At 62.0% G+C, this 46,371-nt stretch carries 36 protein-coding genes and 1 tRNA gene; 11 read left to right on the plus strand and 26 right to left on the minus strand.

Annotated features, from left to right (window positions below):
• The first annotated feature begins 281 nt into the window (after nucleotides 1-281).
• A complete protein-coding gene (locus ACFP9U_RS06885; protein WP_378620047.1) occupies nucleotides 282-1,397 on the plus strand; it encodes an acyltransferase family protein in 1,116 nt (371 codons plus the stop codon).
• Between the two features lie 280 nt (nucleotides 1,398-1,677).
• Here ACFP9U_RS06885 and ACFP9U_RS06890 read toward each other — a convergent pair whose 3' ends face one another.
• The 5 genes from ACFP9U_RS06890 to ACFP9U_RS06910 all read right to left on the minus strand — a co-directional run bounded on the left by ACFP9U_RS06890 (nucleotide 1,678) and on the right by ACFP9U_RS06910 (nucleotide 6,033).
• A complete protein-coding gene (locus ACFP9U_RS06890) occupies nucleotides 1,678-2,295 on the minus strand; it encodes a ribonuclease D (RefSeq protein ID WP_378620049.1) in 618 nt (205 codons plus the stop codon).
• A gap of 5 nt (nucleotides 2,296-2,300) precedes the next feature.
• Nucleotides 2,301-3,683 (minus strand): dipeptidase, encoded by a 1,383-nt coding sequence (locus tag ACFP9U_RS06895; RefSeq protein ID WP_378620050.1) that lies wholly within the window; start codon nucleotides 3,681-3,683, stop codon nucleotides 2,301-2,303.
• Nucleotides 3,684-3,790: 107 nt separating this feature from the next.
• A complete protein-coding gene (locus ACFP9U_RS06900; protein WP_378620052.1) occupies nucleotides 3,791-4,789 on the minus strand; it encodes a BMP family lipoprotein in 999 nt (332 codons plus the stop codon).
• 182 nt (nucleotides 4,790-4,971) lie between these two features.
• The gene (gene msrA, locus ACFP9U_RS06905; protein ID WP_378620055.1) at nucleotides 4,972-5,631 is read right to left on the minus strand and encodes a peptide-methionine (S)-S-oxide reductase MsrA; all 660 of its coding nucleotides are present in this window, start codon (nucleotides 5,629-5,631) and stop codon (nucleotides 4,972-4,974) included.
• A gap of 81 nt (nucleotides 5,632-5,712) precedes the next feature.
• Nucleotides 5,713-6,033, minus strand: coding sequence for a hypothetical protein (locus tag ACFP9U_RS06910; protein WP_378620056.1), 321 nt, complete (start codon nucleotides 6,031-6,033; stop codon nucleotides 5,713-5,715).
• 184 nt (nucleotides 6,034-6,217) lie between these two features.
• Between ACFP9U_RS06910 and ACFP9U_RS06915 the strand changes: the two genes are divergently transcribed.
• Nucleotides 6,218-6,307, plus strand: a tRNA-Ser gene (locus ACFP9U_RS06915).
• 250 nt (nucleotides 6,308-6,557) lie between these two features.
• On the opposite strand, the gene ACFP9U_RS06920 is transcribed toward ACFP9U_RS06915, so the two are convergent.
• The 5 genes from ACFP9U_RS06920 to ACFP9U_RS06940 all read right to left on the minus strand — a co-directional run bounded on the left by ACFP9U_RS06920 (nucleotide 6,558) and on the right by ACFP9U_RS06940 (nucleotide 12,845).
• Nucleotides 6,558-8,249, minus strand: coding sequence for a recombinase family protein (locus ACFP9U_RS06920; protein ID WP_378620058.1), 1,692 nt, complete (start codon nucleotides 8,247-8,249; stop codon nucleotides 6,558-6,560).
• Nucleotides 8,246-8,674: a DUF2924 domain-containing protein gene (locus tag ACFP9U_RS06925; protein WP_378620060.1), complete on the minus strand. Its 429-nt coding sequence runs from the start codon at nucleotides 8,672-8,674 to the stop codon at nucleotides 8,246-8,248. Before ACFP9U_RS06925 ends, ACFP9U_RS06920 begins: the two co-directional genes overlap by 4 nt.
• Nucleotides 8,671-9,159: a DUF3489 domain-containing protein gene (locus tag ACFP9U_RS06930; protein WP_378620061.1), complete on the minus strand. Its 489-nt coding sequence runs from the start codon at nucleotides 9,157-9,159 to the stop codon at nucleotides 8,671-8,673. The genes ACFP9U_RS06925 and ACFP9U_RS06930 overlap by 4 nt, the downstream gene beginning before the upstream one ends.
• A 570-nt stretch (nucleotides 9,160-9,729) precedes the next feature.
• A complete protein-coding gene (locus ACFP9U_RS06935) occupies nucleotides 9,730-11,031 on the minus strand; it encodes an ATP-dependent helicase (RefSeq protein ID WP_378620063.1) in 1,302 nt (433 codons plus the stop codon).
• Nucleotides 11,028-12,845 (minus strand): ATP-dependent nuclease, encoded by a 1,818-nt coding sequence (locus ACFP9U_RS06940; RefSeq protein WP_378620104.1) that lies wholly within the window; start codon nucleotides 12,843-12,845, stop codon nucleotides 11,028-11,030. The genes ACFP9U_RS06935 and ACFP9U_RS06940 overlap by 4 nt, the downstream gene beginning before the upstream one ends.
• Nucleotides 12,846-13,199: 354 nt before the next feature.
• Here ACFP9U_RS06940 and ACFP9U_RS06945 point away from each other — a divergent pair, with 354 nt between their 5' ends.
• Together ACFP9U_RS06945 and ACFP9U_RS06950 are read left to right on the plus strand one after the other, a co-directional pair.
• On the plus strand, nucleotides 13,200-13,610 hold the full coding sequence (locus tag ACFP9U_RS06945; protein ID WP_378620065.1) for a hypothetical protein: 411 nt from the start codon (nucleotides 13,200-13,202) through the stop codon (nucleotides 13,608-13,610).
• Nucleotides 13,594-15,138, plus strand: coding sequence for a hypothetical protein (locus ACFP9U_RS06950; RefSeq protein WP_378620066.1), 1,545 nt, complete (start codon nucleotides 13,594-13,596; stop codon nucleotides 15,136-15,138). Before ACFP9U_RS06945 ends, ACFP9U_RS06950 begins: the two co-directional genes overlap by 17 nt.
• Nucleotides 15,139-15,147: 9 nt before the next feature.
• Here the strand turns inward: ACFP9U_RS06950 and ACFP9U_RS06955 are convergent, their stop codons facing one another.
• The gene (locus ACFP9U_RS06955) at nucleotides 15,148-16,239 is read right to left on the minus strand and encodes a restriction endonuclease (RefSeq protein ID WP_378620068.1); all 1,092 of its coding nucleotides are present in this window, start codon (nucleotides 16,237-16,239) and stop codon (nucleotides 15,148-15,150) included.
• Between the two features lie 481 nt (nucleotides 16,240-16,720).
• Nucleotides 16,721-16,924 carry a helix-turn-helix domain-containing protein gene (locus tag ACFP9U_RS06960; protein WP_378620070.1) on the minus strand — a complete coding sequence of 68 codons (204 nt, stop codon included), beginning with the start codon at nucleotides 16,922-16,924 and terminating at the stop codon, nucleotides 16,721-16,723.
• Nucleotides 16,925-17,047: 123 nt separating this feature from the next.
• Between ACFP9U_RS06960 and ACFP9U_RS06965 the strand changes: the two genes are divergently transcribed.
• Nucleotides 17,048-17,983: a restriction endonuclease gene (locus ACFP9U_RS06965; RefSeq protein WP_378620071.1), complete on the plus strand. Its 936-nt coding sequence runs from the start codon at nucleotides 17,048-17,050 to the stop codon at nucleotides 17,981-17,983.
• 116 nt (nucleotides 17,984-18,099) lie between these two features.
• Nucleotides 18,100-18,480 carry a hypothetical protein gene (locus tag ACFP9U_RS06970; protein WP_378620073.1) on the plus strand — a complete coding sequence of 127 codons (381 nt, stop codon included), beginning with the start codon at nucleotides 18,100-18,102 and terminating at the stop codon, nucleotides 18,478-18,480.
• Between the two features lie 159 nt (nucleotides 18,481-18,639).
• Here the strand turns inward: ACFP9U_RS06970 and ACFP9U_RS06975 are convergent, their stop codons facing one another.
• From ACFP9U_RS06975 to ACFP9U_RS07025, 11 genes are all read right to left on the minus strand, one after another.
• The gene (locus ACFP9U_RS06975) at nucleotides 18,640-19,035 is read right to left on the minus strand and encodes a DUF5681 domain-containing protein (protein ID WP_378620074.1); all 396 of its coding nucleotides are present in this window, start codon (nucleotides 19,033-19,035) and stop codon (nucleotides 18,640-18,642) included.
• Complete coding sequence (locus tag ACFP9U_RS06980) at nucleotides 19,032-19,502, minus strand: DUF5681 domain-containing protein (RefSeq protein WP_378620076.1); 471 nt, start codon at nucleotides 19,500-19,502, stop codon at nucleotides 19,032-19,034. Before ACFP9U_RS06980 ends, ACFP9U_RS06975 begins: the two co-directional genes overlap by 4 nt.
• Complete coding sequence (locus ACFP9U_RS06985; protein ID WP_378620077.1) at nucleotides 19,499-20,833, minus strand: site-specific DNA-methyltransferase; 1,335 nt, start codon at nucleotides 20,831-20,833, stop codon at nucleotides 19,499-19,501. The genes ACFP9U_RS06980 and ACFP9U_RS06985 overlap by 4 nt, the downstream gene beginning before the upstream one ends.
• 1,821 nt (nucleotides 20,834-22,654) lie before the next feature.
• Nucleotides 22,655-24,703 (minus strand): protease Lon-related BREX system protein BrxL, encoded by a 2,049-nt coding sequence (gene brxL, locus ACFP9U_RS06990; protein WP_378620080.1) that lies wholly within the window; start codon nucleotides 24,701-24,703, stop codon nucleotides 22,655-22,657.
• A 1-nt stretch (nucleotide 24,704) separates the two neighbouring features.
• The gene (pglZ, locus tag ACFP9U_RS06995; protein ID WP_378620082.1) at nucleotides 24,705-26,978 is read right to left on the minus strand and encodes a BREX-1 system phosphatase PglZ type B; all 2,274 of its coding nucleotides are present in this window, start codon (nucleotides 26,976-26,978) and stop codon (nucleotides 24,705-24,707) included.
• A complete protein-coding gene (locus tag ACFP9U_RS07000; protein ID WP_378620083.1) occupies nucleotides 26,975-30,328 on the minus strand; it encodes an Eco57I restriction-modification methylase domain-containing protein in 3,354 nt (1,117 codons plus the stop codon). The genes pglZ and ACFP9U_RS07000 overlap by 4 nt, the downstream gene beginning before the upstream one ends.
• A gap of 3 nt (nucleotides 30,329-30,331) precedes the next feature.
• Nucleotides 30,332-33,754 (minus strand): BREX system P-loop protein BrxC, encoded by a 3,423-nt coding sequence (gene brxC, locus ACFP9U_RS07005; RefSeq protein WP_378620085.1) that lies wholly within the window; start codon nucleotides 33,752-33,754, stop codon nucleotides 30,332-30,334.
• 11 nt (nucleotides 33,755-33,765) lie between these two features.
• Nucleotides 33,766-34,311 carry a hypothetical protein gene (locus ACFP9U_RS07010; RefSeq protein WP_378620086.1) on the minus strand — a complete coding sequence of 182 codons (546 nt, stop codon included), beginning with the start codon at nucleotides 34,309-34,311 and terminating at the stop codon, nucleotides 33,766-33,768.
• Nucleotides 34,298-35,167 (minus strand): hypothetical protein, encoded by an 870-nt coding sequence (locus ACFP9U_RS07015; protein WP_378620088.1) that lies wholly within the window; start codon nucleotides 35,165-35,167, stop codon nucleotides 34,298-34,300. The genes ACFP9U_RS07010 and ACFP9U_RS07015 overlap by 14 nt, the downstream gene beginning before the upstream one ends.
• Nucleotides 35,142-35,348 carry a ribbon-helix-helix domain-containing protein gene (locus ACFP9U_RS07020; RefSeq protein ID WP_378620089.1) on the minus strand — a complete coding sequence of 69 codons (207 nt, stop codon included), beginning with the start codon at nucleotides 35,346-35,348 and terminating at the stop codon, nucleotides 35,142-35,144. Before ACFP9U_RS07020 ends, ACFP9U_RS07015 begins: the two co-directional genes overlap by 26 nt.
• Nucleotides 35,349-35,573: 225 nt before the next feature.
• Nucleotides 35,574-37,262, minus strand: a complete 1,689-nt coding sequence (locus ACFP9U_RS07025) for a hypothetical protein (RefSeq protein ID WP_378620092.1) — start codon at nucleotides 37,260-37,262, stop codon at nucleotides 35,574-35,576.
• A gap of 376 nt (nucleotides 37,263-37,638) precedes the next feature.
• Between ACFP9U_RS07025 and ACFP9U_RS07030 the strand changes: the two genes are divergently transcribed.
• Together ACFP9U_RS07030 and ACFP9U_RS07035 are read left to right on the plus strand one after the other, a co-directional pair.
• A complete protein-coding gene (locus ACFP9U_RS07030; protein ID WP_378620093.1) occupies nucleotides 37,639-39,009 on the plus strand; it encodes a phosphomethylpyrimidine synthase ThiC in 1,371 nt (456 codons plus the stop codon).
• 117 nt (nucleotides 39,010-39,126) lie between these two features.
• Nucleotides 39,127-40,050 (plus strand): hypothetical protein, encoded by a 924-nt coding sequence (locus ACFP9U_RS07035; protein WP_378620095.1) that lies wholly within the window; start codon nucleotides 39,127-39,129, stop codon nucleotides 40,048-40,050.
• A 1,186-nt stretch (nucleotides 40,051-41,236) separates the two neighbouring features.
• Here ACFP9U_RS07035 and ACFP9U_RS07040 read toward each other — a convergent pair.
• On the minus strand, nucleotides 41,237-42,463 hold the full coding sequence (locus ACFP9U_RS07040; RefSeq protein WP_378620096.1) for a hypothetical protein: 1,227 nt from the start codon (nucleotides 42,461-42,463) through the stop codon (nucleotides 41,237-41,239).
• A gap of 67 nt (nucleotides 42,464-42,530) precedes the next feature.
• Here ACFP9U_RS07040 and ACFP9U_RS07045 point away from each other — a divergent pair, with 67 nt between their 5' ends.
• Together ACFP9U_RS07045 and ACFP9U_RS07050 are read left to right on the plus strand one after the other, a co-directional pair.
• Complete coding sequence (locus ACFP9U_RS07045; RefSeq protein ID WP_378620098.1) at nucleotides 42,531-43,634, plus strand: hypothetical protein; 1,104 nt, start codon at nucleotides 42,531-42,533, stop codon at nucleotides 43,632-43,634.
• Nucleotides 43,635-44,066: 432 nt separating this feature from the next.
• Complete coding sequence (locus ACFP9U_RS07050; RefSeq protein ID WP_378620099.1) at nucleotides 44,067-44,606, plus strand: cell wall hydrolase; 540 nt, start codon at nucleotides 44,067-44,069, stop codon at nucleotides 44,604-44,606.
• 16 nt (nucleotides 44,607-44,622) lie between these two features.
• Here ACFP9U_RS07050 and ACFP9U_RS07055 read toward each other — a convergent pair whose 3' ends face one another.
• Complete coding sequence (locus tag ACFP9U_RS07055) at nucleotides 44,623-45,138, minus strand: hypothetical protein (RefSeq protein WP_378620101.1); 516 nt, start codon at nucleotides 45,136-45,138, stop codon at nucleotides 44,623-44,625.
• Between the two features lie 189 nt (nucleotides 45,139-45,327).
• Entirely contained in the window at nucleotides 45,328-45,834 is a 507-nt protein-coding gene (locus tag ACFP9U_RS07060) for a ferritin-like domain-containing protein (protein ID WP_378620102.1), read from the minus strand.
• A gap of 317 nt (nucleotides 45,835-46,151) precedes the next feature.
• Here ACFP9U_RS07060 and ACFP9U_RS07065 point away from each other — a divergent pair, with 317 nt between their 5' ends.
• A complete protein-coding gene (locus tag ACFP9U_RS07065) occupies nucleotides 46,152-46,298 on the plus strand; it encodes a hypothetical protein (protein ID WP_322451081.1) in 147 nt (48 codons plus the stop codon).
• Nucleotides 46,299-46,371: the final 73 nt, after the last annotated feature.

The raw sequence follows: 46,371 nt of genomic DNA on the forward strand, positions 1-46,371 counted from the left end.
CGCCGGCGGCAGCACGCGGTCCGACTGGCCGGCCGAACCCGTGCGCTTGCGCGCCGGAGCCGGCGTGCCGAAAGTCGGCTCGATGCGCTTCTTCTGCTTGCGTTTGGCCATGCCCCACAAGGTCCTCGTCTTCGCGCCTATTCAAGCGCCCGACCGTGCGGTGCACGCTAATGGCGGCGGTTTAAGGGGCCGTTAAGCGTTTTCCACCGCGAGCCGCCGCGCATTAACCGTTCGCTGGTAAGCGGCGGCTATCCTCAAGTCACGGAACAGGGGGTTGCGGCTTGCAGGTACAATCCGGCGGAAGCACACGGCAGCGCGTCGAATGGGTGGACGCGGCGAAGGGGCTGTGCATCATCATGGTTGTCATGATGCACTCGACGCTCGGCGTCGAGCTGGCGGCAGGCCGGGAGGGCTTCATGCATCAGGTGGTCGCCTTCGCCCGGCCTTTCCGTATGCCGGACTTCTTCCTCATTTCGGGTCTCTTCCTCGGTTTGGTGATCGACCGTCCCTGGCGGCGCTATCTCGACCGCAAGGTAGTGCATTTCGCCTATTTCTACGTGCTGTGGCTAACGATCCAGTTCGCCTCCAAGGCGCCGGGAATGGCCACGGAGGCCGGCTGGGGTACGGCCCTCGAGGCCTATCTGCGCGCCTATGTCGACCCCTTCGGCACGCTCTGGTTCATCTATCTCCTGCCGGTCTTCTTCGTCTTCACGCGGCTTGTCAAACGGCTGCCGCTCTGGAGCGTCTTTCTCGGGGCAGCCCTGCTCGAAGCGCTGCCGATCCACACGGGCTCGGTCATCGTGGACGAGTTCTGCGGGCGCTACGTCTTCTTCTTCGCCGGCTATGCCTTTGCCGCCCGGATCTTCGCCTTTGCCGCATGGGTGCGTGCGCATCCGGGCGCCTTCGCCGGGCTGGCACTCCTATGGGCGCCGCTGCACGGGTTCCTTGTCTTCACGCCGGTGCCGGAGAGCCTGACCGCCTGGCTGCAGCCGGAATCCGGCTATTCCGGCGCCACCGGCGGGTTTTCGGAGCTGCCGCTCGTCTCGCTCCTGCTCGGGCTCGCCGGTGCCATGTTCATCGTCGGCGCTGCGGCCCTCCTGGCGCCCGTACGGCCGATGCGGTGGCTGACCTGGCTGGGCGGACATTCGATCGTCGTCTATCTGGCCTTCTTCCTGCCTATGGCGACGACACGCGTCCTGCTTCTGAAGACGGGAATCATCGCCGATGTGGGCCTCGTCTCACTGATGGTCACGCTCGCCGGCGTGGCCGGGCCGGTGGTGCTCTACGGCCTCGTTCAGTGGACGGGCTACGGCCGGTTCCTCTTCGAACGGCCGGCCTGGGCGCGGATCGAACGGACGGGCACCGGGGCGCAACCGGCACGGATGGCGGCCGGTTAGTTCCCGCCAGGACGGCACTCCGTCGGCCCCTCTGGTCCAGGGCAGTCGCATGTGAAAAATTTTGCCACGTGGCTAAAACAGTGTCGTCACCCCCCGGAAGGCCGAAGGCTTATCCGGGGCCCGTTGGCCAGAAGATCATCGAGCACGGCCCAATTCTCGTCCGGCTATGTTCGTGCCGGCAGCGCTTTCTTTGGAGAGAGGCCGCGCCTCTCAATGGGTCCCGGCTCGGCGCGGCTTCGCGGCTCGGCCGGGATGACGGGGGAGAGCAGAACCCCGCGCTTCAACTGTGGGAGAAGATATCCTGGTCCTCCCAGCCCATCAGGTCGAGCCGGGCGCGGGTGGGCAGAAAAGTGAAGCACGCCTGCGCCTCGCGCAAGCGGTTCTCCCGCTCAAGCCGGCCCATGAGCGCATCGCGCAACTGATGGAGGTAGAGCACGTCCGAGGCGGCGTATTCGAGCTGTTCCGGCGTCAGCTTTTCGGCCGCCCAGTCCGAAGACTGCTGCGCCTTCGACAGGGTGACGCCGATCAGTTCGCCGCACAGCTCCTTCAGGCCGTGGCGGTCCGTATAGGTGCGGGTGAGGCGGGAGGCGATCTTGGTGCAGAAGAGCGGCTCGGCCATGACGCCGAAGGCATGGTAGAGCACGGCGATGTCGAAACGGGCGTAGTGAAAGAGCTTGGTGATGCGGTTGTCGCCGAGCAGCGCGGTGAGGTTCGGCGCCTGATTCTGGCCGGCGGCGATCTGCACCACGTCGGCGGTGCCGTCGCCCGGTGAAAGCTGTACGACGCACAGCCGGTCGCGGTGCGGCTTCAGGCCCAGCGTTTCGGTGTCGATGGCGACCGCCTCGACATCGTAGCGGGAAAGATCGGGCAGGTCGTACTGATGAAATCTGATCGTCATGAATCCTATCCGCGTGCGAGCGCAGCCAGGATGCGCGCCCAGGAGCGCTGTCCCTTGTGGAAGGAGCTGAGCTCGTATTTCTCGTTGGGTGAATGAATGCGGTCGTCCGAAAGGCCGAAGCCGACCAGCAGCGAATCCATGCCGAGCAGCGCCTGGAAATCGCCGACAATGGGGATGGAGCCGCCCATGGCGATGGTGACCGCCGGCTTGTCCCACTCTTCCGAGAGCGCGCCCTGGGCGGTGGTGACGAGCGGCGAATCGTAGGAAAGCTGGATGGCCTTGGAACCGCCGTGCGGAGCGAATTCGACGGTGCAATCGGCCGGGATGCGCTCACGCACGAAGGCGCGGAAGGCTTCGCGGATCCGGTCCGGGTCCTGCTCGTGCACGAGGCGGAAGGAAACCTTGGCCGACGCCTCGGCCGGGATGACGGTCTTGAAGCCCTCGCCCGTGTAGCCGCCGATGATGCCGTTGAATTCCGCCGTCGGCCGCGCCCAGACGAGCTCCAGCGCGCTGCGGCCTTTCTCGCCGGCGGGCACGGAAAGACCCATCGGGGCGAGCATGCTTTCGGCCGTCTCGCCAAGCTTGGTCCAGCTTTCGAGCACCTCCGGCGGGGTCTCCTCCACCCCTTCATAAAAGCCCGGAATGGTGACGCGGCCGTCCTCGTCGTGCAGGTCGGCCAGAGCCTTGGCGAGGATGCGGATCGGATTTGCGGCCACGCCGCCGAAGAATCCCGAATGCAGGTCGCGATCGGCCGCCTTGACCTTCACTTCCTCGCCGACGAGACCGCGCAGGCCGACGCAGATGGCGGGTGTTTCGCGGTCCCACATGGTGGTGTCGCAGACCAGCGCGACATCTGCCTTCAGCTCCTCGGCATGGGCCTTCAGGAAGGGTTTCAGAGAAGGCGATCCCGATTCCTCCTCGCCCTCGAAGAGGATCGTGACCCGGCAGGGCAGCTTGCCGTTGACGGCCTTGTAGGCGCGGCAGGCCTCGACGAAGGTCATGAGCTGGCCCTTGTCGTCGGACGTGCCGCGTCCGGTGATGACCTTGCGGCCAGGCTCGACCTCCTTCAAGGCCGGCGCGAAGGGGTCGCTCTCCCACAGCCCCAGCGGGTCGACCGGCTGCACGTCGTAGTGGCCGTAGAAGAGCACGTGCGGCCCCTCCCCCTCGTGATGGGCAACGACCATCGGGTGGCCCGGCGTCTCGCGCAGATCGGCGGCAAAGCCGATCGAACGCAGATCCGCCACCAGCCATTCGGCCGCCTCGCGGCAGGCCTGCGCATAAGCGGGATCCGTCGAGATCGACGGAATCGCCAGCAAGCCGAAAAGCCGCTCGAGACTGTCGTCCAGCGCACCGTCGAGACGCTCCAGCACCGGCGCGATATCGTTCATGTCCCGTATTCCTCAACTTGGCCGGCCGACCGCATTGGCGCGGGCGCGGTGTCCGAACATATGAAAAGGGGCCGCAGACGGCCCCTTTCCGCCCTTGAAGGTGTCGCTTACCAGTACGGGCAGCTGTTGTCTTCCAGGTAGTTGTGAACTTCGATCTCGCCGGCGATGATGTCGGCCTTCGCCTCCTCGACGGCGGTCCTCATCTCCTCGGTGATGAGGTCCTCATTGTGCTCGTCGACCGCATAGCCGACGGCATCCTCGGCAAGGCCGAGGTCCTGCGCGCCATAGGTGAACTCCCCGTTCATGGCATCCATGAAGGCGTTGTAGACGGCCACGTCCACGCCCTTGACCATGGAGGTCAGCACATGGCCAGGGTGCAGGTAGTTCTGATTGGAATCCACGCCGATGCCGAGCTTGCCGGCATCCGCCGCCGCCTGGAGGACGCCGACGCCCGTGCCGCCGGCGGCGTGATAGATGACGTCCGCGCCCTGGTCGATCTGCGTGCGCGTGATCTCGCCACCCTTGGTCGGGTCGTTCCAGGCCGCCGGCGTATCGCCCGTATAGTTGCGGATCACCCGGGCTTCCGGATCCGCGGCCTTGACGCCGCCCACATAGCCGCACTCGAACTTGCCGATCAGCGGCACCTGCATGCCGCCAACGAAGCCGACCGTCCCGGTTTCGGAAGCCATGGCCGCCAGCATGCCGACGAGATAGGACCCTTCCTGCTCCTTGAAGGTGATGGAGCGCACATTCGGCTGGTCCACACGATCATCGATGATGGTGAAGCTTACGTCCGGATAGTCCGGTGCCACCTTGTCGAGGAACTCCACCCAGGTGAAGCCGGCCATGACGATGGGGTTGCGGCCGCGTTCGGCGAAGCGGCGCAGCGCCTGCTCGCGCTGGGCATCGTTGGAAATCTCGAACTCGACATACTCGACGCCCGTTTCTTCCTTGAACCGCTCCGCGCCCATATAGGCCATCTCATTGAAGGATTTGTCGAACTTGCCGCCCAGATCATAAAGCAGCGCTGGCGCGAACTCCTCCTGGGCGACGGCCGCCGTCGCCATCGCGGTTACAGCCACAAGGCCGAGAACGATACGCTTCATGTGATCCACACCCTGTCGGTTTCTTCAGATTTTGAGGCGGGCCGGTTGCAAAACGGCGCCGCCCGCCCGGCAGGCTTCGCCCTGCTCGCGCTCACTGTTGCACGGGCAACGGGAAATTTCACGCGGAAAATGGCGTCGGTCCCCGCCCCCTGCGCGCCCGGAGACGGAACGGTTCAGCGGCCCTAAGCCGCCGCGCCGCCGGCCACCGGACAGGTCACGCCGGTGCCCTTCAAACCGCAGTAGCCGCCCGGATTCTTCGCCAGATACTGCTGATGCTCGGCTTCGGCGAAATAGAAGTCCGGTGCCGGCCCGATCTCCGTCGTGACGGGGTCGGCGCCAGCCGCCCGCAGCGCCTCGGCATAGGCATCGCGCGAGGCGCGCGCCTCGGCAAGCTGTGCATCCGTGGTGGCATAAATCGCCGAGCGGTAGGTCGTGCCAACGTCATTGCCCTGGCGCATGCCCTGGGTCGGGTCGTGGCCTTCCCAGAACAGCTTCAAAAGCGTCGCAAAGGACACGGCCTGCGGGTCGTAAACCACCAGGACGACCTCGGCATGGCCGGTCAGCCCGGTCGTGGTTTCCCGATAGGTGGGGTTGGGCGTCAGGCCGCCGGCATAGCCGACGGCGGTCACCCACACGCCCTCGGCCTGCCAGAACAGACGCTCCGCGCCCCAGAAGCAGCCCATGCCGAACAGCACCTGTTCGGTGCCTTCCGGATAGGGCCCCTTGAGCGGACGGCCGCTGACGAAGTGATGCGCGGCGGTAGGGATCGGTTCATCCCGGCCGGGCAGCGCCTCTTCGGGCGAGGGCATCCGCAGCTTCTTTTCCGACATCTGGAGGAACATCGATCTCTCCTTCCTCTTCGAGCAATTCCCAAAAAGATGGGAACCGGTTTTCTGTGAACCACGCAAACCGCACGATCGGGCCTAGCGGGGAATGGAAGCGTAAGTCCCGTGTCGCGGACGCCGGTGGCCGGCGGCGTAGAAAACGAGCGCGAGCGCGGCAAACACGGCCCAGCCAGGCAACGAAAGGATCGCGGGCACCACCGGATCCCACAACCACGGAAGAGCGTCGGAGACGGCGTCACCGACCGATCGATACGTCTCGGGCGAGACCGCCCGCCAGCTTTCACCCAGAGGCGTGAAGGTGAGCGCCTCCACGGCAACCGTGCGCGTCGCGTCCACCACCGCCATGATAACGGCAACCGCGAGGGAAAGCATCGAAAGCAGGCGCAGGACGAAACGCATGGTCGGACCCGTGGGCGATGGCTTTCCATGAGATAGGCGCGGGCGGCACCGATGGCAATCTCCGCGGCGCGGCACGAAGCGAAAACGTGAATACCCGTGAGGTCTTGGCATTTGCCGACAATTCGACTAGATGAGCCCCGGGCATGGCGATGCCCCATGCGGTCTTGGCGACAATGCCGCATGCGGAGAGGTGGCCGAGTGGTTGAAGGCGCACGCCTGGAACGCGTGTATACGGGAAACCGTATCGAGGGTTCGAATCCCTCTCTCTCCGCCACAATTCTGTTTGTCAGCTCGTCGAACGAGGGTTTCTCCCTCCGCTTGGCGCCGGCTCTGGGCGTTTTGGGCTATGGTTCGCGACTGCAGAGACGCGCTGAATCCGCGGAAGGTCTGGCTTGACGTTCCCATTTTCTCAGTAGGTCATTTGCGTGGTCTCGTTTTCCACCTGTACTTCCGGATGGCTAATCCCAAACGCTATATCAGCCGGCACCTGCGAAATGCCAACTGAGGCTTTCTAAATGAAAGGGTTAGCGGCCGGCGGAGATGCCAAGGTGGAGACGCTGCTCCACCCAGGTGATAGGGATCGCATCCGCTTGAGTGAGCCGCTTGGTATCCATATGCGGCGGCGCCTTGCCCCCCACGTTTTTCGCTACGATGGCCGGATCGAGAAAGGCCAAGCGGATAATTCGGGTGACATAAGCCGGCGTCACCCTTTCTGCTTTGGCAAGGTCGGTGACGTTGAGCCCGGGCTCGTCGAGGAGGCGGTTCCACCAGCGATGCGCCTTGGCGATCGTGCTGATCAGCCGCACGTCCGGTTCCCGGTCAGTTGCCGCGCATCCGTCGTCCAGCATCATCCGCACGGCCCGGCCGGAACGCTTGACCGTGGCGGGGACGATGATCGGACGCAGCGCGGCTTCAGTGTCGATTGCAATACCGAGATGTCTGCCCCAACCAGTTGGGTTCAGATGAATGCGCACTTCGGATGGCCTCACCTCGATGCGGGCGATCAGGTCGCGCAACAGTGTTTGAACCGCGCCTCCATTCAAGTTCCTGAGGCGGGCCGCGAGATCCATCCCCGAATTGGTGACCGCATGAGGGCCCGCTCCAGGAGGCAATTGCATTTCGATGGTCTTAAACAAGAAGGTCGGGTCTGCTAGTGCTCCGCAGAGGCGACCGATGACCAGCGCCTCAATCTCCTTTGCGGGAACGCGAATGCCACCACTCTTGCGCCCGTCCGGGTTTCGGTGAAGCGACCGGCTGACATAGTAGCGGTAGCGGACTTTGCTTTTGTTGGCGTGAACTGCCACCAGCCGTTCGCCTCGATCATCGAACAGCAAATCCGAAAGCACCGACGTGTGGCGTATCGGTGGGGCTGATCTGCGGCCGCCGCCATGCTCTCGTAACTCCTGCTGGACATTCTCCCAAAGTTCCAGCTCGACGATGGGTGGATGCAGGCCGGGGTAGCTGGCATCGCCGTGGCGAACGCGGCCGATGTAGATCGGGTTCTGCAGGACGCCGTATATCTCGCTGCGGATGAACGGGCCGCCGCCGATCGGATTGCCGGCCTTCGAATAGCGCACGGGCTTTCTGATGCCATCGGCCTCAAACCGGTTGCTGACGGCGCGAACGCTGCCGAGTTCAAGATAGGTGCGGAAGATCAAACGGATCAGCTCCGCATGCTCCTCAACGATCTCAAGGCTGCGGCCGCTGGGCCTGTAGCCGAGCGGCGGCACTCCGCCCATCCACATGCCCCGCTGCTTGGAGGCAGCGAGCTTGTCGCGAATGCGTTCGGCAGTCACTTCGCGCTCGTACTGCGCGAAGGACAAAAGCATGTTGAGCGTCAGCCGGCCCATGCTGGTCGTGGTGTTGAATGATTGGGTGACCGAGACGAAGCTGGTCCCGGCGCTGTCGAACGCCTCGACCAACTTCGCGAAGTCGAGCAGCGAGCGGGTCAGCCGGTCGACCTTGTAGACGACGACAATGTCGATCCTGCCGACTTTGATGTCCGATAGCAGGCGCTGGAGCGCCGGTCGTTCCAGCGTTCCGCCGGAGATGCCGCCATCGTCATATCGCTCGTCGACGAGAGTCCATCCCTCGCCCGTTTGGCTCGCGATATAGGCCGAGCAGGCGGCAAACTGCGCATCCAAAGAGTTGAATTCCTGCTCAAGCCCTTCTTCATGCGACTTGCGGGTGTAGATCGCGCAGCGGACCGGCTTCATGTGATTTTATCTCGCTTTGCCCTAAAGCCGAAGAAGGCAGGACCTGACCAGTGGGTCCCAGTGATGGCACGGGCTACCTGGCTCAGGCTGCGCCACTCACGGCCGTTCCAGCGGATCACGCCTTCCTCCCCCATGGTGACCACATGCGTCGTACCCTTCCACACCCGCATCAACCGCATGCCGGGTCGAATGGAGGATCGAGGTTGGCCGATCGCCACCGTCTCGCGAAGCTGGCGCCGCGTTGCATTTGTTAGGCCGCCGAAGGCCTTCTCCTGCAATCGATAGGCCAGCGCCAGCCGGAGCAGGCCTGACTTGACCGCCGGCGGTGCGCTCCGGCATCGCCTTCGCCATGCGTCGCGCAGCTGCTCGAGGTCCATTGCCTCGAGCTCTTCCAGCTGCGCAACAATGTCCTTTCGCTTTCTCATTTCTCGACAATCCGCCACACCCGAACACCATCGACCTTCTCGCTGGAGATGCTTCGGCCCTTCTTGCGCAGGCCGGTCAGCGCCGCTCGCACGGTGTGTGGGAGCCAACCTGTCACTGATGTGAGATCATCGAGAGTGGCTCCGCCATCGCGCGAGAGCAGCTCAACCAGCAGCGCAGCCTTCGTCCCGGTGCGGGCGGAGGGAAGCGCCGCCGGGGCTGGCGTTTCGGGAGAATTCCCATCCGCGACGATCTCGGCACCTGGGGAATCGTCTTCCACCCCGATGGCGGCACGGCCGGCGTCGGTGATCATCACATGATCGCCTACCCGCGCGGCGAGCTTCCGTCGGACCAGAGACGCGATCGCTGCCTTCACGCGATTATCGTCGGCCGAAATGCTCTTCGGAATTGGAAGCAGGTTTCCGTCTTCCCTGTTGGCCGCCTCCGAGAGCAGCACGAGCTGCAGGTCGTTGAGCTTGGTGGTCATTGTGGGTGTCTCCTCTACAAGGGAGCAGCATCATGCCGCTCTCCCACCACCCACAGCCCGCCTGGCGAAGATGCCAATCGGGCAGCGGCCGAAAAGACCGACCGCGATTCACGTCAGCAGCAATGCTTGCCCGAGCCAGCAAGTCGAGCGGAAAGTGCGACCGCGCGACGAAAGCTGCATCTGGACTTCTGCGCCCGACCAGAGCTTCTTGCCGATACGGCGATCGAACCTGATCCTGAAAGGCGCGAGGACATTATTCGACGCCTGTTCTATCTCGTCACGGCCGCTGCGGAGGACGCAGCCGCATTGTCCGTCGAGGGGCAGCGAAAGGGCTGGCGTCCGAGATGGCCGCTCGCCTCCAGACACTCGGCGAAACCATCAACATTCTTTCCGCCGCAATCCAGGCTATATTGGGTAAAGAGGCATAGGAAGCCACGGCTCGAACAGGTTGTCCGAAATGGGGCCGACAGCGGAACGTCAGCTATGAAGCGCAAACCGTAGAAAGTTGCCGCGCCCAGTGATCGGAATCATAGTGAGCACCGGATGCCGCTTTGCCCCTCTTCTCATCAGCTAGCCGTCGGCCATTGCAACGAACGGCGGGGTTTCAACAAGCCGCTGTGCCTGCACAAGGACCATGCAACTCCGTCTAGCGCGTGTGATCGCGTTATATAGAAGACGCCGCTTTTGTTCGTCATCGTCCCTGACGGCAAACGGCCAAGCTACGACAACGTGGTCGAACTCGCGATTCTTCGCCTGCTGGATCGTCATTGCCGTGTAGGTCGGTTCACGCTGCGCCCCGAAGCGGCGGCGCTGCGCCGTTACGCGGTCAAAATACCGCCGCGCTTCGGCGGCGCTGATCTCCTCCATACCAATCGTATTTTGCTGCCGTCTGAGCCATTCCCGCACCGCCCTTAGCGCGGGTTCGCCGCGATGCGATTCAAGAAACGCGAGGGCCTCAGCGACCGAACAGCGATCGGGAAACTCCAGCTCGTCCCAAAGGCGGGCCGCATTCGCTTCTTCAGTATTCTCCCACGCGATACGGTACGGGCCGCTATTGTGCCGTCCTATAGACCTTGAACTCACGAGGTCCACTAGCGTGTCGGCAAAGCCGCCCTGCCGCGATGGCGTCAGAAATGCGAAACTTCCGTCGTCACCGCGCCAGCGAATAGCATTCGCAAGAGTGGCTGCCGCCGTGAAGTAGGGGGCCCGTCCATCCCTGACTGCCACTTTGAAGCGCCGTCCGCCTTCCAGCTGAAGGTCGCGGCCCTCGCGCAGCGCAAGCGCCGCTTCAATCAGTTCCGCATCGTCGGTTCTGCGGCACCCGGTCAATGTAGCCGGCTCGCAGTGCTCGCCGAGCCATTCTCTGACCGCGATCGGCAGCAAGGCCAAATTCAGGCATTGAAAATCATCGAAGGCAAGAAACACATCGCATTTCCGCGCGAGCGCTGCGATCATCCGGGAGCGCGCGTCGTTCAGGTCTTGGGCTTCATCTATAATGACGACCGGACAGGTTGCGGCCACCCACGAACGCACTTCCGGACGTTCAAGAAGCGCGGCTCCCAGCGCGCAGGTCTGGTTATACTGACGTTCGCCCGGGATCTCATAGCCGCGGGCCCTGGCCAAGGCCCGCCATCGCTGCACGATCCTCCAGGCAAAGCTGTCAACCGTCGCGGCCTCGAACCACCGCCCGTGTCCGCCTTCTATTTCCCCCAGCCGGGCATCGAGCCGGCGCCGGGAACCATGCATGAAAGTCAGAGCAAGTACGCGCTGATGGTTTTGCAACGGCCGCCGCTGGAGATGCTGCTGGAGTTCCTCCATCAATCGATGTGTTTTCCCCGACCCGGCCGGGCCCTCGAGTGCGGCGACTGTCACGGGGCAAACGCCATCCTCGGGATCATGCCGTCCCGCTCCGGCACCAAGGAAAACAGCGCGGTATTCTCGCCACTACACGCCGCAGCGATCGCATTGAGGAGGTCTTTGGTGCGCGCGCTGCAACCGGCGCTTCCGGTGAGGGCGTTGGCAATCGTCTCATAGGCGACCAGATCGCCCTTTAAGCCGTGCTGGTGGCGGTTTTCCGATTTCAGGCGATCGACCAGATCCTGTCTTCCGGCGAATCCATTGTCGAAATCCCGGTTGAGCGCGCCGAGCACCGTCGCCTCATCAGCGGCTAAAATCCAACCGATAACGTCCTCCATCGTCCACCCGTCAGGCCACAGAAGCACGCGGCCGGCCCCGGCATCTTCTTCGTCGAGGTTGTCGGCGTAGCGCTGGCCGTCGGCGTCTCCATCCACGAGAGCACAAATCCGGGGATGGCTTTTTGCCAGCGTGTCGCAGGTCTCACGGACCTTGGCATCGCTGGTCGGCGCAACGCCGATACGCGTCCCGAACAGACAGGGCGCCTGTGCTTGCTGATCGAGTTCAGCAACGCGCAGCAGCAGCTCAAGCCAAGCGCAGTCATAACGCCCCTCCGGCACCAGCACGATTTCCGACATGACGGCAGCGGCTGTCTCAACCCGGTTGATCTGGAAAAGTTTGCGCACCGCGTTGGACGCCTCCTGCGTGAGCGGCTGTTCGAGCAACGCTTTTGCTTCAAGCGTGCCGTCGTCGTTGCGGACAACGAGCAGGGATGTCGGATCGCAATAGGCGGCGACCAGCGGTGAATGCGTCGTCACGATCGTCTGCGTCGAAAGTGACTGGAGGCGAGAAAGCACCCGCCGCTGGACAGCCGGGGGGAGGTGAAGTTCAGGCTCTTCGAGCGCCATGCAAAAGCTTTCATCTTCATTGATGCGCCTTCGTCCGAAGTGCAGGAGAAGAAAGAGGCTCTGCAGTGAAATCAGGCCGCTGCCCTGCCGCCTAGACGGAATCGCGCCCCCCTGGCCCGTGTCGAAATGCGGAACCAGCCCTTCGAGAACACCTTCACTGTCGGTTGAAGTAAGCCTGAGCCTGAGCGGTGTAGCGCGGCCGAACAGGCGCGTGATCTCGTCATTCACTTCCGAGACGATTGGTTCAAGCCGTTCATCAGCCTCCAGACCGGGTGCCGGATTACGCAGGCGGTCACGCTCGGCGATGATCGTCTCGGCAGGCAGGCCGCCCGCGGAGCGCACAACGCGGCGGAAGAGTTCGGAGCCGAATGACAGCATCCGGTCCCATGACCGGCTTGCTGGGATGAGGAAAAAGCCGATGTCCCGAATGAGCTTCGCCGGGACCGTCACATGGCCTTCTTCTGCGAAGACATCGATAGCGTCATCATCATCGTAGAAATAGCGCGCCGTTTCGACTTCCAGTGCCTCGCGGTCAAATCTGGCGCAAAGCGCAATCCGGCAGGCAAGCAGTTGCCTGTCTGCGGTCTTTTCCGGCGCTACCGCACCATTACTGGGATCGAACCAGACAGGAACGCCGCGGCCGTCCCGAAACCAGTCCGGATAGGCCGACGCGTCGTCACCCGCAAAGCCGCAGACTGTAGCAATAATCTTGATCCGGTGCGGCGCTTCCGGCGCGGAGCCGAAGAAATCGTGCTCGGTGAGATTTCTCACGAGCCGGTCGCGCCCGAGAGCGAGGGCTAGCGCTTCGATGATCGTGGTCTTGCCCGAATTGTTCGGGCCGATCAGCACCGTGTGATCTTTGAAGCGCACGCTTCCGTTCCGGATGCCGCGGAAATTCTCTATGTCGAGCTTTACTACCTTCATTGCCCACTTCTTTGAAAGATTCGAGCTTATACTAGCATAGGGTATTTTCCAGGCTTGATTCTCCGGGCAATGCATCCCCAGGCATGTTGCAAATTGCTTACCAAGCAAGCCGGACGTGGCGCGTCCGTCCTCCCCCTTCGCGATGCGACAGCGCGACGTCGGAAGCGGGCTCAATTCGCCGGCCAGCGCTGCGCTCTGGCGCGGCTCACGGAGTTTACGCCCGCCCTTAGTTGCAGGCGGTGATCTCTGCCCATTTCGGGTGACGATCCAGCGCGCGGATCATTGCGGATTGAACGTCTCGCCTCAAACGGGAAGCGAGGCAGAATGTAACCACCAAATAAGGAGGAGGAAGATATGAGCGCAAAAAGCTTTTGTCTGCTGGAGGGGTCAGACCAAGCGAGCATCGGAATGCGTGGTGCCTTCGGTCTGTGGAACGCCATCAGGCGGGTTCTGGAGAACCTGAACATCATCCTGGAGAGCTTCTACGCGGCCGCCGGCGCCAGCGAGCTGCTCAAGGAGCTAAAGGACCTCATCCTGCACAAAAGGGACCCCGAGGACGAGCACTTCTGTCCGGCGCTATGGTGCCGCGACACCGAAACTCCCGGGCGTAACACCGTCCACTGTGACAAGCGTCCCAGGGACTGTCCATTTCAGCGCGATTCCATCAACAAAATCAATGCTATTACGCGTAAGTCGAAAAACGAGCGCCGACGCATGCTATTAATAGCGCAGTGTGACATAGCCCGGGATGCCGGTCGTGAGTGACGCAATCGAACGTTTTCTCGACACGTCCGGCCCGTGTCTGTCGACCGACATCACCGCCCATCTGCACGGCACCCTCGGTCTTTCGCCGGCCGCGGCGCGCCAGCGGGTTCGGCGTATGCCCGAGACGGTCAAGAAGCTTGCCTACCTGCCCTTCCCCCGAAACGCCCGGTTCTGCTACCTCGCCAAGGATTACGGATCCCGCCGGTTCTGGGCGGCCCTGATTGCCGCTTTCGAAAAAACCGGCGCAATTTATGGGGCTTCGCTCGGCGCGGTCCTCGCCCGCGACGGCATCGTGCCCGAAGCCCATTTCAACATCGTTTCCGGGGCCCCGGTCCAACAGAAGAAACATGTCAGCTCGCAGCGCGTCCTCGAAAGGCTCCTCGAGGCCAATCTGCTCGAGCGCCGCGACGTGGACGGCATCGGGCCGGCGATCGTCCGGCCCCGCACGCGCGGTCACGATGCCTGGCCGACCGTCCAAGCCAGGGCCCGGCTCGCCGCCGAGGCCGTCCTGCTCTCCGCCCTGGCCAGTTGGGCACGCAACAACGGACTGGTCAGCTACGACAGGGTGAAGCTCCGCTCGGCGGCCGGCGGGCCGGATGTAGGCACAATGGTCTGGGATCTGACCGCGCCCTGCTATCTCGATGGCCTCGTCACCGCGGTCGCACGCAAGGAGCGCGGGCGGCCCGCATACCTAGTGGCCGACGTCCTGTTAGCTCGGGTCGAGGTCGATGGCGTCCGGGCATTCGTGCGAAAATGCCGGACCGTGGGCCAGTTGCGCAACGTCAAGTGCCTCAAGATGTTCGTCGCCGAATCCATGAGCGGGACGGCGCGTGACCTGCTCAAGCGCGAGGGGATCATCGCTGCGACCACCGGTAGTCTGTTCGGCCGGGATTTCGCGCAGGCTCTGGGCGAACTGACACGTTTTTTCGCCGGTTTCATGTCGGGTTCCAGCATCGATGTCGCCCGGCTCGACGCGCTTTTGAGCGCGTTCGGCGATATCAAGGGCGCCGCATTGCAGATCCGCGGCACGCTGTTCGAATTCCTGGCCGACCGTTTGGCCCGCTTCGAGTTCCGTACCGACAGGGTGGTACTTAACCGGATTTATTCCGACCCGGCCGTCATCGGGGCCAAGGCGGAGGCCGATCTGACGGTCGAACGCGGCGATGTCGAACTTGTCTTCATCGAGTGCAAGAGCAGCGCGCCCTGGGGCACGGTCCCCGATGACCAGTTCCGCAACTGGCTGCATAAGCAGGTGCCGGTCCTGTTCGGGGCGACCCACGCCCGGCCGGAATGGGCCAACCGTGAGATCGTGTTCGAGTTCTGGGCAACGGCGCCGCTTTCGGCGGAGTGCTCGGCCCTTTTGGAGGCGGCCCAAGCGGAAGCCGGCGGTCGGCGCTATAGCCTCAAGGTCCGTACGAGCCCAGACTTGCTGGCGATCTGCGACGCGATGGGAGATACTAACGTCAGTCGCGCCTTCGAACGGCATTTCACACAGCGCGGCCGCCGCGAAGAGGGCCTGTTCGCCTGATAGTGCAACTCATCGTCCCAGATCGAGCAGGAACGCGTCCAGCATGGGCTCGAACCTGGTGTTGGCGACATTGCCCTCGTCCTTGGCCCTTAGCATTTCCGCCAGTACCGAACTGGTGACGTCCAGCATCAGCTTGCCGGCGTCGCGCATGGCCCCTCTCGCGGTCTCGCGACTTTCGGCATTGAAGCCCAAGGGCGAAAGGATGATCGCGGTAGAACGCATGGCGCTCGGAAACAGATATTTCTCGGTGATATGCAGAACGTCGGGCTTGAGCTTGACGCCGTAGTTCTTGAACTCGAACAGCAGGTATCGGGTGCGGAAATCCTCGATCAGGCTGCGCGAAAACACGTCGTCGCCGGTCACCTTGGCGAGCGCGTCGAACCGCTTGTCTTTGCCCGCGACGTGGTTCTGGCTCTGCCAGTTACTCAGGTCGGTGCCGAAGAGATACTGGAAGCTTTCCTCGGCGACGGTCTCGAACAGGCGCCATGGGACCGCCGGTTTGCGCCCCGAACTCAGACTTTGGGGCTTAAGCGACCGACCCGGGGTAATCTCGAGCAGCTCTTGGGCCAGTTCGTGGCCCTTGGTTTCCGGAGGGGGCGGCGGCGGACGCGAGCCGGTAGCTTTGCCTTGCTTGAAGGTCTGAAGGCGCGCCGCTTTGCGGGCAGCCTCGATATCGACGGCTTCTTCCCTGTCGGGCAGACCCGAATTGAGCTCGCGGATGACCGCGCCCAGACGGTTCAGGATCACCGGATACGGTATTGCGGCGGCAAGCAGATCATCGAGGCAAAGGATGGAAACGCCGGCAGGCGCCATGTCGGGGTCGGGCAAGGCTTCGCGTCGCAGGTTGAGTACGAGGATTGCGTCGGAGGCACCCAGTTCCTGCCGCGCGTTGGCAGCGACACGGGCGGCACGGTCGATGTCCTCGAGACGGGGTGTGCGGCTGCGGTATGCCTTGATCTCGACAACCAGTACCTGTCCGCCGCTGCCAGTGGCGATCAGGTCGATCTCGTAGTGCCTTCCCTCGACCGCGATTATGTGCGAACGCGCGACGCGAAAGCCGACCGCCTCGAAGAGGTCAGCGACGACGGATTCGAAGGCCATCCAGGGCGAGCGGATGCCGGGAGCGCGGTCATGTATGGTCGTAACGTTCACAGGGGCGACTATGACCGATAGCCGGCCGGGAGCGCACACCCCAAATCACACATTTCCACAGTCCAGCGCGGCATGGAGGCCAAGGCGTGGCGATCCCAGTGAGCCCCAAAGCCCCAACGCGTGGTCCGCTTTTGGAGACTCCCCGTTCCAACGCTAACGTCCGGAATGGAGGCGCAGAGCGGTCGTCGATACCTCGACTCTGATAGGTCACTTTGAGGCAAGTCACGACGATGCTCGCGACAAATTGTTGGTCCGATCTCGTTGCTCCGCTGACGGCCAAACGCGATCATGTCAGATCGTCTCCGAGGGCGGCTTCTGGCGCATAGTGTGAATTTGGCGGGAGATCGCGGAGGGCTCTCCCGCACAATACGATTGCACGTGGGGAGTAGATGCCGGGCGGGATTTCAACCTGCGACCTTCATACGCCTGATTAGTCCAGCAACTCGCCGAGCTTCACCTCAAGCGCCTTGGCGAGCTTGTCCACGACAGTGACAGTGGGATTGCGCGCGCCTCGCTCCAGGTCGCTGACGTAGGTGCGATGAATTCCAGCATGGAATGCAAACTCCTCCTGCGACCAGCCCTTTTGCTGGCGCAGGCGGCGAAGATTCCGAGAAAGGCGATCAATGACATCCACCGCCCTACCGTGATCGCGCTGTAGACAATCGATCTACAGACGATCAGTGACATTCGCCGTTGACTTCGCTCCCCTTTGCAAGCGCAAATGCATGTCACGGATCGTCTACATGCGAGGGTAAAGGTGGCAGGGTTCAATCCGAAGCAGGTGCGCTACATCAAGTTCGGGCGCGGCGGCGCCTGGGCGGGCGAAGCACTGGAGACCGGCACGGTGCCGTTCGGCTACCGCACCGTGGACCATGCTCGCTGCGTCTCGGGGCACTGGGACAGCGTGCGGGCAACGCTTCTGGCCGAAGGCCGGAAGGACTCCAGCGCCAGCCAAGCTCTCCGCGAGCTGCGTGACTTCTATGAACTCGGTGCAGATTGCTTGTGGGTCACGATGGCGAACGGCCATCTCTGGTGGGCCTTTGCCGAGCCTGAGGTGATCTGGCTGGGGAACCGCGGCGACGAGTTGCCGGCGCGGCAGCGGCGCTTGACTGGCAGATGGCGCAACACCGCTCTGGACGGCACGCCGCTCTCCACGCGCTCGCTGAGCTCTGCGCTGACGCGCACCGCGGGCTATCGCATGACGGTCTGCAAGGTGGATCGGGAGGACTATCTGCTGCGCCGCATTCGGGGTGAGCCCGATCCGCTCAGTGAAGAAGTTGCAGCCCTCCAGGGACGCTTGCAGGAGTTGGCGACGGCAATGGTCCGGGATCTCGACTGGCGTGATTTCGAGATCCTAGTCGACCTGATTCTGGTGCGCGGCGGCTGGAGGCGCATATCTGCCGTCGGCGATGGTGAGGTTGATTACGACCTTCTGTACGAGCAGCCGACGACCGGCGAAACCGCCTGGGTGCAGGTGAAGACCGGCGCCGCCCAAGCGCAAGTGATTGACTATCTGAAGCGTTTCACGGCCGATGGAAGCTGTGAACGTTTTTTCTTCATCTGCCATAGCAGCAGGGGAGCGATTGCGCTCCCTTCCGAACAGCCGAACCTCCACCTGTGGAAAGCCGACGATATCGCCCGCCAGGCGCTCGATGCCGGCCTGCTCGATTGGCTGATGACCCGGCGAAGATGAGGTGCCCACGCGATGGGCATCGAGAACAAGCGGTTCCGATAGGGTCCAGACGTGAATGCCTCCACGCGGGTGGAACGCCCGTCGTTATGAAATCAACAAGGTCAAAGGAGCCCATTATGAGAAGCGTCGCCTATGCCTCTCTCCTTCTTATGCTGACCGCCTCCGAAATCGACGCCCAAAGCCGGCAAATGATTATCGGCTCCGATGGCATCCCGCGCGAGTACATCGAACCGGGCACTACCGGCTTCTCAGTCCGGAAGGATGCGGGAACCGGTCAGCGCATCGGCACCATCGGCCCTGGCGCCTGGAACCATAAATGGCTCTACGACCGCAGCGGGCTACCTGTCGGGAGCGTCGAGCCCGGCGCGGTATACGACCAGCAGATCGTGCGAGATCGTTTCGGCCGGCAGCAGTACATCATCAGCAACGAATTCGGCGAGCGTGTCATCCGTGATATGCGCGGACGGCGGATCGGCGCCATCAAAGACCAGCGGTAGCGGCGGCGACAATCTTCGAGGAAGCGCTTTCGTCCGATCCAAACGAGCTACGCGGCAGCGACCGCATGATCCGCCGTGGGCGTCAAACGCGGCACGGTATTGCTGAACACCGACCGGCCCCATCTGGATCGATCAATTTCGCCGAAGTCATTTTTGGCTTCAGCTGCCCGGCTTCTTCGCAAACTTGTTGCGGATCTCCGCCCGCCGGATCCATTCCTGGGGTTCCATATCATCAGGCACAAGCAGTAGACCGGTTTCGCTTTCTTCCCTGCAGAAACGCTCCCGCAGCCGGTCGAGGAGTCTGATAGCGCGCACATCCCCTTCTAGCGCCTTCCGCTTGAGGGCTTCGAAAACGAGAGCCACGGTGGTGAGCCGCCGCATCTCGTCACCGTGCTTCACCGTGTGCTTTTCGCGCGCGATCTCCTCCACGATCGTCTTTACATTGCGCGCACCCTTCCTGCGCCCGGTGCGCCGGCCGGGATTGCTCGGCCCGAAACGCCGCCCCTGAGGCGGCTTTCGCCTTCCGCCCTCATCGTTGCTGTCACCGCCGCTCATAGGTCCAGATACTCCAATGCTTCATCGAGGAGACGCTCTTCTTCGGTGTGGCTGGCGAGATAATGCTTGCGAACATCCAAAATCTGCGACTTCGTCCACAAGGGTGCACCGAAACGCGAGGCCACTTCCAGGGCCATGCGCCACGGCATGGAATTAGGCAGCCTCAACACGGAACTTGCCTTGGGCTGCGCTAAAAGCCCGTACTTCTCAAACTGCTCAATAAGATAGATGATGGTGTTGAGGTCGCCCTTCTTAACCGCCTTCGCCACCATTGTGCGCATCGTGGCTTCCTTCGGAGACATGACGCATTCCCGGCCGTTCTGGACGACCCGGACCGGCTCTTCCAGAGTCGATAGCACATCCACGGTACCATTCTTCTTCGGCCGCCCGCCGGGATTGCCGGACTGGCCCGGCTTGAACTGCGATTCCCTGGGCGGGCGGCCGCGGCCGACCTTGTAATCGCTCATGCCTCAGCCTCTTCCAGTTCCGCCCCGGCCAGTCTCTCCTTCTGTACCTCGGCAAAGGCCTGGCCCGTCGTCTCAAGGACGGCTTCGAGGCCGCACACGTCATGCATGCGCCGGACGCTCACATCGCAATAGAGGGGGTCTAGTTCGATGCCATAGCCGCGGCGGCCGGTCCTGTGGGCGGCGACAAGCGTCGTGCCGGAGCCGGCAAAGGCGTCGAGCACGATTGCCCTGCGATGGGAGCAGTCGAGGATCGCATCGGCAACCAGCGCCACCGGCTTCACCGTCGGATGCATGGCCAGGTCATCGCGATCGGCGCCAAAGCTGTTGACACCAGCATAGGTCCACACATTGGTGCGATAACGCCCGTGCTTTCCCAGCTCGACATTGTTGATGTGCGCGGCCGTGCCCGCCTTGAAGACGAAGACCAGCTCATGCTGGGACCGGTACAGCGAGCCCATGCCGCCGTTGGTCTTCGACCAGACGCAGAGATTCTTGAGCTCTCCATAGGCGGCCGCGCCGGCCGCCAGCATTTCGGTCATGTGGCGCCAGTCCATGCACTGAAAATGGATCGCGCCGTCGATGGAATGCGCCGCCAGGTGGCGGAAGACGGTCGTCAGGAAAGCGGTGAACTCGTCCGGGGACATTTCGCCGGAGGCCATCGCGAACTCGCGGTGCTGCACCTTGCCGAGGCCGGAGACATGGCCGCCGATCGGCACATTATAAGGCGCATCCGTGAACACCATCTGCGCATGCTCGCGCCCGAGCAGCCGCTCATATGTCTCGCCAAGCGTCGAGTCGCCGCAGATGAGCCTATGCGGGCCCATCAGCCACACGTCGCCCAGCCGGGTGACGGCCGGACCGTCTGCCAGCTCCGGAACGGCATCTGCGGGATCTTCGTCTGCCTCTCCGCCCAGCGTCAGTTCGCCGATCAGGACGTCGATCTCGGGCAGATCAAAGCCGGTGACGGTCAGGTCAAGATCAATATCGAGCTCGGACAGGTACTGAAACTCGAGGCCCAGGAGCTCCCGATCCCATCCCGCGTTCTCCGCGAGACGGTTGTCGGCGATAACATAAGCACGGATGTCGGCCTCGCTCATATGGGCGAGACACACCGTCGGCACTTCAGTCATCCCGAGCAGCTTCGCGCCCTCGATCCGGCCATGGCCGGCGATCACATTATTCTCCTGATCGACAAGGACGGGGTTGGTGAATCCGAAGCGCTTGATCGAGGCGGCGATCTGCTCGATCTGCTTCTTCGAATGCGTGCGGGGATTGTTGGTGCGCGGCTTCAGTGCCGCGATCGGCTGATTGATGATTTCAAGCTTTGGCATGGACCGGCTCCGTGCTGCTCCGGAGCCTGTCGCACAATAAATAAGGCGCGGACTCCGGATGATTTATCCGAAACCACGCCTTCCCCATGGTCAGCGATGGACCTTTTCGAGCGGGGCCGAACCCATGTCCGACAATCCGCCCTGCAACGGCGCGACTGCGCGACCCATGCCGCGCGCCGCCCTCCGTCTAGGGCACAATCTATATAACGCATTGGGCGTCGAAGTTGAAGAGCTCCACTCTAAAATTAGACAGACAAGCGTGTCGAATGCAGCATCGACATGCTAGAGGCAATCATACGGAATCGGCATGCGGCCGACCTATGGCCGTCGGCTTGCGCGCTGGCAGCAGCATGTCGAACCCATGAAGCGGGCGGGAACCCAAGCGGACATTCCCAGGAGCCGGAAATAACACCGAAGCAGCCCTCGCAAGCGGAGGCGTGCATGACAGCTTTGCGCCCGCATTTCGGTCATACTACTGACGCTTGTGAGTTATCAAAAGCCGACATTGCTTAGCGTAGTCGCCGCCAGCCACTTTCTTTGTCGTGGATGTTCGAATCCCACGCGGTCCGCCATTTCTAGCCATTCGAACATTCTCCGCGTGCGGCCGCGCGGCTGAAACGCCAAGGAACCGCGCGGTTCGGGCGCGAACCTCTGGACTGCGACGTCGCAGCACACTCGGCTCCCGAGCGTTCTCTCTGCCCTTGTTCTCTCGACCTCTGGACTGACCGGTGACAGTACGGAATTCTATCATTGAAAACGCAGATCAAAACACGTCCGCCTTGTCGTGGCAGTTGATATTCCCTTCCGAAGGCGCTCGGCCACGAAACCCAAGATCGAGGATTGGCGCGCTCACTCTTCGCTTGCGCCTCCTGCTCCGTCTACGACGGCTGGCGGCTGATCCTGGCTCGCCTCCCAGTCGGCGTACGTCCGACCATCGGACAACTTCCACAGGATCCGTCCATTTGCGCTCGCTCCGATTACGGCTGCAGCTGCGGCCGAGGCCGATCAAAAGCTGTAGTCGCTGGTGAAGACGAGGAATTCGCCCTCCTGGCGCAGCACCCCTTGTCGAGCAGCGTCTTCCGCAGTGCAGTTGTGCCCCTTGGGATCGTAGTCGTTGTCCGTACCCGTGCCTTCGACCCGGACCTAACCACAAAGTCGCCGGATGTCAGACCTCCATCTCGGCTGCGAAGCCCTCTCCACGAAAGTAGAACCGCGGAGTCTCAATACGCGGGGACTGCGAGAGATCGCGCTCGGCCGATCTCGCGTCGGCTGCTCGCCCCCGCATCTCCCGGAACAGATCCCAACCAAGGGCGCCGACCAGCGTCTTCGTCTGATCTACGAATTCATCCATGGCTGCCCGATCAGGCAGCGGCAGCTTGCCGGCATCGTCGGACGGCCGCTTGGTATTCGGAATCGTCCACCGGGGGTTCCCTCCGACGCTTCGGATCAGGCAGGATTCCACATACCGCGCGTGACTCTTTGTCAGGTTCTCATCCTTGCTAATCAGGACGACGGTGTCGGTCCAGAACCCCTTCGCGTCCCGGCCGCCTCGTTCGAGTTATGGTATGACAGCCTCGCGCCAATACCTTCAGACTCCCCGATGTATGCGAACTGCCGGTCCGGCTCGTTCTCATCGGCACCAATCAGGACGTACACGCCTGGCTGCTCGATTTCCGGGAATGCTCCACGCACTCGCCTGAGCTGGTTGCGACGGAATGCAATCGCCTGGATTGTGGACATGGAGATCTGCGCGACTCGGATCCCGTTTGGGTCTCCATCCGGCAAGAAGATGTTGATCGAACGGGATTTCATCCAAAGCACCTAATCGTGCAGTGCCTTGCGAAGCGCATCAGGCGCATCGGCATAGAACAGAACTTGCACCTTCGTCGCCACATCGTCCGAAAGATCGATCAAGGCCCTGCGGCTGGACACCGGGACGAGCACGGCAGTCGCGCCCTTTTCCATTGCCAACTCGACAACGTCGATCGGGTTGTGGATCGGTTCGATGGTGCCGCCCAAGGTAATGCCTCCAGCGATGACGAGGCCGCCCTTCAACGGCTTTCCGAGGAGGGCCGAACAAAGCGCGACAAGGACACCGACGCCAAGCTGTTCGCCGCTCTTCGCGGCATCGAAAGATCGAAGCTGAAGAGCAAATTCGTGCTCGCGCGGATTGCGCTCACCGACCAGCTCACGTGATCTTGCGTAAAGGTTCTGTTCCGCGATGCGCGCGCTTTCCCGGAAGGGGCCAGGAGGTGACTGGTTCAGGATGCGGACGCCGCCGCCGGGGCTTTCCGTCACTTCGATACGGAACAATCCCGTGCTTTCGTCCTGGCCACCAGGGCTGATCGCCCAGACCTGGCCGGACGGCAGAGGGTCGGAGCCGATGCTGTCCTCGCTCTGCAACTCCGGGGTCGAGACGAACTTTTCGACACCATCCAAGCCCAACACGTAGCTGAACTGTGTGTTGCGAAACTCGGCCGAGCCGATGCGCTTCTGCTGCTCCTTCACGCGACGGCGCACTTCGAGGGCGAGGCGCACCGCCCATTCTAGGTCGTCGTCCGGCACAGGAACGGTCGGATCGGGATAAAGAAGCTTCAACAGACCGGAGACGGTCTTGTTGACTGCGTTCTGATCACGGCCGGAAAGAGCGCCGCCGAAATGCACCCTTCCCTGGAGCACATTGACGCGGCTTTGTGAGCGAAGGCGCGAGAAACACTCCGCAAGAACGTCGCTTACGAGGCCGAAGCGGTCTGTGAACAGCTCCTTGCTCACTTTGGGAACGTCCCAGCCTGGCAGGTAACAGTGGATACGGTCCATGAAGGCGGTGTCGTTCCGCATTTCGGGCGGCATCGGCCCGAACAGGTGTCCCACCCGTTGCTGGTGCTGCACGTCCACATCGAAATTGCCGACCATGACGATACTGCCTTCCGCACGGATGCTCTCCCGGCCGCGCGAAAACTCTCCCGACTCCATGTAGCCCTTCATGATGTTGACGCCGTCCTTTTGGTCGAAGGAAATGCCCGAGACCTCATCGAAGCAGACCACATCGTACTGGCAGACAAGGCCGCGCTGGCCGTTCGCCATGTTGACGAACATGCGCGCCACCGTCGCCTTGCCGCCGGAAACGAGGTGCGCGTAGGGCGAGACCTGCTGGAATAGGTGGCTCTTGCCCGTTCCGCGGGGACCGAGCTCGATTAGGTTGTAGTTTCGCTCCACGAAGGGGATCATGCGCAGGAGCGTCGTGTCCTGGGCGCGGGCGCTCAGAGAGGCAGGCTCCAGGCCGATACTGCGCAGGAGAAGGTCTTTCCACTCGCGCGTGGTCAGTTGAGCACGGCCGGCGGCAATCTTGTCCAGTATGTCGCGCGTCGATAGCTGGATTTCACGGAGGCTCAGGACCTCGAACGGCCTGCCGCCCTTCTCCTGTGCGATGCTGGCGTCGTAGCCGAGTTCGATCTCGGCATAGAAGCCGCCCGTCAGCATGCGTTCGTGGTCCAGGACAATCTTGTCCGAGATGCGCACGTCGTTGAGGCGGAGGCTCGGCAGGGTCGCCAGGTAGCTGTCGGTCTTGGCGTCGAGGCGGGCCGTGATGATGTCGATGATGCGAACGGAGCCGCGGTCGCGCGCCTTCGACTTGAACAGTTCCTCTTCACCCGCGCGCACCGTCCGGTCGGAGAGTTGCGACTGCACCATCTGGAGACCTTCTTCGATCTCCTCGGGCACGGTGCTGGCGCAGTAGCGGCCGAGCATGAACTCGACCACATAGGTCGGAACGGGGAACTGACCGCGAAAACGGCGAACCAGATCCTTTCGCACGATGTGTCCGGGGAACGCTTCCGCCGCCTTGCGGTCCAGGTCGTCGAGCTCGATCACGTCAGTCCTCCCCGACCGTCAGCGTGCGGTGGGCCAATACCCGACCATCGTCATCCAGTACGACAAGGCAGGCGGCTTCACGCTCGTGTTCGTCGCTGACGAGGAACGACGTGCGGCCATGCTCGTCGAGAACCCTGCCGCCCTTGATCAGGCTCGGTCCGCTGGTCTCCGAACCGAGGCGCAGATCGACGCGGAGGTCGGCGCCGCCGGTCACTTCGACGCGCAGACGCAGCCCCTCCCACCTGGTTTGTCCAATGGTGACGGCGCGCTGTGCGCCATCGCTCGCCACCTTCAGGACGGGCAGGATGCATTCCTGCGGGCTGACGCCGCCATGTGCATACTCGTAGCCTGCATAAAACGACCGCGCTCCCGTCGCCGTCGCCACCGAGACCTCGGGGTTCCAACTCCACGGAACCTGGAGATAGGACGTTTCGGCCTTCGCTTTCACCATGGCGCAACGCGTCCGCTTGCCGTTGGGCTCTACCAGGCCGACATCGAGCGCCGCGTGGGGCAGCCCGCCGGGCATCAGCAGCCAGCCATGGTCGGTAACGATGTGAAGGCTCCGTCCCGAGCGCACCAACTGAAGGATACGGTCGACCGCATCGCGGATGCCTGCCGAAAGCCGCTCGGCAAGCCGTGCGCCCAGAGCATGCCCTTCTTCATCGAACCGCCCGGACTCCGCCCAGAGCTTCGCGTCAGGAAGAAGGGCGCTGTCCGTTTCCCAACCCTGCGCTTCCATCAACTTGAACAGAACGGGTTTCGTCGCCGGCTTGCCCTCCGAGGACAATGGCAGAACGTCGGAGGTGGTCGCCGGGCCGCTCAGCAGGGACGCGACCGGCGACACCATCGGCTTGCACGTCGCCGTGACAGTGGGGAATCCCGACCACATCCAGCCCAGCGAGACCTTCACGCCCTCATCCTCCAAGCGGCGGACGAGCTCACGGGCAAGGTCCATGCGCAAGCCGTCCACGAACAGGATCGTGGTGGCGCCGGGACCAGCCTCGGGCGGAGCAGCGAGCTTCACCTTGCCAACCCGGATCAGCTCCTGGAGCGCGAGTGCCCCCTGATCCATCCAGGGCAGATAGACCGCACGCAGTGCTGCGGCCACGGCCTCACGGTCGAGCTCGCGCGGCGCGACTGCAAGCGCGCGCATCGCGGCCCAATCCACATTGGCGCCTGCCGCGACATAAGCTTCGCCCAGCGCCTTGCCGTCATGGCTCGGCAGCGGCTCGGCGGCGGCGATTTTCGCGATGAACGCGAGGGCCTGCGCCAGGGGTGCTTCGCCGCGCCGCGCCCAGACTGTCTCTCGCCGCCAAGCGTGCTTCGCTTCCAACTCGCCAATTCTGGCCTTGGCAGCCTCTAATGAGCGTTCGGCCAGCCCCAGAAGCTGCTGACGCAGGTCCTTTTCGTCCCGAGCATTCAAACGAGGATAGGAGTCCTGGTGCTCGAACAGCGTTCCCGGCTCTTCGAGGCTGAGAAAAGTGACCACCTTCTCGAAACCAGTGGAAGCGGCGAAACGTGCCCAGACCTCCGCCCAGCGCCCTTCGCGCCTGGCCAAGCGCCGCGTAGCATCCTGCGGGGACAGCTTGCGCGGATCGAACTTTAACTGCTTTTCAGCAATATTGGCGAACGCGGCGAACCGCGCGGGGTCGCCCAGCTCGGTGAAGGCGCCGTCGATCCAGTCGAGCATGTCGGCGGCGAGGTCGGGGGCGAGCAGCGCATTGAGTTGGTCCGCGTTCCAGCGTTGGCCGCGCAGCTCTTCGACGGGGCGCGTGCAGAAGCGCAGTGCCGCGTGGGAAAGCGCTGTGCGGGTCGCATTGTCGTCGGCGATACTGAGTTTCAGCAGCCCGCGTTCTGAGGTGAGGAAGCCGCGCAAAGTCCAGTCTTTGCCGTTGACGTGCCCGAACGCGGTGCCTGCCACCGTGAACCAGACCAGCGGCTGAAGGAGCGCCGGACAGTCATCCGCACCCTTCAGCGTCTCGCGGGCGACGCCGGGCAGATAGAGGATTGGCGTGCTCCCCTCAGGCATGTCGACGGTGGGAACGGATCCGGCGACCGCTGCACGCAGCCAAACCGACGGTCCCGTGCGGGTCTCCGCGTCGAAATCGCCGTAGGTCAGCAGCTCCGGAAGACGCTCGCGCAGCGCCGGCAGAAGGGGTTCAAACTCCAGATTGGCGTCGCACCACACCACCGCTTCCGGCGGCGCCTCGGCCGCCGCGTTGTAGCTCGCAGCGTCGTGTAGGGCGCTGACGAGGGCATCGAGAGGTGTTGTCACTTCGCCGCCTCTACCCGTTTCGCGGCGGCCTCACGCGCGGCGCGCTTCTCGGCCAGGGTGGTGTGATGGTCGTTGCGGCGCTCGCCAATAAAAACGTCGTACCAGGGCGCCGACGGCACATCCTTGCCGCGGTCCTTGTCCTTCAGGATCTTCGACAGGTCGTGGGTAAGGACGCCCCCCTTGATGAAGGGCCGGATATTCTGGCGCACGCCATCGTCTAGATCGGGGTTCCATCCTAGCGGCTGCTGGGCGAGCGACTTCCAGCGGACGAAGATGTCATAGGGCTTCTCACCCTCGAGGATCTTCTCGAGCTTCTGCTGAAGCTCGCGGCCCTTCTCGTAGCGGAGCGTGTTGTTCTCCGCCTTGGCGCGGGCGAGCCAGTCGCCGAGCAGAGTAAAGGTGAGCTTGCGGAGGTTAGCCTGGTTGAAGCGGTGGTAGTGGACGAATACAGAGAAGCCGTCCTTCAGCCCGTCCGAGATGTGCCACAGGAAGGGGCGTTGACCGAACAGCGCGCAGTGCTGGCGGAAGGCGCGATCGCGCACCCAGGCCTCGAGCGAGCCATCTCGCGCAACCTTTTTGTCGAGCAACTCGTCGGCCTCAGCGACCAGCCGACGTTCGAGGGCATCGGACCAATCGTCGCCGAACGCGGCGGCGAGGTGCGAGCGAAGTCGGTCAGCAAGTGGTTTCTCGCCAGCGACAGGCGGTACGCCGAGGAGACCATCATCGTCACCGCTTGGAAGCGAACTGGCTCTGGCAACCATTGCGCGCGCTTCATCGGACAACCGCATTTTCGAGTCAGTCTCAGCAGGCCAGCGGTAGCCAGAAAGTCGTGCCAATGCTACATGCAGATCCGTGCCCCCCCGCGTCTCTGCTGGATGCCCGTGAAATGGCCATTGTGTTGGATCTATGGAGTTCGGTTCGGGTAGGCCACGTGGATACTTGGATTTTGCGAGCTGTGTCCATCGCTCCAGATCGAATGGAACCTTCACAAGTGTGGCGTTCGTGACGTTCACTTTCTGATCTATCCGCCTGACGTTGTCGTGAAATTCTGGGGAGCGGCAGTACTCCCATATAGCGGCAGTATTTTCTTCACGGTGCGCAACAATAACAGCCGCATTTGTGTCAAATACATGACCGCTGTAAAGCGTTACTGGCAGATGTCGCATCTGCCTAACTACGACACCGGCCTTACCCCACGCATCCGTACCGCGGATGAAAGCCTGACCGTCGTCAACAGCCTCATCGAGGGCGCGGCCCATATTTATAACTAATTCGCGTCCACCAAATTCAATAGTCTGATCTATTGTGCTCTGCCAGAAATGAAAATCCCCGAAATCCGCGAACAATTCCCAAAAGAAACGGCTGAACCTCGGAGCATCCGCTGGCGATACGCCTTGAAAACTTGATGCGTACTTCGAAAGTAGTTCACCAGTGAAGGGTGGGTTAACGGTTATTCTGGCGTCTGGGCCCTTCGCCTGCTTCATTTGAGGCAACAGAAGAGGTTTTCTTGTCTTCATGAGCGCGGGTTTGGCAACCAGATCTCGCCCGGTATCAGCGTTCAGTGCTAAGTATCTGTGACTCGTATCAGCTTTGGTCATCGTTGCCGCAAAAAGTGCAGTTCTAGCAACCCACCAGTTCATCTCATTGAAAGCCGCTGGGCCGAGATCGCACACTATTGAAATTTCCATCTTGTGGAAAATTTCCCTGCGCAACTTCTCGTAGCTTCCTAGGAAAAGCCAGTTTTGCGGTGACACTGTGGAGGCTGTTCCACCCTCTTGGGCAAGGAGGAACATTCGTTGGAGCATCGCTGTGGCTAGATCGGACTTTCCTTCGGGAAAGCGTCCAGAAATGTAGGACGACAATTGCGGTTTCTGTTTTGTCTTTCCGAGATAGGGGACATTGGTTGCTTGCAGTGTGTATTTCTTATGAAGAAGCGAAGCGGCATCTGACATCCCTCGAGCTGCAATCGCGCCCTCTATATGTTCTGGCTCGGCTTTGCGTGAACGCTCAAGTAGTGGCGCCAAAAGTCGTTCAACTTCCTTTAGTCGCTCTGATTCAAACAGGTCGCCTCCAGTCGGCTCGATTAGGCTTCCTAGTAGGGGCGCGCGGGAGAATAGGTCATGGAGGGCCGCAAGCGCATACTCCAACTCCGCATCGCCATCGGCGAGGTTTGTAAACTCCTGCTTCGGAAGCGGCGGTGGAGCGCCCACCCAGGCGATGTGTGGTAACGGCAGGGCTTGCCAGCCGCCGAGGCGCCAAGCGGTGAGCGCCACTGCGAAAGCAGCCAACTGCACACATCGCCCGTCGATCTCCAATCCATGGAGATTGTCGCGCAGTACCGCCGCGACCGCATCGGCGGCGGACAGATTTTCCTCTGCCAAGCGGAGCGCCACCAGGATAGCCAGCGCCTCGGTCAGGAAGTGTCCGGACCCACAGCAGGGGTCGAGGAAGGTGATCGCCTTCGCTTTCCTCGGCCATCCCGCGAACGTACCAGCTGCGGGTCGCCAAGGACTGTCCTCGCCCTCACGGACGAAACGCAGCATGTCAAAGCTGTAGCTGGGCAGCGAACAGGCCGCGCGCAATGCGTCCTCGTTCGCGGCGGTTTGCGCAAGTGCCGGATTGGTAGCCAGCACCTGTCCCGCCCACCAGGCACCCAATGTGTTGTGCAGCAGGAAACGCACCATGTAGGGCTCGGTGAACAGCTGCGTGACCGCAGGCAATTCATCCGCCCCGATCTTCACGCCCGAGGCATTGACCGCGTCCTTCTCGGCCGAGCGCCAGAACTGATAGGTCCAGCCAAGACTGTCCTCGGCCTGGAAAACCTCTACATCGAGCCCTGTGACCAGGCGGTGTAATTTCTGCGTATGCACCGGGTCGAGTTCGATCGCCAGGACCGGATCGTCGATGCGGAAAACCGCGGGAAGCATCGAGGCCGCATAGCGCTCGGCGATCACCCACGGATCGGTTAGGCCCTCCGTCCCTGCGAGCTCCCGGCAGTCCTCCAGAGAGACCGGCACGTCATACTCAGGATTTCGCAGCAGCCCGCGCTCCGCCAAGAAGCGCGCGAAGAGCATGCGGTGCCAATGCGCGTAGGCCGCCGCTTCGACCAGTCGCTTCGTTTCCTGCGTCTCGTCCGACTTGTTGAATGCGTCCCCCAACGCACGGGCATGGGCGCGCAGCCGGCGGCGCAATTCTTTCTCTGCGTCGTTCAGGTAAGTGGGCGCCTTGCCGGCCGCTACGCCGAGGCGCTGGATTGCATCGCCCGCGCCTTCCTCGGCGATGATGCGCGCATCCTTGATCGTCCTCTCGAGGGTACGGCGCAGAGCGGTGGGGAGGTAGCGGTTCGTCATGCGTCACACCTTCGGAATCACGGGTCCGTCGCCCAGCGCCTTGGCGATCCGCTCGCGGACCTTGGCGAGCCAGTCATCCAGCTCCGCCTCGCTCTTCAGAAGCGCGCCCGGCAGGTTCACGGCGCGTGCCTTGGGCTCCAGCAAGGCGGCGGCGGCGGCCAGCGCATCCTCGATGCGCGCCGGCAGCGCCTTGACCATATTCTCCCATTCCGACAGGCCGCGCTGTGACAGCGCCTCGGCAATCGCCTGCGGCGTGTCCACCGCTGGCTTGTCCACCATAAGCAGCCCGCATTCCTGACGGATACTGTGCTTCTGTTCCGGGGACAGCTTCGCCCAGGTCGGATCGTCAGCGAGCCGCTGCTCGCCCTTCTGCCACGCCGCCTCCCAGGCCGCATGGGCGGCGTTCAGCTTCGCCCGCAATGTCTCCGCCGCCGCAGAGATCAACGGCGGCACCGGATCGGGGTCGGCTAGCAATCGCCGTCCGTCACGCAGGTCGTCGAGATCGCCCTGTTGTTCCGTGGCGCCCAGGGCGACCAGGCGTTCCGACAGCCGCCAGTTGGGCAGCCGGTCGCCGATCTTCTGCGCGGCGGCCTTCCATGCCTTCAGCTTGTCGCGCAATGTCGCCGCGTCGGCCGCCAGCGCGGCAAGCAGGTCATTGCCTGAAAGGCTCTTGTAGGAAGCGATGTTGGGCACCGTTTCCGCCTCCGGCGCCGGCGGTTCGCCACCGGACTGCCGTGCGGCCGTTTCGAGGCGTTCGAGAAGCGCTGTCAGAACTAGATGTTCCTGGTTGTTCTCGAAGGCGATGCCCGCGTCGGTCAGCAGGCCACGCACCGGCATGCGCTGTGCGATGGTGATAATCGTCGTCTCGCCGCGGAAGGTGCAGGTGCCGAGCTTCTGGCGGGGGAGATCGGGAAGCGAAGCGGGCTTCCCATCGTCGCCCGTGACGCGGACCAACCCGGCATTGGCGAGCACGATAAGCGCTCCGTCGACGGTGTCCTGCGACCAGCCATAGGGCGGACTGGTGAACTTCGAGCGCAGGTCCGAACCTTTCCGGCCCGGGCCGAGCTCGGCGAGCAGCACCTTGCACACCGCGTGGTTCTCGGGCGCACCGGCATGGTCCACCGCCTTCATGGCATCCGGGTCCTTGCGCATCGCCCGGTCGCGCACCTTGTCCCAACCCGGGTGGTCGCCACCGGCGAACTGCGGGTAAAGGCGAGCAAGTGCGTTCGTCGCCCCTTCCTTCACCGCCTCGCCTGGCGCACCGGCAATCAATTTGCCGCCAGCCTGGTAGACACGGGCCTGCGCCACGGCCTCCCGGACGATCTCCTTGGCCACGGCCTGCGCCTTGTTGGCGCGGGACTGCATGGCGGACTGGGCCTCGCGCCCGGCGTCGGTTTGCGGCACTCCACGAACTTGCAGGACGTGCTCAGCGGCGCGCCAGGTCGTGAGCGCGGTCGTCAATTCGTTGTCGCGCGTCGCATGGCGCGGGATAAGCAGGTGGACGGAAGGGTCCGATGTCGATGCCGCAGCGATGTCCTTCTCCACCGCTGCCAAGTCTTCGTTCCACCCACTTCTCAGGCGCAATGGGATGCCGTCCGCCGGAGCCTTGTCATCGGGACGCAGCCGGTGGATGCGTCGTTGCTGACGGCTGGAGCCGTGCGTCACGCTGGTGGCGCCCGCCAAGGCGGTCTCGATCGCCTCGTCGAGCAGCTCACGTCTTGACCGGGTGAGCCCCGACTGATCGGCCAGGATGGCCTTCTCTTCGCTGCGATACGCGGATTCCCATTCCGCGCTCTCTTTCGTCTGCAAGCGCCATTCACCGCCGACCTCGATCACCGCCCCGTCGCCCTGAAGCTCCTGCAACAACTCGGGCACCTTGCGGCGCAGCTCATCCTCGCCGGCAAGATCGACGATCAGGAGGTCGGCAATGGTCTCTGCCTTTGCACGGACGCCGTGATGGTCTGCCTCCGGCGCAATGCGGCCGAGCATGTAGACCAGCATGAGAATGCGCGCCTTTAGCAGATCCTTTCCCGGTCCGCCGCGCAGGGCTTCAATCCGGTTCCGCGTCTCGCCCGGCAGAAGCCCGGCGTTGTATGCCTCGGTGGAGAACCGCCCATAGAGGAAATCGACCGGCACCGCGTGACCCAGCGGCTTGTCGCCATAGGTGCGCGCCGCATCCAGCGTGGTGCGCAGTTGTCCACGCAGAGTGCCGCCAAGTCCTGTGCGGTCGAGTTCGCGCAGGATGCGCTCCCAGACACGGCGACGGGATGGAAGCAGCGGCCAGTCGAGCACAGCTTCGTCGTCATCCTGCACCGTATGCGCCAGACGGCTTCCATGCAGGTGCCGACTGATCTCGCCCGCGTTCGTGCTCAACATGGCGCGAATCGGCTTTTCGGCACCCGTCTTCTTTCGCAGGACGGTCTTGCGAATAACTGCATCGACATCCGCTTCTCCGAGCGCGATCTGCACGGGGAACCGGTCGAGGAGCTTTTGCAGGTCCTGCACGTCGCTTAACGCCTGCTGACCGGTCGCGACCAACAGCACGCGACCGTCGAACCGTCCCGCAAGCCGTTCGGCGATCGTCTGTATCTTCAGCGTCAGCCCGGGGTCTTGCCGGATGAACTGCTGCACTTCGTCGAGCACGATCAGGGTCAATGGCAACTCGGTTCGACCCAGCATGAGCGCTCGACGAACCATCGTTTCGAGGAGATCGACGGTCACCGCAGGCGGCTCGGGGAACTGTGAACGGAGCAGCCCACTGAGGTCCTTGGGCGAGCCCGCCAGGTCTGGCTTGGCTTTCAGCACTGCGGTGCCGAAGCGGGGCGACAGAATGAAGTTGCGGATGTCGGTGTCGAAGGTGCTGCCTAGCACTTCACGAACACTGTCCAATATGCCGAGATCGGCCAGCCAGAACGCGACCTGACCCGCGCGGAGATCGCTTGGCAATCCGACTGCCCGCAGCACGATCCCAAGGGTGGCTTCGGCCGGATCGGAGGGGCCTGTTCCAAGCGTATCGCCGGCCGCCACAACGCCGCCCGCTCGCTTCGCCGCGATGCGCAACTCTTTTAGCGGCGCGGCCACTTCCGGCGGCAAATGATGTATCAGCCCTTCCGCCGTCGCGCCGTCGGAAAACTCAAGATTGGTCCACAAAGCTGCGAGCATGCTCGCAAGGTGGGACTTGCCGGAACCGTAGAAGCCGGAAATCCAGACGGCTGGAGCGCTGCCGCCTCGGCCAACGGAGCCAAGAAATGCCTCAAGGATGCGCGCAAGCCCATTGGCATAGGCGCCATCACAAACGAAGGTGGTGAGCTCTCCCCGCAGCGTTTCTAGAGCTTCCGAATTTGGGGGAAATGAAATCTTGGCAACGCCTTGATTGGCCAGTCTGTACTCGGCCGGATCGGTGTGGAAAGTTTCGCGGTTGAGCATGGCGCCGCCCCTCACAATGCGTTGTCAGTAGGAATCGGGATGGCGTGGTAGTTCCAACCGTCCCGCGCGTCGAGCAGACGGTACACGCCAGCGGAATGCTTTCCGGGAAATCCGACGAGGAGTCGCCCAGGGATGGAATCCGCAACGCGACTGATCAAGGTCGAGACCCGCGCGACACCGAACAGCGCACCACAGCCGTCCACTGCCAGGATGTCGTTCGCGGTGCAGGAGCGCAGGGCATCCTTAATCTCGTTGACGAGACTGTCCTCAATTTCGGGCAGGAGCCCTCGCAGTTCAGCCGGTTGCTCGACCAACGCATCGAAAAACTCGTGCTGCCCGATCCAGGAGCCGAACCACCTGGAGAGGGACACTTGTCGCCAACCGTGCCCGGCCTTGAGCGTCGCATGCTCGAACTCCGCAAGACGGCCTGTGAAACGCCGTTGGAGCGACTTGTCGTACCAGACGATCCAGACACGGCCCGCCGGAGGCGCATCTTCTGCCCAGGGAAGCCGGACTTGCTTGCTGTATGCGGTGAGGATGTCGTCAAACGTGTTCAAGTTCGGGCACCCCCAGAGCGGCCGCCATAGGCTGACGGACGGATATTTCGGTCACATCGCCCGCTGACCGGACGCGAGCTAGCCCGATAGCTTCAGCTCGCCGCAATGCGTCGAGAGCTTGTTCGGGCGCGAGGTCCAGCACCTTCATCCAGCCGGAGCTAAGGATAGACGGTCCACCAAACCCCGAAGCCGTTGCAATGAGTGCCGCGAAGGCGACGGTCGGCGGAGTCGGCGTCACTCGCTGCCTAATTTTCTTGACCGCTCCCTTAAGATGCCCGCTCTGCGTCCATGATGAAGCACAGTTCTGAGCAAGAGATCGCAGCATCTTTTCGCTGAAGCGTTCGGGATACGCCGCGACGATCGCCTCTTCAAACAATGGCCGTTGCAGGCTTTGCCCCACGGAACCGGCCATAACAACAGGGGCTGACTCCCGCAGCAATGGGTCACGCGCCAAGGCAACGAGTAATGCCTGCAATCGGCGGCCCTGAATGTCGCTTTTCCAGATTCTCATGAGCGCCTTCGACAAAGGCGGCTGATCGCCGAGCCCATAGAGCGACGCCATGTGCCTGTAAGTCAGTCGCCGAGTGTTGCTCGTAGCCTTGCCGATGGCGTTCTCTTCGATGGCGGCTGACCGGAATTCCTCCGGTATCGACGCGCCGGTTCCCATCAGGGCTTCAAGCTCAGCGAACATCATGGTCTTGGACTGATGCGCTCCTCCTCCGGACAGCTTTATGCCGAACCAGGAAAGCTTGGCGTCTTCAGCCCGCGCGCCGCACCAAAGTGTCGCCCTCGATTCGGCTCGGGTGAGCGACCCGCCGCTGCTCGCCATATCAGTCCTTGTTCGAAGCGCGAGCATGCAGAGTGTCTTCCCCCTTACTGTCGACCGATTGAGCTCGCTCGATAAATTGCCTGACCGCCTGGCGGATCAGCCACGAAAGCGACACGTCTCTCGCGACCGCGAGGTCAGCCAAGGCGTCATAGTCCTGCTCTTCGAGACTGACCGTCAGTCGCGTAGACTTGCGGGGGCGATCGGACATCGCATCCTCCAGCCGTGAATTTTCCTGAGACTATTCGTTGCGTCATCACTTCGCAACAAAATGATGCATTTTTCATCACAGCTGCGGGTATTTACCGTCCCGCCGACGGTGATCGCCTATGAGGGCGCGGCGGCCAGCGTCACATGCCGAACACGCTCTCTGATCGGCCCGCTGTACGCCCGGGCCCACCGCTGGAAGCGACTCATGGTGAGCGGCCGATTCGCTTCAGTGGCCGAGTTGGCCGAGGCCGAAAAGATCACCAATCCTATCTGTGCCGGGTCCTGCGCCTGACCCTACTCGCCCTAGAAATCGTCGAGGCGATTCTCGAGGGAGGCAACAATCCGACCGATCGCCTTGACTATGGTGATGTCGACGCGCGGGCGCGGCGCACTCCGGCGCCGGATGCTTCCAATGCGAGTGGATCGGTTGGGCAGCTGCCACCCAGAGCTCCGCATCGACCACGAAAAGTGTTGGGTCAAAGTTGTGCGCGGACCCGTGATGGGGCAGCATGAAGGTGGTAACCCAATTTATCTCATTGCGATAGTGATGTTGGAACCGCTGTACTGTCTGCGGATTCCTGAAGCCCGCATCGCCCGTGCCCATCCAACCTACGCGCGCACTAGCGAACGCCCGTGAATTGCGCAACACGGCGCCGGCTTTCTGCGGCTCGGCCGGCCCTGAGTACAACGACATGGACGTTTCGTTCTTGTCACCGAACGCCCAAGCATAAGCCCGGGAAACGGCGGTGCGGTGCTTCGTCACCAACCCTCGACGTTCCTTCTCGATTTTGACCTTGTCGCGGAAGCTACCCCTCGGCCATCGCAGGACTACCTCCACCGCGGCACAGAACGCCTCCCGATCCGGCCGAGATGCCTGCTTTACATATGGCTTCAAGAGCCATCCACCTTCGGCGCCCCCGGCAACGTCGAATTCGATCCGCTGCACGACGGTCGCCCCCTGCAGCGTCCGGCGTGCCACAGGCGGCGCACTGCCCCAGCCCGTCGGATCCTTGCCCATCCACGGCATACCGTCGGGTCCGGAACGAGGAGGCTCTGCGGGCGGTAGTTCGAAAAAGCCCAAACCACCTTCGTCCTCCTCATCCGGCATTACCATTACGATCTGCCGCGGGGCGAATCGAGACATGGTACCAACTGGATCGACGATAACATCTTCGTAGAAGCGTTCTGAACTGCGTTCGCCGCTGATCGCCGCACTTCTTCCAAACGCGATCATTCGATTGATATCATCCAGATAGGGCATCACGATCGTATCGACCCGGAGCCCTCTTCTTTCGTGCAAAAGGTGAGGAACGCCACAGATATGATCCCGGTCGAAGTGCGACACGAAAAGCATATCGAGTCGGCGAGATGGGCGCCGAGCCACGATAGACCGCACGGACTGGACCACACCCGCTATCGGATCCGAGCCGCAGTCGTAAACATACATGAAGTCAGCGGAAGGTATCGCGTCGGCAATTAGGGACGGCTGCCACGTCGCGTTGTTCAGTCCAAGCTCCCGAAGCGTACCAATGTTGAAGCCGCCCTGACCCACAGGGAGCTGATACCGGTGATGTCCTAGAACATGTTTCGCTAATTCCCGCTTCCATGCGCGAGAGTGGCTCGATGGTAGGCGGGCCGTCCGAGCAGCAACGCGCGCAGCTTGCTGTTCGCGTTCCGATAGGAACTGGCGACAGTGATTATGGAAATCCTCGGCCTCGAACGTTTGTTGCCTGAAATCCAGTGCCTTGGCAAAGAGTTGGTCGGGTATCGTCCGCATCATATTATCGAAGATGGACTCCGCCATCATTCTCAAGCCATAGCTGCGAGCTATGGCTGTGCGAAGGTAAAAATCGGCGCACTGACACGCCAACTCCCAGCTTTCTTCATCCGAGTCGTTAGAAGCGATGTTACTCATCTGTTGATTAGAAACCTCTTCGATGTCCCCAGGAGATGTGATGGGCGATCCAGAAAGGCTAATGTAAAATAACAAAACTCGGCGTGGAATATTCGTGCAATCAATCGCCGCTTTTCAGCATTTTCAAGTCGCCTGCAACGACCGCAATGGGGTCGCTTGCAGAACGGCAGCTAATCGATTTGTCGCTGAAAGCTGGCGGTCTGCAATCGGCCCCTAGCCGACCGGCTAGCACACCTCGCAGCCATCCAGGGTATCCTGATTAGTTCTCAAAACCGGAAATTAGAATGTTCAGGACTAAGATGGTCCATCGCCGGGGTGGAAGGTCGTCCAAAGCTCGACCGGTCGCGGCCGCATACGACTAGAGGAGTAGTAGTATATGAGGACCACTATACCTGCCGCCCAGCTCGTGCGCGAAGTCTGCCAAGCCGCGTACCGCGGCGAGGCAGCGGCGTTCATCGGATCGGGAATCTCGGTTCCATCAGGCCTGCCGAATTGGACGAGCCTTCTGCGTCCGATGCTCGATAACCTCGGCATCTTTCTACGCCCCTCAGGGGAGGATCTTCCCCTCTTTGCTCAGCATCTTGTGAATTTGAGCGCCGGCAACCGTGGAGCTCTAGTTGCGCAACTGAAGGAGGCTATTCAGCGCCGCGGTGCCAAGCCGAACTACTACCATCGAGCAATTGCACGCAGCTCGATCGAGTTGGTGTGGACAACGAATTACGACACCCTCTTGGAGCAGGCGTATGGGGCTTACCCAGCCATCGTGCGGGCGCGGGATACCGACATGTCACTTGTAGGAGACCCAGACGCCGTCGCTGACCTGAGTCTAGCTGTCCTGCAAACGCCGTTATGGCGGCGCGCCCTCACGATGGGTTTCGCCGCTGCGTCACTGCCAATTTACACCGTTCGGCGGCAAAATGGCAAAGTCGACTCGTCTGAGCTTTTGGATAAATCGGTGGAGCAGATGGAGGGGGGCGTCGGCATACTGACGATCCATCCGACGGCGCGCCTGGATATCATAGATCTTGCGAGGAGACGTCTCGTCCCTTGGACCTCGCGTGGTGGCGGGGTTGTTATGGCGGACCTTCTCGCACGAGACCTCACGGAAAACGTGTATCTAAGGATACTCCCTGATATCGTGAGTTCTGCAAAAAAGCATGGCACGGTACTCAGTCTCGGAGCATCCTTCCGGTCTGCGAACATCTTCGATTCATTGGATGCGGCGCAATGGGCAGAGGTCGAATTCCAGATTGAGCTGGCCAATATGCTTCGAGCGGACGGCTGTGACGTGATTATCGAGTCCCCGGGACACGCGAGACCGGCACACATCAGAGAAATCAGCCGCCGGCTTTCTGCTGCGGGGCACCCAGTGATGCCACTAGGCCCTATACCTACCGACGTAGCTGCGGGCGAGGATCATGTGTCGGCGGCCATCGGCGCTACGCTGATGGGCCTTGCCGGGGCAGCTCACATTCTTGCGGCAGTAACGCGCGAGGAGCACACCGGAGGCATCCCCTCAACGGCCTCGACTCTCGAGGCGGTTCGGGCATCCCGCGTCGCAGCTCACGTGATCGATATCGACCGACTCGGCGATGTTTCCGCGGACGAGCTAGTAGTCAGGCGCCGAGCCCAGGCACGGACATGTGTCGCAGGCAGGACAAGACGTGGCTGCGACCGATGTGCAGACGTATGCCCGCTCTGGTCTGTGCTCGAGCACCAGAATGCCGACGTCAGCGGCAGAAAGTAGTCGGTTCTCATTCCTGAGGCGGACTACTAATCAATCGACAATGTTTCCCGGGGGCCAACACTTTACGTGACTGGATCACACCGTGGCTCCAGCTCTCTCGCCGACGAGGTCGGTAGAATGCTGGCCGATCAGGAAGAAGTGCGAGTCGTTCTCCTAGACGGACAGTCCACCGGGCGGAGCCGAAGCTTGATCTCCGCATTCGTGCACCGTGTATATGCTTTTCTGTGCGCGGAGGCGGGGCAGCAGATGGTAGATGCCGGGTGGGGACAACTTTTCGTCGCAGCTCTTGGCGGCGGTTCTACGGTGAAGATCCTCGACATCGCTTACCAGGAATGGCGCAAGCGAAGAGAAAAGTCGGACTCCGCCGAACAGTTCGTCGACCGTCACCTCGATCCCTTGCTGAAGGCTGCCGACGAGCTAGTCGGCAAGCTACGATCGCTTGCGGAAGATGACTTCAAAGCGATTCACAGCGTGACGCCAGACGACAGCCGCCTCGAGAACCACGATTTTGCGAGCCTCCTATACCTATTTGGCTGCTTCTGGGTGCAGGTTGAGGTGATCCGTCAGGAAGGTATGTCGGTCGCAATGGCAAAGGATGAGCGCGGCCTGCGGCTCCAGAAGTTCTTCGATTGCCTAGAAGGGCGCCGCGTCCGGATCCTACCGAGGGTACTGCAACGCGCTGTTGGCGAGACTTTCCGCACTGAAACGGGAGCGAAGACCTTCGTCGAGTTCGTAGCTGCCTTCGAAGAAAACGAAGGTTTCAGGCGGTGGATCATGCCTCTGGCGACGTTCCTCTCTCGAACCGAGCACACGACCGAGCGCCAGCAATTGCTGCAATACGGTGTCGTTGTGCACGCGATGATCGACCTGCTTGACCCCACGCACAGTATAACCCGTGAGCGGCCGTCCATGCCAAACAAGCTAACCACTAAGTCATGGAGAGCACTTAACTATCGAGTGTTTGGTGTCTATCTGACATTCGTCAAGGACCGACAAAAATACATCGGGCCGCCTAGAAGGCGGCCCGAAAGAAAAGGGTAAGGCGGCCCGAAGAGACTTTGGAACCCTAAGGCTCGGAACGTCTGTTGGGCGCGCCTTTAGCTCGTTGGCACACTGATGTGCATCACACCGCTAACATCGTTATGCTGGCGCCAAATGTCAATGGCAACATACTGTTCAGGATGCCAAAAGTATTCTGTCCGTCTCCGCTGATAATCCTCTAGTCCTGGCGGAGAAATCCGTAAGTGGCGACCACCGCTGGGGAAGTTGGCTCTGCTGTGAGGGGTCGCCTTCGAGCGCTCCACTCAGACTCTGGATGGCCGGGGAAGCGGCCAAGTCTTAGAGGACCGCTCACCACCCTCCAGCGCTATTGCTGTCGTACCGTGCCAATGACAGGTTGAGGTTAGGCCAGGACAAACCCTTGTCGAGCTGAACGTCCGCTCATCCACATCCCGCACCAGAAGCCGCCATTCCGCTTCCCGGCCCCATAGCGGTCCTTCTATCATTCGCGATCGAATAACCGCTCCTGGCGCGTCCTCGCGAGTTTAAACACTGGTTTGGGTGATAGTAGAAGCAAGTCATTGGGTGCTATAGACAGCGCGGTGGGATATCGAAGTTGGATTGGCGAGGCTGGAGAAATCTTACGTTGCGGCATCAGCTTACTGGAAACTCTGGTCTATACCACGTGGCACGCGAGCTTTCCCGGCGGGGCTGGCACGTCATGCCCACGGTTCGCAATGCGAGGGGCGCGGACCTATTTGCCGTCAGCGAGGATGAATCCCGCGTCTTACCCATACAGTCCAAGGCACTCACCAAACGAGATCCTGTCCCGCTTGGCGGTTCACTTGATACGCTGCGGTCGCCATGGTGGATCATAACGACAAAGGCTACCTCTGACTTGCCAACGTGCTACATTTTGACCTTGGAGGAGGTTAAGGCTGCCGCCCATCGGGGCGTAAATTCAGGCGGCAGAGTCTCTTACTGGCTGCAGCCGAAATCATACGCAACTGACGAGTATAAAGAGGCTTGGCATCGCCTCGGGACCCCCTAGCATATTCCGCCAGGGGTGATCCGTCCGTGGCGTGTGAGCGACCGGAGAGGCGCCACGGTCTCGGCTCCTGGCGCTCAGCCATACATGTTCGGGCGAGTTGTCCGTCTCCTCGCCCCTGCCCCTAGTCAAAGTCGCGGCTACATTAGCTCTGTGCTTCCGCACGGAGTCGCGATCGCTTCAATCCACATCGGTTTCGAAGGCGCCATCGCGAGCAAGGCGCTCATCGAGGGCTACCGGCATTGACGCCTGTTGCATTCGTTTAAGCCGAGCGCGGACCCAGCCAATCAGCCGGTCAACCCGAGCGGGTATATCGCCCTTGTTGCTCGACCGCTCGAGAGCAGCAAGATAGTCCGCCAGCCGGGCGATTTGGTCTTGTTCGGCCATTAAGGTGTCGAGCGTAGCCACACGCTTGCGCTCAAGGGCGGCACGCCGTTCAGCTTCTTGCCGGCGCCGTTCGGCCTCTTCGCGAGCCAAACGGCGACGTTCGTCGGCTTGGCGGTTCTCCCTTTTCCCAACGGCGATAGCGGCCACCGTCGATATGATCTTCGGGCCCATCCTCAAAACGTCTCGAGTCTTGCTGTCGGCGAATACCCTGCGGATGACGGGACCCCAATACTCATTCTCCGTCCGGACCCGGACTTCCTCAAGACGAACGGCGAGCCGCCCCTGAAATTGCTCTTCCCATTTGGGGATGTGCGGCCGCCCCCAATCACTCGCATATCCATAGCGCTTCCGATCAGCTTCACGCTTTGCTTCCCATTTCGCCACTGCCTTCAGCTCGGCTTCCGTGGGAATATGCTCGACCCTGTCGGCGGCTTCGACGAGCTCGAACGAAACACTTTCGCCTTCAGCTCGCCAGAACGCCGCACCGTCCTGCGCCTCCAGCTTGATACCCGCGGTCCTGGCAGTTCGGATCAGCATCTCCAGAACAAGCTTGGCTCGGCCGGCCGATTCAGGGCGGACCGACACACTGATCAGCCCCTTGCCTTCGACGTGCACGATGCCCGTTCGATCAGCCTTTGCTTTCGACAATTTGGCGATGGTGCGCTCGAGAATGGGATCGTGAGCAACGTCGACCACGTCATCGGTTTGTTGCTGTTCGACGGCCGCTTGCACCCGCGCACGAGCGGCTGCGGCAGCTTCACTTTCCACTGTGCCAGCTCCTTCGTGTATGACGATGTAATCGCTGTCATCGCGCTCCTTGTCCTTCGGCAGTGGCGTGCTTCTCACCGGCTTACCATGAGCCTTCTTGGCCCAATAACCGAGCGGCGGTGTAGGGATGTTGTGCTTGCGGCAGATCTTGTGCAGCGCCACGTCAGACAAGCCGAAGTCCTTCGCCAGCTTCGTCACTGGACGATCCCAGACAAGAGCGTAAAGCTGTTCGCGGGTGAGTCTTGTTGCCATGGTGCCGGCCCCGATAACATGAGTTCGTAACGATATGACGATGCCTGAGGGTTAGGGGGAGCTGCAATTGACTCAGGGCTTTATCTACATGGTCGATCCGGACGGTGGTCTAAAGCGGATGACGCCGTCTGCCCCAGATAATGAAGACAGCATGCAGGCATTGGTGTCTCGATATCCCGAGCTGATCACCGATGGCGACGGTGAGCTGCTACTAATCCGGCGAGAGCAGACAATCGCGGACAACGAGGACGGAGCCAGCCGCTGGTCCCTCGATCATCTATTCGTGACGCGCGATGCCGTTCCGGTGCTGGTCGAATTGAAACGCGCGGTCGACACGCGCCTGCGACGAGAGGTTGTGGGACAGATGCTGGATTATGCCGCGAATGCCACCGCCTACTGGCAGGCAGGGCGGATCGCGGATAGTTTCACCAGGACAGCCGTCGAGACAGGAACAGATCCGGACACAGCTCTCCAGGAGTTCATTGGCGAACAGGATCCTGCAACTTTCTGGGAACAAGTCGACGCCAATTTCAAGGCTGGCCGCATCAAGCTGGTGTTCGTAGCAGACGAGATTCCGCGAGAGCTGGCCCGGATCGTCGAGTTTCTAAACGACCAGATGCGCGCAGATGTCCGGGCGGTCGAACTACGCTGGTTCGCTGGTGAAGGCGATATTATTACGCTCAGCCCCCGGATCATCGGTGAGACGGAACGGACCGCCGTCGCAAAGCGGTCGTCCGCTGCGCCAGAGCCCATTTCGCGCGACCAGTGGCTGCAGAAGCATATGAGTTCGGACGATGCGCGCACGCTGGCAGGAGCACGAGCGTTTATTGCCGTGGTTGAAGGGCTGGGCGGTGTCGCTGACGTGTCCTCGCGACAGGGGTCCATCTATGCTGCGTTTACAGGCAGCGACGGCAAGGTTTTCTACCCTCTGCATCTATGGGCGGAGGGCGCGCTCGTATCTTTCACGTTGCGCTTCCTGCATCAGCGGTCAGCATTACAGGATGAAGGCGTGCGCCGCCGGTTGCTGGACGGCCTGATCCAGATCGTTGGCCCGCTGACAACCATGAACATCAAAGGCTATCCGTCTTTCAAAGTCGACTTGCTGGCCGACCCAAACATCCTTCCAAAGGTCGAGGCGTGGCTTGCCTCCGCGCTCGACCAGATGCGGTAAGATCCTCCCAGAGGGCAACCAACCCTGTAATGCCGGTCCGGTTCGCTGAAAGGTCACTTACCGTTCCCTGTTTTCCATTATGAATGACGCCCGATGCATATCCCAAAAAGGCCGGGCTTCCTGGGCATTGACGCCGCCGGAGCCTGCTTTTTTTTGCTTCACCGCGCTAAATTCCCTGATAACAGGGAAACTGAGGCCGGTTCGGACAAGACGAGACACACCGCCACTTCGGTATAAACCGGGAACGCCGATCCCGCCGACTTTCCCTCCCTCGGTGGCTACAAGCGTCCTCAACAGGATGCCTTCCGTTCAAACGAACCTGCGCGCTCGGCAAGGCCGGAGCAATGGCCTCTTTCTCGCCCAATCCTTTTCAAGTTGATGCCCCATTGATCAGACAGAAGCCCGCTCAAACAAAGCAAACGGGTTGGGGACATGATCCGATCAATTGCAAGCCTCGCGCTTGCCATGGGTATTTTTTGCGTTGCATTTCCATCCGCTTCCGGCACCGCGCTGGCGAAGCCGCCCGACGGCGCGGCGGAGGAGAAGCCGGTCTATCGCAGCTATCTGAAGGAGGTCGGCTGCCTGGCCAAGGCGATCTATTTCGAAGCCAGGGGGGAGCCGGCCGCCGGCCAGAGAGCGGTCGCCGGGGTCGTTCTGAACCGCGTCGAAAGCGCCTTTTATCCGGACACGGTCTGCGGCGTCGTCTACCAGAACGAACACATGAAAAACGCCTGCCAGTTCTCCTTCGCCTGCGACGGCATCCCCGACAAGATCAAGGAACCCGGCGCCTTCGATGCGGCCGAGCACATTGCCGTGCGTACGTTCACCTGCAAACGGACATGCCGCAGCCCGAGCCCGCTGGCGCGCTCCACCCACTACCACGCCGACTTCGTCACCCCCTGGTGGGCGGAGAAGCTGGAACGGACGGGCAAGGTCGGACGGCACATCTTCTACTATACGGCGACGATGTAGGCCGGCGGAGCGCCGCTCATCGATTGCCGGCAGGGCCTTTACCGGCGAGCCCCTCGGGCCGATGGTAACCTGGCCCGACGGTCAGTGGCGCAGCGGGAAGCGCGCTGTCGCCGATCCGACTTTGATAGCTGCGTTCAGTCCGCCAAAGAAGCGTTTTGCCCTCCCGATCGAGCACCCCGATCGCCACCTTATAGGACTTTCCGGCCTCGACCTTGCCGAGCGCGGGCGAGCGCAAGGAATAACGGTCGGTCATGGTGCTCACCCGCTCCGTGACGACGAAAGGCGCCCCGCCGGCGGGATCCTCGAAACGTGCCTCGATGATCGATCCACTGGCCAGCGGCCGCGTCACCTGCGCCGAGAACCCGTAAAAGACCTCCGCATCGCGGTAATTAAAGACGAAACCGCCGCCGGTAATCGTCAGGTATGGCGCCTCCGACGGGTCTTCCCGCGTCAGCCAGCCGATCACGAAAAGCACTGCGCAGAGAGCCAGCGCGATGCCCAAAACCTTCTTTTCCGACCACTGCCAGCGCATCCACCCTCCCTGCAGGCAAAGATCCCGCAGCGGAAACCCATGCAGAAAGACGATTAAACGTCACCTGCCGCCGACATTGTCCAGCGAAAAACATTTGTCAGGGCGGGTAACCAGGGGAGGTGCCTCTCCGTCCGGCGGAGCGCGGCGGCGTGGGGCGGAGAGGCAATGCACACGGAAAGTCGCGCCGGCCTATTGGGTGGCTTCGAGATTCACCCTTTGCTCGGCAAGTTGCGTCAGCTTATCGTCGGTCGCCTTCTCGTCCGCCATGTTGCGCTTCATCACCTCCGCGCAATCCTTGCGGCCGAGTTCCTGCGCCCAGGTGATCAGCGTGCCGTAGCGCGTGATCTCGTAATGCTCCACCGCCTGGGCAGCAGCGATAATCGCAGCATCGAGCACCTTCTTGTCCTCGATCTCGCTGGCCACCTCGTTAGCCTCCTCGATGATGCCGTCCATGGCGGGACAGTCCACACCCTTGGCCTCCAGCTTCATCATGCGGAACACCTCGTCCAGGTTCCGCACATGGCCTTCGGTCTCCTGCAGGTGCTTTTCCAGCCCCTGCTTGAGCTGCGGGTTGCTGACCTTGTCGATCATCTTCGGCAGCGCCTTGATGATCTGGTTCTCGGCGTAATAGATGTCGCGGAGCGTGTGGACGAAAAGATCGTCCATCGATTTGATGTCCTTGGAAAGTAAACCCATCGCCTTGTCCTCTTCTTCTGCGGTGACGGCCGGAGCGCAGGGTCCGCTCTGTTCGGTCCGCCCCGCCCTAACTCGGCGTCAATGGGTCTGTTCCATGGGTCTGGGCGCAGCCAGCGATCTTTTCGGCACCCGATTCCGTGACTTTTCGGCAACAGGGGAGCGGCGGGGACATGCTGCCACAGACTCGCCCGGAAGACTCCCATTTTCCGCCATGGAGGCCTGTTTTCCGTGGAACGTGGAAACGGGCGTTCACCGGAAATTCATGCTCCTTCGGCAGAATCTCCGCAGACCGCCGGAAATGGTCAGGACGTGGGCCCATGGGATTGCTCAAACTGTTCATCGGTTGCGCGAAGGTTATCCGCACCTTCTTCGCACCCCGCTATCATCCCGAGCGCCACTACATGCGCGGGCCCGGCCCTGCCTGCGCCAGGCGCGACGGCGATAACCGCTCGGCACACGCCTGAGGGGATCAGCGGCAGGGTTTCAGCACCACGGGCTCGCCGGGCTCGGTGCCGAGCCGACGGCATGAGCCGCCGG

The sequence above is a fragment of the Nitratireductor sp. GCM10026969 genome, from assembly GCF_042660605.1.
In the GTDB taxonomy this organism is placed as follows: domain Bacteria; phylum Pseudomonadota; class Alphaproteobacteria; order Rhizobiales; family Rhizobiaceae; genus Chelativorans.

Coding starts and splice junctions, on each gene's coding strand:
- ACFP9U_RS07065 (WP_322451081.1), top strand. CDS start 46,152: ATGGGATTGCTCAAACTGTTCATCGGTTGCGCGAAGGTTATCCGCACC.
- ACFP9U_RS07050 (WP_378620099.1), top strand. CDS start 44,067: ATGATCCGATCAATTGCAAGCCTCGCGCTTGCCATGGGTATTTTTTGC.
- ACFP9U_RS06930 (WP_378620061.1), bottom strand. CDS start 9,159: ATGACCACCAAGCTCAACGACCTGCAGCTCGTGCTGCTCTCGGAGGCG.
- ACFP9U_RS06900 (WP_378620052.1), bottom strand. CDS start 4,789: ATGAAGCGTATCGTTCTCGGCCTTGTGGCTGTAACCGCGATGGCGACG.
- ACFP9U_RS07000 (WP_378620083.1), bottom strand. CDS start 30,328: ATGACGAACCGCTACCTCCCCACCGCTCTGCGCCGTACCCTCGAGAGG.
- ACFP9U_RS06975 (WP_378620074.1), bottom strand. CDS start 19,035: ATGAGCGGCGGTGACAGCAACGATGAGGGCGGAAGGCGAAAGCCGCCT.
- brxC (WP_378620085.1), bottom strand. CDS start 33,754: ATGCTCAACCGCGAAACTTTCCACACCGATCCGGCCGAGTACAGACTG.
- ACFP9U_RS07030 (WP_378620093.1), top strand. CDS start 37,639: ATGAGGACCACTATACCTGCCGCCCAGCTCGTGCGCGAAGTCTGCCAA.
- ACFP9U_RS06950 (WP_378620066.1), top strand. CDS start 13,594: ATGCCGGTCGTGAGTGACGCAATCGAACGTTTTCTCGACACGTCCGGC.
- ACFP9U_RS06980 (WP_378620076.1), bottom strand. CDS start 19,502: ATGAGCGATTACAAGGTCGGCCGCGGCCGCCCGCCCAGGGAATCGCAG.
- ACFP9U_RS06940 (WP_378620104.1), bottom strand. CDS start 12,845: ATGAAGGTAGTAAAGCTCGACATAGAGAATTTCCGCGGCATCCGGAAC.
- msrA (WP_378620055.1), bottom strand. CDS start 5,631: ATGTTCCTCCAGATGTCGGAAAAGAAGCTGCGGATGCCCTCGCCCGAA.
- ACFP9U_RS07040 (WP_378620096.1), bottom strand. CDS start 42,463: ATGGCAACAAGACTCACCCGCGAACAGCTTTACGCTCTTGTCTGGGAT.
- ACFP9U_RS07035 (WP_378620095.1), top strand. CDS start 39,127: ATGCTGGCCGATCAGGAAGAAGTGCGAGTCGTTCTCCTAGACGGACAG.
- ACFP9U_RS06920 (WP_378620058.1), bottom strand. CDS start 8,249: ATGAAGCCGGTCCGCTGCGCGATCTACACCCGCAAGTCGCATGAAGAA.
- ACFP9U_RS06985 (WP_378620077.1), bottom strand. CDS start 20,833: ATGCCAAAGCTTGAAATCATCAATCAGCCGATCGCGGCACTGAAGCCG.
- ACFP9U_RS06890 (WP_378620049.1), bottom strand. CDS start 2,295: ATGACGATCAGATTTCATCAGTACGACCTGCCCGATCTTTCCCGCTAC.
- ACFP9U_RS06910 (WP_378620056.1), bottom strand. CDS start 6,033: ATGCGTTTCGTCCTGCGCCTGCTTTCGATGCTTTCCCTCGCGGTTGCC.
- ACFP9U_RS06970 (WP_378620073.1), top strand. CDS start 18,100: ATGAGAAGCGTCGCCTATGCCTCTCTCCTTCTTATGCTGACCGCCTCC.
- ACFP9U_RS07015 (WP_378620088.1), bottom strand. CDS start 35,167: ATGCTCGCGCTTCGAACAAGGACTGATATGGCGAGCAGCGGCGGGTCG.
- ACFP9U_RS07025 (WP_378620092.1), bottom strand. CDS start 37,262: ATGAGTAACATCGCTTCTAACGACTCGGATGAAGAAAGCTGGGAGTTG.
- ACFP9U_RS07060 (WP_378620102.1), bottom strand. CDS start 45,834: ATGGGTTTACTTTCCAAGGACATCAAATCGATGGACGATCTTTTCGTC.
- ACFP9U_RS06895 (WP_378620050.1), bottom strand. CDS start 3,683: ATGAACGATATCGCGCCGGTGCTGGAGCGTCTCGACGGTGCGCTGGAC.
- ACFP9U_RS06925 (WP_378620060.1), bottom strand. CDS start 8,674: ATGAGAAAGCGAAAGGACATTGTTGCGCAGCTGGAAGAGCTCGAGGCA.
- ACFP9U_RS06955 (WP_378620068.1), bottom strand. CDS start 16,239: ATGGCCTTCGAATCCGTCGTCGCTGACCTCTTCGAGGCGGTCGGCTTT.
- ACFP9U_RS07020 (WP_378620089.1), bottom strand. CDS start 35,348: ATGTCCGATCGCCCCCGCAAGTCTACGCGACTGACGGTCAGTCTCGAA.
- ACFP9U_RS07055 (WP_378620101.1), bottom strand. CDS start 45,138: ATGCGCTGGCAGTGGTCGGAAAAGAAGGTTTTGGGCATCGCGCTGGCT.
- ACFP9U_RS06945 (WP_378620065.1), top strand. CDS start 13,200: ATGAGCGCAAAAAGCTTTTGTCTGCTGGAGGGGTCAGACCAAGCGAGC.